This window comes from Nocardia sp. NPDC052001 (assembly GCF_040680615.1).
Lineage (GTDB): Bacteria > Actinomycetota > Actinomycetes > Mycobacteriales > Mycobacteriaceae > Nocardia.
Map to the genome: position 1 here is coordinate 1 of NZ_JBFAXC010000022.1, position 57,281 is coordinate 57,281.

Sequence of the window (57,281 nt, forward strand, 5' to 3'; positions counted from 1 at the left end):
CTACCTGGCCTTTCTCACACTGGCTGCCGCACTGACCGGCTACAAGAAGCTCGCGAAAACACGAGCGAAATCATCCACGTGAGACACGGTCTAAGATGCGACCTTGTGCTTTCCCGTCCCGAGTTCATCACCGACGAGGCGATCGCGCACGCGGTCGCAACGCATTGGTTGCCCGAGATCAGTGGCATCACGTACTTGCCGTGGGGTTTCGGCGCACACCACTGGCGCGTGAGCGGCGGAGACACAACCCTTTTCGTCACTTTGGACCAGCTGGCCCCGCGGCACACCGGGGCCTCACTCGAAGCCGCCTACGCGGGCGCGGCTGCCCTGGCCGGCACCGGTCTGGCCACGGTGTGTGCTCCGCTACCTGCTCGATCCGGGAAATTCACCGTCACTTTCGGGACCGGTGCATTGAGTGTGACGCCGTGGTTGCAGGGCCGGAGCCCTACCGAGGAGCAAGCTCGCGAACCTCGGCATGTCCGCGAAGTCGTTCTCGCACTGGACGAGTTGCATCAGGCCACCCCACCCGAGGGCATCCGATTATGGATCCCACAGGTCGCCTCGAATTTCGCCGACGAGTTGCGGGCTCGCACAGCCGACCCCTGGGCCAGCGGCCCACTGGCGGAACAGGCCCGGCTCGCTCTGGTGGCGCACATCGACGCGACCCGACACTGGACCGGCCGCTACCTCGAACTGGCGCAAACAGCGCTCTCCCAACAGGATTCATGGGTGCCAACCCACGGCGAGCCACACAACGACAATCAGGTCGTCACCGCCCAGGGTCTCCGGCTGGTCGATTGGGAATCCCTTGCGCTCGCCCCGCCCGAACGAGACTACGCAGACCTACTCTCGGTGGCCCCCGACCTTCTGCACCCCGACCCTCTGATGGTCGAACTATTCGCACTCGACTGGCGCCTCTCCGAAATCGCCGAGTACACCCGGTGGTTCACCGCTCCACACACCGGCAGCGAAGACGACCACACCGCGCTGGCAGGCTTATTCGAAGAACTGGCCGGTTTCGACTGAGTCGCCGTCACCCATCGGTCTTCACGGGTGTGACACCGAAGCTGGCAGCGATGTACTGCCAGAACAGGGTCACTGCTTCATCAACCGGGGCGGTGACGCGTTTGGCGTTCCCCAAGTCGGACAGGCCGTCGATGACAACGGTGCCGTCGGCCACGGGCACAAGCGAGCCGGGCGCACGAACGACGACTTCTTCGATAGGCGGTGTCGATATCGGTCGAGAAGTCACAACCAGATCATGCATCGAGGTCTGTCCTGCCAATTGCAGATCGCACCCGGACCGCAGCACGCTGTCCACGATGTCGGTCATGTGCCGGAACTCGGGATAGCGATCGGACATCACGCGATACACCTCAGCCACCTCGGCCCAGGACACATCATGAAAGTCCCCGGTCCATGCGCGCAGATTCATTTCCATAGCGCCAGTATCGTTGTGCGGCGCCGCGCGCCGATCGGTATTTCGCGCCGCATCCGTCTGTACGTTTGAGTCGACGCACGGGAGGCTGACGCATGCGGAAACTGACCTTCGGCATGAATGTGACGGTGGACGGGTACATCGCCGCGCCGGGCGACGACCTCGGCTGGAGTGGAGGTGAGGGGCCGGACTCGTCGCCGAGTGACGAGCTGTTCCAGTTCTGGTCCGACCGGGTGGCAGCGACGGACCTGTCGCTGTACGGGCGCAAGTTGTGGGAGGCGATGAGTCCGCACTGGCCGACCGCCGACCAGCACCCCGGGGCCACACCGGCGGAGATAGCGTATGCCCGGCGTTGGCGAGATATGCCGAAAGTGGTGTTCTCCTCGACGATCAGCAGGGTCGACTGGAACAGCCGCCTGGTCACCGGCGACGCGGTCGCCGAGATCACCCGACTCAAGGCGGAGGACGGCGGCCCGATGGACATCGGTGGCGCGACGCTCGCCGCGGCAGCCATGCGCGCGGGGCTGATCGACGAGTACGTGATCGTCACCCACCCGGTCCTGGTAGGCGGCGGCACGCCCTTCTTCACCGCACTGGACAGCTGGGTGAACCTGAACTTGGCGGAAACCAAGACATTTCCCGGCGGCGTGATGCTGACCCGATACGAGACCAGGCGCTGACCGCGCGCCAAATCGACTCTACGACAAACGGATTCCCGAAGCCTCAGGGCGTTTCGGTGTGAATGGGAGTTCGGCTATCTCCGTTGCGAACTCGTCGGTCCAACGCAGGCATAGTTCGAGATCCGCTGCCGTACCCAGGCGTGGCGATCCCGGCGCGTATGCGGGCCGGAGCTCGGTGAGTTGATAGGCGCGGATGCTGTTGGCCACTTGAAACTCTCGGCCCCGCAGTGCAGTCCAGCATCGCGCGAACTCCGCAGCCGATTCGGGCGGTCCATGGATGCCCGGAGCGTCCGGGATCAGCGGGGCCAACGCGGCCACCGCCAACTCTACTGCGGCAATGGATAATTCGGTTACCAGGATGCGCCTGTCCGGAGTCCTCATGAGAGCGCCGACCACCTCGGCGGATCGTTGTTGCCGCGCCTTTCTCGCTAATCGAGGAAGTACGCGTCGACCTTCTCGTCGGAATCCAGGATCTCGTTCGAAGCCACGCCGAGTTCCACAGCTAGCTCAATTGATCCGACGAGCGCGACCTGCACGTCGGGCGAGAAGGCTCGTTCGAGCAGTCCGAGATAGTCCGACATGCTGTTGTCCAGCTTGTCGAGTATCGCCTGGTACTCGGTGGCGAGTTGCTCGTCGAGCGTGCGCTGCTCGTCGAGGTAGCGCTTGATCAGCGCGGCCTCTCGTTTCGTCAACGACGATGCGACGGCCTTGTACATCACTGTGCCGACCGTGGTGCCGATGACGGCTCCGAGAATAGGGATGGGGATGGCGGCTTGGCCGACGAAAGAGGACAGCGCGCATACGGCGGCCTCCAAGGCGATGAGCTCGGAGGTTTCGATGAACTCGAGTTCGTCGATCTCGTCCCGGCGCAGCTTGTTGGCTTGCTCGGCGATGCTGAAGGATGTGCTGACGATCGAGCTGGCGACGGCGGCGGAGGTCGCGGTGAAATTCGTGAGCGCGTAGATGCTCAGTCCTCGGACGCCGCCCCTACCGAAACCTGAGCCGGTCTCGCCCGCGATGTCGATCCAGTCACGCCCGCCGAACTCGTTGAGCCGCTTGCCTTCCCGACGTTTGGCGACCACCGCCAGCACGAACGTGGTCGCGCCCGCGGTCGCGGCGGCCGTGAGGGCGACCGTGCCTGCTTCTCGCAGCGTCGGTCGGCTGCTCTGGTAGGCGTCATCGCGCAGGGAGCGGTCCGTGGCGCGAAGCGAGTCCTTTTCCGCCGCCATGGTCGAGGCGTAGACACCGCGCTGCACCTCGTTGTACTCGAGCGTCGAGGGCTCGAGCGATTCGAACCTGATCGATCCGCCTTGGAAGAACCCCTGAACCCGCTGCCAGTCTCTGAGGGAAGGCCCATCGCCGCTGCGTGAGAGCAGCTCGCCTGCCTCCTCGGGCGACAAGGCCTGTAGTCGCTGGATCACCTCGAAGTGATCACGGGGAATCTGATATTTCCCACCGTTGCGCACGTATTCGGGATATTTCTCGAGGTGCTCGGCGATCGCGCCCAGCGAGAAGCGGCCGCCCGCCGCAACGAACTTCTGCTGGATCTCGACACTTCCGCGCATCAGATCGACGGGTCCGTTGTCGTTGACCCACTGATAGACGGCCTCGTGGCCGAGGACCTGCTTCCGTGCGTTGCCGATCCCGACCTCGGCGATCTCGGCGATGAAGCCGTGCATGCCGTGCTGTCCGCCGCGGTTGGCGGCGACCACCTCGAGGTCGATCTTCCGGACGGCTTCATCGACACTGGCGAGCGCATCCCGAAGGTGTTCGTCCCGCTGGCCGAGTGCGCTCAGCAGGGTGTCTACGCGGAGCTGGTTGAGGTAACTCACCCAGGACGCAACGGCCTGTTCCTGGGTGTTCGTGACGAACTTGGCAGCGTCACTCACCATCGGCATCCTGTTCGACGCGCATGGTAAGCATGGCCGCGCACGACTTCGTATTGTTCACCAGCGCAGCGAGTGTCGACCGCTCGGCAGGGGCGAGCGTCTGGAAATCGGCGCGGAAGTGCACCAGCGCTTCGCCGTAACTCTTTACCAGCCCTTCGCGAAGCAAAGTCGTCCGCTGAAGGAGATCGTCGATCTGCGCATCCATGTCTTTGACGAGGGTGGTGTTGCGCTTTATCGCAGTCAGCGCTTCGTATTTCGCCTCTCGATTCTCGAACTTCTTCTTCGCGAACAGAGCGATCGACGCGAGAAGGGTTGCGCCCGCAATGGTCCAGCCGATCGGGCCTGCCAGTGCGAGCAGTGAGGTGCCCGCCGCCGTACCGCCGCCACCGGCGGCCACCGCGCCGCCACCGAGCCAAGCCAGTGCTGCCTGACTGGCTGCCGCCCCGGAGAGGGTCGAGATCGCGGTGCCGGTCGAGGCCGTCCCGAAGGTTGTGGCTACCCACATCGCCGCCGACGGCGCCAGACTCGCCACCGCGGTGCCCGCCGCGAATCCGGCGCCGGCACCGGCAGCCGACACGCGCGCCGCTTCCAGCTCCTTCTGCGCGAAATCCTCCGTGTGCAGGAACCGTTTCCGATGTACCTCGATCTCGTCGAAGTCGGTGTCGAATGATTTCGGGGTGTTGGCGATGCTGTTCACCAACTGCTCGACCAGCTCGATCAGGTCCGTCGAACGTTCGCGCTGGCGCAATAGCGAAAGACCTCGGTCGGCCATCGCCGTGAAGACGCCGTTGTACTCCGCCACGGCCACGTCGTAGGGGTCCAGCCCTTTCGCGGTCAGCTTCTCGACCCGGTCTCTGGCAACACCTTTGACGTTGCCGACCTGCCCGGCGAACTGAGAGGAAGCGGTTCGCGCCGCCTTGCCGATACTGTCGACGGTCCTGCCGATGCTCTCCTTGGCGTTGCCCACGTCGAGCTGTTCTACCATTGCGCCCCTCCAAGACCGTTGTGGCTCAACAACATAACGGAGAATATCGACCACACGCGGCAGATTGGACCGGATACACCCTTACCAACGAATCGAGATACGCACATTCGATCTTCGAAAGGTGTGGGGCAGCAGCGGAATCAGCGAATTGCACGCTACGGGGATGGCGTGTAGACCGGCCCGAGCAGGGTCATGCCGAAGGGCGTCACCGGCTTGACTGCGCGCGCGGAGTATCGATGCCGGGGAATGTCATCTTCGTCCAGGAGGCGGTCCGGGTGAACCCGAGTCGCTCGTAAACAGCCTGCGCCGGATTGGTTTCGGTGACGGCCAGACCCAGTGTCGTCAGGCCCGCGCTGCTCGCGCGGGCAATCGCGCAGCGGAGTAGGAGCGTACCCAGTCCGGCGTACGCGGGCCCGGGCTGCCGGAAGGCCTCCGAAATCCATGGACCTCCGAGCGGCGGCTCGCCCTCGTAATCCTGGATCAGGACCGCCGCGACGGCCCGATCGCCGTCCCAGGCCACGATGCTGCACGGCAGCATCGGGCCTATGAGTGTCCCGTCGTAGAGCCCGTTCAGGGCTTGCAAAGCGTCATCGTCGTAGTCGGGATGGCTCGGTGGATATGCCGCCAGCAATGCCTCGTGCAGAGCGGCTGGCTTGGTCTCACCGGCGGGAACGACGCGCAGCCCGGCGGGCGGTTCCGGTTCGGGTTCGGGTGGGGGCAGTGGCAGCGTGTAGGTGTGGAAGACGCGGATGACCTGTGCTCCCGCATTCACGAGCGCGTATCCGAACGCGCCTTCGGCGGTACCGCCCCAGCCCGCGAGAGCCCGCACTACGGCGTCGGCTGCGTCATCGCTGGAATACCCTGGCGCGCACACTATTTCATCGGCCCAGGGCCTGCCGCCATGTTCGTCTCGTTCGAAGAATGCGCAGGGGACTCCCCGGTCATCGAGAACCGGCTCGCTCGAACTCATCGTGACCCCTTCCATTCCGGAACTGCCGCCACCTCGGTACATCCAACAGCACTGATCCGCTGCACAGCCGGATTCAGCACCATGAATACTCGAACATATGTTCTATCCTGGGGTAGTCTGTCACGCGTGAACACACATTCGATCGCGCTGGCGCCGGATGCACCAGCACCGGGATGGCCGGACCTGACCGATGTCGACCTGCTGCGCACTCTCGTCGAAACCGAACGCCGCCGAAAGCGGCTCGATGCCGCCATGCGCGCCGCCGTCGCCGAAGCCCAGCGCCGGGGCCTGGCCGCCGATACCGGCTACCGCGACACCGTGGACCTATTGACCGATCTGCTTCGAATCAGTGCCAACGAAGCCCGCCGCCGAATCGAATGCGCCGCGCCGCAGGCCCGCTCCCGTTCCAGGAAAGTGTGGAAGGTCCTGGCGGCAGCAAGCTGAGCCCGTGCCCGATCTTGCTCGGGGGTGACCGTTGGGGTGGTCATCGTTCGAAGCGTGCTAGCAGAAGTCGAGCCACCACCAACCGCCCCCCAATTCCATTGTGGGGCAGATGGGTTCGCCGAACCCGTCATACGGTCCGGGCTCGGGTGTTCCGACGAAATGCCCGTATCCGAAAGCGTCGTCGGGGATCCCGATGTAGTCGGGCACGAACCGCACCGGATGTCCACCGCTGGTGCCGATCACCGCCACCCTGCAGTTCGCCGACACGAAACACAGGTGCACGGGCAGCTCGACACCGTAGTACTCGATCTTCCGATCCTGCGGCAGCTCCATCGCCGCGATAGCGCTGAATGCGGGTCTCTCGAGCCAAAACCGGGTCCACGCATTGGCTTCCGTATCGAAGAACAGAAAAATCGGCCCGCCGAGCCCGATCAACGTCAGTACCGCGGTTGCCGCCAGCGGCCCCCGTCGCCCACTGCGCGCGGCCAGATACAGCGCCAGCACGAAGAAGGTCAAGACTGTCGCGAATATCGCCAGCAGCAACGGAAAAGCGAAGATCCAGAACTTCGTGACTATCCACCCGCGATGCAGCATCACGCCCAGCGCGACCACGGCTAAAACCAAGGCGCACAATGGAATAGCGGAAGATCGAAGATATTTGACGAACATCACAGCAACCTATATCGGCGATGTGCAGGCTCCGCGCCGGAATTGTGAGGATCCTGTGCGGGCTCGCATCGGCGCTCAGCAGCACCGAGTCCCGCAGCCGTGTCCAGCTAGGGATTCTCACGGATGGTGGCCCGGTGCCAGCAGCGGAATCGGCGAAGCCATCGCTGTGGGACATCATGTCCTCGCGGGCGCCCGGCGTCTCGACCGGCTCCGCGCACTGGCCGAACGCACCGATGGCGACCTGCACCTGATGCGCCTCGATGTCACCGATCCGGCGGACTTCATCACCGAACCCGTTGCGGCACAAGCGATGCGCGCGTACTGGGCGCATGCCATCACCACAGACGCGATAGCCGTGGCCGTCGCGTATGTCATCGATCAACCCGCCGACGCTGACGTGAGCGAGATCCTCCTGCGGCCGACCCGGCAGCGGTGACGAGCCAATGAAAATCCGCGCGGGGGTGACAGCCGTACAGAGTGAGTGTACAGTCACTCACGCAGTGATCGAGCAGTCACTCACTCGACTGGCTCGCAAGAGGAAACACCGATCAGAAGGTTGAAAACGATGATCTACCACGGCAATCGTTTCACCGTTAAGCCCGGAGTCCCCGCCGACAAACTCGAAGAAGCCCTGGAAAGCCTGCGCAATCAAGGCCGTCAGATCCCATCGGTCCGGCACTTCATCGTCGGCCCCGATCACGGGGGCGAATACGACTACGGCGCGGTGTACATCATCGACGACCTCGACGGCTACTGGGAGTACCTCATCCACCCGTCCCACCTGCACACCGACCGCATCGGCCTCCCCCTCGTCGACAAATTCGTATCCTTCGACATCGCCGACGATCCCGACCCTGAACTCGCCGCGAAAATCGCCGCCCTGCACCAGCGCCGCTATGACAACTACCCCGAAGTCACCCAGCTGGTTTCGGATCTCGGCGAATACCACGGCAGCGCAGCCCCGGGTCGGCACGGGAACAACTAGGCTCACATTGCGGCCGCGCCGACCACAGAAATGGGGGCAGGCATTTGAAATTGGCACGCTTCTGATGTGCGTAGGGTGGCACCCACATCAAGACCCGCGAGGAGCACCCATGAAAGCCACTGCCAGCCAACGCATTCTCGTAGTGGCCGCCGGATGCCTGCTCGCCGTCGCAACGGCCGGTGCCGCAGCCGCCGCCCCGCTGACCCTGCAACCCGCCGCCGACGAACCCGCGGCACCGGCCATTGCCTCCGGCGATGGATCCTTCGACGCCCTCGCCCACGGCGACGTGGGGTTCTCGGTGAGCCAGGGCTCCAGCCAAGTGTTCTTCAAGCTACTCCCACTGGTGGCCTGCGACCTCCTCGGCTCGAGCAGCCCATTCATCTGCGGCTACCACTAGCGGTTCCCGCAGGCTGAACCAAGCGGTGTTCGACATCGGAAGCTCGGTGGTCATGATGATGGAGTGGAAGCTCGATTCGCGGCCGCCGTTGAACTGATTCATACCCGGCAAGCTGAAGGTGAGATACCGCCTTCGCGTCTTGTTATGGATGTCGCTGGGGCACTATAACTCTCAGGTCCCGAACACGGAATTCTGGGCGACACGACCTTGTGTGGTCTGCCCAGGGAACAAGTGTGCGTTATGCGCCACCTGTGGCATCCCGACGGCATCCATGCCTGCGAGCGGTGCAGAGCCGCGGTCGACTGAGTCGCGTCGGTCGAGAATTGCGGTTGGTACCGGTGGTGTCACGACTTGTGGGCGGGAACCAATTCCGGCGCTAGCGTGGAGAGTTCGCGGTGTGCATGCGCCGGGATCCGGTCCAAGGGGGTTCGTTATGTCCGACAACACTTCTCGTACGGCGCGATTACGACAACTGCTGCGGCGTCGGTCCGATGGCGGCTTGGGGGCGCCCATTGGCGAGTCCGGACAGGCGTCGCCGCTCGAAACAGTTGAGGAGAAGCGGCCGCCCAAGCGGGTCTGCCCGCGCTTGCCCGACTGGGTGTTCACGCTGTCGGGATCCGAGTTGCAGAAGATGCTCGACTACAGCGGCAATGACCTCGGCAGCGGCGCGAATCGTGGTGCCCGCCGACCTATTCCGGTCGCGGACACCATTCCTCCCGCACTCACGGTCACCGACTATCTCGCGCACCGCCAGCGGTCGGTCGCGATCAGGCTGATCATGGACTGCGCCGAGAACAAGCCGGGCAGTGTGCTGGAGTTCGTGCAACGCTGCGATGCCGATGAGTTGCGCCGGGTGTGGGCCGGAACCGTGGGTGGCGAAGCGCTGATCGCCACTGCCACGGCAGGTCCGATTCCCGTGCTGGCATTGCTGGCGGCCGAGCTGCTGGATCGCGCACACCGGTGGCAGGATCTCGGCGAACTCGGCCGCGCCGCGGAAAGCGTTGGCTACCGGGCGAATCAGCTGTTCCGCGACTATGTTCATGCCGACGAAATGGACGCCAGGAAAGCGGCCTGGGGCCGGGAAGCTCATCACCGGTGCTGATAATCCGTTGTGCCGGGCAATCGGTGCGGGGTACCGTGCCCGGCATGCAGCGCGCTCACGTCATCACGACGCCGGAGTACATCCCGGCGCGCTGATGCTGTTCTGATCGAAGCCCCGGGCGGATGCCCGGGGCTTTCGCATGTGGTCATCCGCCTTCTACCGGAAGGAAGATCCACGTGTACGACCATCGCAAACTCGGCCGGGAACTCGGCCTGTTCGACACCGACCCACTGATCGGGGCCGGGCTCCCGTACTGGCTGCCGGATGGCGCGATCGTGCGGCACAGTCTCGAGGAGTACATCCGCACCGTCGAACGGCGAGCGGGATATCAGCACGTGTACTCACCGGTGCTCGGCAAGCGGGAACTGTACGAGATCTCCGGCCACTGGGCACATTACGACGAGGACATGTATCCGCCGATGACCATCGGCGGTGAGCAGATAGTGTTGCGGCCCAGCCTGTGTCCGCATCATGCCGTGATGTATCGCTCCCGATCCCACAGCTATCGTGAACTGCCGCTGCGCATGGCCGAGCTCGGCGCGATGTATCGCTCCGAATTATCCGGTGTGCTGGGCGGTTTGACCCGAGTGCGCTGCATCCAGCTCAATGACGCGCACATCTTCTGCACCCTGGACCAGGTCGCGGACGAGGCATCCGCCGCACTGGCGCTCATCGGCTCCGCCTACCGGGCCCTGGGGATCACCGGTGCCCGCTACCGCCTCTCACTCCCAGGAGCGGGCGGGAAATACGTTGCGGCCCCGCAGATGTGGCAGCGCGCGAGTAAAATCCTCAGCGAGGTGCTCGATCGATCCGGTGTGCCCTACGAAGCCGCCGAGGGCGAAGCGGCGTTCTACGGCCCGAAGGTCGACATCCAGGTCAGCGATCATGCCGGGCGTGAATCAACCCTGTCCACCGTGCAGGTCGACTTCCACCAACCCGAGCAATTCGACCTGCACTACATCGGCGCCGACGGAGCCAAGCATCGCCCGGCCATGGTGCACCGCAGCATTATCGGCAGCGTCGAGCGCGCGGTCGCGCACCTGATCGAGCAGCATGGCGGAGCCTTCCCGGCCTGGCTCGCACCCGTGCAAGTCGTGGTGCTGCCGGTGTCCGAAGCTCAGGAACCCGCGGCCGCCCGACTCCGCGATGAGTGCCTGAACGCGGATCTACGCGTACAGGTGGTGAACGCCGACGCGGGCAGCCTGTCCGCGCGGGTACGCCAAACCCGCCTGGCCCCATACCAATTCATTCTCGGCCCGGCCGAAGCCGATAACGGGCAGGTGGCGATCCGCCTGCGCGACGGACGCCGTCTGCCCGCTCAACCGGTCGCCGACGTCATCGCCCGAATCCGGGCACTGATCCAGACCCATGACGCCGGTCTGTGGACCGACTGATACCTACTGCCGTCCGGTCAGCAACTCTTCAGGACACCCTCGATGGCATCGTGCTCGGCCTGCGTCACCCACAGTCCATACAGCGTCTTCACCTGCACCTGATGCTCGACATAGGTGCAGCGGAAGGACGTTTGAGGCGGTAGCCAGGTGGCCGCGTCCCGGTCGCCCTTGGCCTCATTGGTCGGCCCGTCGACGGCCATCAGATTGCGAGGATCATTGGCCAGATCGCGCCGCTTGTCCGCGCTGAGCTTTTGTGCCCCGGACTGCCACGCATCGGCGAGCGCGACCATGTGATCGATCTGCACCGCGGTGCTTTTCGGTCCGCGATCGAAGTTGATGCTCTTGCCGGTGTACGGATCCTTCAGCGTCCCGGTCTCCACCTGGCATCCGGTGGCGGGTTTCACCTTGGTGAGATCCCGCCGCAGGATGTCATCACGGGTATTGCAGTTGTTGTGCCCGCCGGGCGCGTCATTGTCATCGGTCCACGCCTGCCCGAACTCATCACGCGAATACCCGGTCATTGCCGCGCTGTCCTTGATCGGCAGCTTCGCCAACGCCTTGATCGCGTCAGCCGCCGATAGCGTCCCGTCTTGTCCCCCAGCGGTATTGGGCCCCATCGGAGGCGTAGTGGACTTGCACGCGCACAGCAGGAACAGGGCCGCGAGCACACTCGCGGCTACCCTGGTGATTCTCATCTGGAATTCCTCGAAGCAGTGAAAACCACTGCCGGATAAAGCGTTCAAAACAGGACTGCCAGCCGATGACCCGGCTGGCAGCTGCCAATTATGCAGTACCTCAAAGGAGTTCGCTGTGCGGAAGTCCGAACCTGCGGTGCCGGCGCGGGCTCAGTTCGGTGAGGGTCTGGGCGTGCCGCAGTTGACGCAGAACTTCGCGGTTGCGCGCAGTTCCGCGGCGCAGTTTCGGCAGTGCTGGACGGGGGTGGTGAGTTCGGTGCCGCAGTCGCCGCAGAAGCGGGCGCCCAGATGGCGGGAGCTGTGACAGGTGGGGCAGGTACGGGATTCGGTGATGGCGGGGGCCGGGGTCCAGGGGGTGGGGGACTGTTGGAGGGTGTTCAGACCCAGTGCGGCGCCGAGGAATCCGATATCGCTATTGCCGCCGCGGGCCATGCCCTGACCCGCGCCGATGGCCATTTCGCCTGCGGCGTAGCGGTTGAAGTCGCCGGTCAGGTGGATGTAGGTGCGGTCCTTGGCCAGTCGTTTGAGGCGGTCGGCGTCCTCGGCGGCCATGGTGATGTCAAAGTTGCCCATCCGGGGGACGCGCAGGCCGTATTCGTAGAGCAGGGTGTTGGTTTCGCGTAGGACCGTGGATTCGATCTGCGCGAGTTGGCCGGACAGGCCGAGCACCGGCCATTCACCCTTCGAGACACCCTGCGCGACAGCAATTTTCATGCACTTGAGCAGGAGGTTGGCGCACCAGCGCGACACCGCGTCCGGATCGGTCGGATCGGCGGTGCCGGTGAGCCCGGTGATCAGTTCGGCCGGATCGCGCACCGACAGCGCGAATTCGCCGAAGGAGCGCAGGGTGACGACCTGTTCGCTGATCGGATCGACGATATCGGTGAGGCGGCCGCCGAACTTGTTGCCGGGTAGTTCGCGGCCGGAAACGAAATACAGTTCGGCGCGGTAGAGGTTGCCGCCGGTCAGGGTGTCGACGAGCGCGCCCAACACCGGGAGCTCGTCCGCGTCGATCCGGTGCCTGCCGGGGCCCAGGGCCGCGATGACCTTGCCGGACCGCACGAACAACGCCGTCTCATCGGCGTTGACTATGGCGCGGCTGTAGCGCCGGATGTTCAGATCCGGCCACTTGTAGACGAGCTGGTTCTTGCGGGCCTCGGGGACCGCTATGAATTCGCGCTCGAACCATGCCATACGGACCTCCCAGGCCATGCGACTTGCTGAATGTATCGATATATAACGGCACATAGCACCTGTCAACCAGTGCGACTTCCCAGGATTGGGCTGTTTACGTGCGTGTTTCCATGTGATGTCAACTACTTCTACGTATTGAATGTGCCGTTGCTTAACGGTACATTCGACATCGATATGACCCGGATCACCTGAAAGGTCCCACATGACTACCGTTCACCCGCCCGATGCGCCCACGGACGCCTTGGCCGACGAGGACGCGGGCTATCACAAGTCGCTCCGTCCGCGTCAATTGCAGATGATCGCGATCGGCGGAGCCATCGGCACCGGTCTGTTCCTGGGCGCGGGTGGCCGCCTCTCCAGCGCCGGCCCCGGGTTGTTCCTGCTCTACGGCATCTGCGGCATCTTCGTATTCTTCGTATTGCGCGCACTGGGCGAGCTGGTGCTGCACCGCCCGTCCTCGGGCTCGTTCGTCTCCTACGCCCGCGAGTTCTACGGGGAGAAGCTGGCTTTCGCGGTCGGCTGGATGTACTTCTTCCACTGGTGTATGACCGGCATCGTCGACATCACCGCGGTGGCGACCTACATCCACTACTGGGGCGCGATGCAGGTGATCCCGCAGTGGACCATCGCGCTCATCGCACTGGCGATCGTGGTGAGCATCAACCTCATCTCGGTGAAATGGTTCGGTGAACTCGAGTTCTGGGCCGCGCTGATCAAGGTCATCGCACTGGTCGGGTTCCTGATCATCGGCACGATCTTCCTGGGCGGCCGCTTCAAGGTCGACGGCCAGACCACGGGTTTCAGCGTTATCGCCGATCACGGCGGCCTGTTCCCGGTCGGCCTCGCGCCGCTGGTGCTGGTCACCACCGGTGTCGTATTCGCCTACGCCGCAGTCGAATTGGTCGGCACGGCGGCGGGTGAGGCGGAGAACCCGGAGAAGATCATGCCCCGGGCCATCAACTCGGTGATCGCCCGCATCGCCCTGTTCTACGTCGGGTCGCTGATCCTGCTGGGCCTGCTGCTGCCGTACACCGCGTATCACGCCGGGGTGAGCCCGTTCGTCACCTTCTTCGCCAAACTCGGTGTGCCGGCGGCGGGTTCGATCATGAACCTGGTGGTGCTGACCGCGGCGTTCTCCAGCCTGAACGCCGGTCTGTACTCGACCGGGCGCATCCTGCGCTCGATGTCGATGAACGGCAGCGCCCCCGCGGTCGCGGCCCGCATGTCCCGCACGGGTGTGCCGTACGTCGGCATCCTGGCCACCGGCGCCATCGCTCTGATCGGAGTCGTACTCAACGCGCTGGTGCCGGACAAGGCCTTCGAGATCGTGCTGAACATGTCGGCGCTGGGCACCATCGCCTCGTGGACCGCGATCATCCTGTGCCAGCTGGCGCTGTACAAGCAGTGGCGGGCCGGACAGGCCGAACGCCCCTCGTTCCGATTGATGGGTGCGCCCTACACCAGCTACGCGACGCTGGTCTTCCTGGCCGCGGTCGTGCTGCTGATGGCCTTCGGTGACGACGAGGTGCAGCGCGGAGCGGTGCTCGGCACCGTCCTGGTGATGGCTCCGATCCTGGTCGGCGGCTGGTTCCTGGTGCGCAAGCGGGTCCAGTCGGTGGCCGCCGCTCGCCAGGGCTTCACCGGCCAGTATCCGGTCATCGCGGAGCGCCGCCCGCGCCCGCAGGACGCGCCCGCCGAACTGGTGGCAGCTGAAAGGAAGGATGAACAGTAGCGAAAACCGGTGCCCCGTACCCCATCGTGGAGAACTCCCTTCCCACGGTGGGGAATACGGCGTGCGCGCGGTATGCGTCGTGCCCCCAGAATGGGACCTCGATTCCACGGTGGGCGAGAGGTATCCATGCCGGACCAACCCAGCACATCCGACCGCCGCCGCCCCAATCCCTGGGCCGACCGGCGTATTCGCGGCACGGAGATGCCCGCGCGGATGGCTCACCCCTGGGCGACCCGGCGGCCCGGTAAGGCCGATATCGCGCATGCGCCTGAGCGACCGATTACGCCGCCCAGTATGAAAAGAGAAGTCTCCCAGCGGTTTACGGACGCGACGGCAGCGACCGTCGATCTGTCCGAGAGTGAATTCGACGCCGCCCTGTCCTCGGGCCGCAGCGCCAGATCCCGCCCCAGTGTGCGCCGTCTCGGCGGTGGCCTGGTGGAGCTGCCCAGGGTCGAACCGATCGACCCGAAACAGGTGGTGCTGGAGAACCCGGAAGTGCCCGAACCCAAACGGTTCTGCTGGAAATGCGATCGCCCGGTCGGTCGCCGCAGCCGCGACCACCCCGCCCAGGTGAGCGGAGCGTGCGCGAATTGCCACTCGCCCTTCAATTTTCGTCCCCCGCTCGCACCCGGTGATCTGATCGCCGACCAATACGAGGTGCAGGGCTGTCTCGCGCACGGCGGTTTGGGCTGGATCTATCTGGCGGTGGACCGCAATGTGAGCGATCGGCCGGTGGTGCTCAAGGGATTACAGAATCCGCTCGATTTCGAAGCCCACGTGGTGGCCCTTGCCGAACGCCAATTCCTCTCCGAGGTAGCGCATCCCGGCATCGTCAAGATCTACAACTTCGTCAAGCACAGCACCGGCGGCGATATGCCCGACGGCTATATCGTGATGGAGTACGTCAGCGGCCGCTCGCTCAAATCACTGCTCGAACACCGCGGCGAGCGCCTGCCCGCCGCCGAGGCCATCGCGTACGTGATGGAAGTGCTTCCCGCACTGGACTATCTGCACTCGTTCGGCCTGGCCTACAACGACCTCAAGCCCGACAACATCATGGTCACCGAGGATGAGGTCAAGCTCATCGACCTCGGCGCGGTGGCCGCCATGGACTCCTTCGGCAGTCTGTACGGCACCCCCGGATATCAAGCGCCCGAGATCACCGAGACCGGCCCCACCATCGCCTCGGACATCTATTCGGTCGGGCGCACCCTGGCCGCGCTGGTGCTGGACCTGGGCCGCGATGAGAAGGGCAACCATCTGCCCGGCATCCCCGATCCGATGGATCGTGAAGTGCTGCGCCGCTATCCGGCGCTGTATCGCCTGCTCTGCCGCGCCGTCGCCAAGGACCCGAATCGCCGCTTCACCTCCGCCTATGCCATGTACTGCCAGCTCGCGGGGGTGCTGCGCATGGTGCTGGCGGCAGACACCGGCACCGAGCATCCGCAGCGTTCGATCGAATTCGGTTCCATGCGAGCGGATTTCGGCGTCCAGACGCTCATCGCCCGCACCGACGGCATGGTGAACGGCGATATCGAGACCTCCCGGGTCGATCCGGGCGATATCGCCGCGGCGCTACCGGTGCCGCTCATCGACAGCGAGGACCCGTCGGCGAACCTGCTGTCCGGACTGCTGCACAGCGAACCCCGGCACGCCCTGGATGCCCTGCACCGCATGCACAGTCGCATTCTGTCGGGTGTTATCGCCGCACCCGATTCCTACGAGCTCGAGGGCGCCCTGACCGCCGTACGGGCCCATCTCGACCTCGGCCACACCCTGCCCGCCTGTGAGCTGCTCGCCGAACTGCTGCCCCGGTACGCCCAGGACTGGCGCATCGAATGGTTCGTCGGGGTGGCGGCGCTGCTGGACCGGCACCCCGATCGCGCGTACCGGCATTTCGAGACCGTCGCGGCGTTGCTGCCGGGCGAGATCGCACCGCTGCTGGCGCTGGCCGCCAGCGCGGAACTGGCCGTGGAAACCGAGTCCGCCGTTGCCGATCCACAGCGATGGCGTACGGCGGCGCTGGAGTACTACCGCACGGTGTGGCAGGTCAATCACGGCGTGATCAGCGCGGCGGTCGGACTGGCCCGGCGACTCGTGGCGGACGGAGCGACACTGGGTGCGGTCGAAATACTGGACCAGGTGCCGGAGTCCTCGCGGCATTTCACCGTGACCAGGCTGACCGGCTGCCTGCTGCTGGTCTCGCGTCCGGTCGCCGAGATCACCGATACCGATCTGGACACCGCCGCCGCCCGGCTCGAGGAGTTGGCCGACGAGCCCCGCACCGCACAGCTGCGGGTGATCGTGATCGGCGCGGCGCTGGAATGCCTACGCGGCGGCGGCCGTCCGGAACGCCCGGCGGTCATGATTCTCGGATTCCCGATGACCGAGGAAGGCTTGCGAATGGGTCTGGAGTCGAGCCTGCGTGATCTGGCGCGCACGGTCGCCGATCGCTTCCATCGCTATCGATTGGTGGATCTGGCCAACCATATTCGGCCGCACACCCGCTGGTAGCGGTGTCATCGCCGGCGCTTGGCGAGCAGCAGCAGCGCCGGGATCACGCCGAACAGCAATAGCCACAGCACATTTCCCAGTACCAGCCAGCACACGGTCGCCGCGATCGCGACCGCACCGGCCCGCACCACCATCCCGGGGATCGGGCCGACCTCCGATCCGGGCACCAGTGCGGGGGCCGCGGGCAGATCGGCGAAGGTCTGGGCCAGCTCCCGCCGGGTGTCCGCGGCCCATACCGCGGTGCTGCGTTCCTCGAACTCGGGTGCGGTCAGGCGGCCGCCGCTGAAGTGCCGGGACAGTTCCCCCAGGGCGCGCTCGCGTTCGTCCTCGCTCACCCGGGTGTGCGACGATTCGTTCATCGAGTCAGGATAGAGCCGGTTCGCCCCCGCATCGCCGGACCAATTGCCAACGGCGGGAAGAGATTCCATCGTCCATCAGGGTCGACGCTGGAACCGCCCCGCCGACGCGGGCAGCGGGGGTAACCCGCCGCCGAACGGCGCATCGATCGGCGCGACACCAGGCATAGGACCCGCACCGCCTCGATGTGGTTTCCTTTAGATATGACAGGAGGGCCCGAATACACGATCGACGAGCTCGCGCGTGCTGCCGACAGCACCGTGCGCAGCGTCCGCGTGTATCACGAGAGGGGGGTTCTCCCGCCGCCGGAGGTGCGCGGGAGAACGGGCTATTACGGGGCGGAACATCTCAATCGAGTCCGCACCATCAGCCGATTGCTTGATCGTGGCATCAAACTCAATGGAATCAAGGAATTGCTGGCGGCCTTCGACCGCGGCGATGATCTGGGTGATCTGCTCGGCGTGCCCGAGTCCGATCAGCTGCCCCGCGAGGTCGGGGACGATCAGGCCGTGGTCACCGCCACCGATCTGCAACAGCGCTTCGCCGAGGTGCCGAACGGATTCGCCCGGGTGGTGACCGCCGGGGTGTTCGAACCGGTGGATGCCACCACCTACCGGATCGCCGACGCCGATCTCGCGAGTCTGCTGGACCGGCTCGAACTCGCCGGGGTGCCGATCGCGGCCGGGCTCGGCGAAGTCGAGCGGCTCAAGGCCGATTGCGATCGAATCGCGCGCCGCGTGGTGGATCTGGTGCGCGAACACGCCTGGGGGGCATTCTCGAATTCGGACAGAACCGCGGCGGACATCGCCGATTTCAGTGCCCGCGTCGATACATTGCGGGTGGTCCCCGGCCATACCGCGCCGGGTCTGCTGAACCGTCTCATCGATCGTCAACTCGCCCAGGATGTCGAGATCAGCGCGGTGCTGAACCCCGATTCCTGACGGTCGTCTGCTTCCCACGTCTGGCTACACGCGGCCCTAATGTGCCGTTAGTCATCGGTACATTAGCGATGTCAGCGACAGAGCCGCAGCACGGGTACATCTCGGCGCGGAGCGGCAGACGGTAATGGAGACATCGATGTTCACGAGCACTACGCGCCCTCGGACCACTGTTCACAATCCCCGGATCGGACGGCGCGCCCGCGTGCTGTCCGCCGCCCTGGCCGCCTTCGGCGCGCTCACCTTCGGAATGGCCACCACCCCCGCGCAGGCACAGGCTTCGCGAGTGCCCTGCCTTTGGGACGGCGCGGGCTACATGCAGGGCGGCACGCTCTATGCCGGCGGCTCGGCATTCACCTGCGGCGCAGACGCTTTCGGTGCGGCGCGGTGGTTCCGCGGTCCGACCGGCGGGCATCGCGGCGATACGGTCTTCAGCCCGGGGACCGGTAATCCAGTGGGGCAGTTCAGCCCCGGGGCTCGCCAGCCCGGTAGTGCCTACAACGACTACTGCGTCGGCAACCAGCTCATCCCGGGCACCGACGACGTCTATGAACTGTTCGTGGTCGGCGGCACCATCATGTGGAAGGCGGTCGGCCCGATCTCGGACTGGGTCTTCGACTCCCCGGTCGTCCGCCCCGCGGCAACGTGGCGTTCCTCGAGCATGTGTTACGACGGCGTACTCAGCTGAACACACGAAAAGGCCCTTACCGGAATCGATTCCGGTAAGGGCCTTTTCGTGTGTTCACTTGCCGCGGACAACAGGCACGCGGGTGTTGGACTGCGCGTCGTCGCTGTGGCCGTTGTCCCAGGGCGCGTCGCCGGCGCCGGGGGCCTGGTCACGGTCGCTGCCGCGGCGGTTGTCCGTGGTGTCGCCGCCGTTGTCCTGCTCGTCGATGCGGCGACCCTGAGTGTTGCCGGTGCCGAGGTTCCGGCCGTCGAGGCTGCGATTGTCGGCACCCGCGCTGGCCTGGGGGCCGCGGCCGTAGCGGCCGCCGGTCTCCTTGCCGCCGCTGTTCTTGCCGCCGCCGGAGTGGTCGCTGTCATGGCTGCCGCCCGCGTGGACCAGCAGGTTCGCCGGTGCGGCGGTCGCGGAGGCCGCGGTCATGACCGGGACCACGGCCACCGAGGCGGCGAGCAGGGAGGAGGCGACGATCTTGCGGATGGTGGGGACGCTCATCACTGGTTCCTTCTAATGTGCCGTTAGATAGCGTTACATCAACTAGTGTTCCACTAAGTGACTTGGCCAGTGTTCCCCTGAATGAGAAGCGCGAAATCGAGTCCGGAAACGCCGAACGCCGGGTCTGCCGCTGGTGCGGCAGACCCGGCGTTCGCGGGCGGATCAGCTGAGCGTTACGCGGGCCGACGGGCCCGCCACGCTGGTCGGGTTGTGGTTCAGCAGCTTCCGAACGAGCCGCTGCATACGCGCGGCGGCAGGAACGGGCGACCGTGGCGGTAGTCGCGCGGGCCGTCCCAGGAGGGCGGGAACATGCCCGGGAACGGCGCGCCGGGCAGGCGGCCGGTCCAATCGGACATATCGCGCTCCCAGTTGTTATTGCGCGGGTAGCCGTCGTTGCGCGGCCAGCCGTCGTTGCGGTGATGCGGGCGCTCCACCGCGATCGAGGTGCCCGGATCGATGGGCTCGGCGGAGGCCGCGACATCCAGTGCGGCGATCGGCAGCACGGCCAGCGCGGTAATTACGCACGCCCGTGCGGCGGTGCGGCGCAGAGCCGGTATTTTCGTGTCTGACATGGGGTTTCCCTTCTTATCGGACCGGTGCCGCGTAGGCGGCCCGGCTACTTATCGAGGTGGTTCGTCGCCCAAGACCGCGCCCTCGCGACGAGGGTCGGCGCCGCCGATCCAGCCGCGCCCGTCGCGAGCCAGCGCGGACGCACCGCTCGATTGCGGCGCGACCGAGACCTGATGGCCGAGCTCGCGCAATCGCCGCACGAGCGCGTCATGGTCGCCGTTCGAGGTGGCATCGACAGCGGGATGCTCCCCGCCGACATTGGTGGTACCGGTATTGGCCGCGCCGAAATCGATCATCGAAACCGCCTGCTGCGGATCCAAACCCCAATCAAGCATGGCCACAAGGGTTTTCACCACGAACTGGATGATGACCGCACCGCCCGGCGAACCCGCCACATGGCTGAGTGGACCGCGCGAACCGTCTGCCGCGCGATCGAAGACCAATGTCGGAGCCATAGAGCTGCGTGGCCGCTTACCCGCCTCGAGCCGATTGGCCACGGGTACACCGGCGGCGTCCAACGGTTCGGCGGCGAAGTCGGTGAGTTGGTTGTTCAGCACGAAGCCGTCGACGAGATGGAATGCGCCGAAGGCGGATTCGACCGTCGTGGTCATACTCGCGGCATTGCCGTAGCTGTCGACGATGCTGATATGGCTGGTGCCGTGCTCGATCTGCGGGGTGCCATTGCCGACCGGGACCGGGCCGAAGTCCCCGGGCTGGGCGGTGCCCATACTGTGTGCGGGATCGATCAGCGCCGCGCGCCGCGTCAGATAGGCCGGGTCGATCAGCGTTCGGGGTGAATTGCCGGGCGGGGCAACAAAATCCGGATCGGCGAGGTACTTGTCGCGGTCGGCGTAGGCGAGTCGCTCGGCCTCGGAGATCACATGGACGGCGGTGGCGGTGGGCTTACCGCCATCGCGGTCGGCCTCGGTGTCTCCGCCGGTGTGTTCGGGTTTCACCGCGGCCATATCGGTGGTCGCGAGCATGCCCAGTACCTGCGCCACGGCGGTGCCACCCGAGGACGGCGCGGGCATTCCGCAGACTTCATGGGTGCGATACGGCGCGCACAGCGCGGTGCGCTTCTTGGCCTGGTACGCGGCCAGATCCGCCGTCGTGGTCAGCCCGGGGGTGCGCCCGCCCGAGGCATCGGCGATCGCGGCCGCGATATCGGCGGCGATCGCCCCGGTGTAGAAGGCGTTCACACCCTCCGAGGCGATTGCCGAAAGAGTCTTGGCCATAGCGGGATTGGTAAGAGTCGTGCCCGCGCGCTTGGGGCTGCCATCCGGCTCGAGGAAGTAGGCACGGGATCCGGGATCCTTGGCGAGATCGGCGGCCGATTCGGTGATCTGGGCAGCCATCCGGGGGCTGATCTTGAACCCCCGGTCGGCGAGATCGACAGCGGGAGTCATCAATTCACGCCACGGCTGCCGACCATGCTCGCGCTGGGCGAGTTCGAGCAGCCGCAGCACCCCCGGCGTGCCGATCGATCGGCCGCTGGCCCGCGTATTCGGCTGCGGCGCAGCGTGATCGGTGTCGCTGACCCAGCGCAGATAGTCCGGCGTCGCGGCGGCGGGAGCGGTCTCGCGGCCGTCATAGGCGTCAACACTCTTGGTGGCGGCGTCGTAGTAGAGCAGGAATGCGCCGCCGCCGATACCGGTGGCCTGCGGCTCCACCAGCCCGAGCACGGTTTGCGCGACGACGAGCGCGTCCGCCGCGGTGCCGCCGTCGCGCAGCACCGCGCATGCCGCCTCGGTGGCGACGGGATTCGCGGTGGCGACCGCGAAGGTGCCGGTGCGTATCGGTGTCATCCCCGTGCGGTAGCCGGTGGCGACCTCGGGGTGCAGGGATAGATCGGTAGTGGCGGAACCGGCCGCGGTGGCGGCCGTATGCGGAGTCCCGTTGGGGGCGGTGGTGCAGGATGCCGGACGCTGGTCGTTATCGGACGAGCAGGCGGTGAGCAATCCGGTCAGCAGCAGTGGGGCGACACAGGTGGCGCCCCAGGCTCGCGTTCGTGTGCGCCTCATGTCTTCGGACCCTATCGGTGTGGCCACCACTGGGAAGAGGACGTGACATGCACTTCAAGCGATGAAATGCTTTCTCACACATGGGGATCCGCTGAGTGGGTACTTGCCACCGGAGGGAAGTCCACCCGGTCATGTCGATGCGATACTCCTGGTATGACTCGAACTCGCCGTGTTCGTGGGCGGGCCGGCACCGCACCGCGACCGACGCGTGGTGCGGTGTCGGTGCCACGGCTAGTTTCGAGCACACTTGCGATAGGCATCCGGCGTCTGTCCGGTCCAGCGTCGGAAGGCTCGGCCCATGGCGCGATGATCGCTGTAGCCGAGCTGCCCGGCGATCGAGCCCACCGGCAACTCGGTATCGAGCAGCAGTCGCACGGCGCGCTCATGCCGAACCGCCTCGATTTCCGCGCGCCCGCTGGTGCCCTGTTCGGCGAGCCGGCGTTGCAGCGTGCGGGAGCTCATCGAAAGTCGCTGTGCCACTTCATCGAGAATGGTGCCGGTGGCCGGTCCGGTGCTGAGCACCGTGAGCAGCACCTCACGGAAGTTCTCCAGCCAGCTGCGCGCGGGTCGCGCGGTGTCCATGATCGAGCGGGCGTACACCCGCATGATGCGGCTCAGTTCGGGATCACCCGACTGTGTCGACCCGGACCGGTCGGGGTCGAGAAAAGTCAGGGTGTCCGCGTCCTGATCGAAATGGATATTGCCGGTGCCGAATTCGTCGACGAGATAGCCGTGCCGCTTGGGCGGGCGATGCGCGAATCCGACCCGCACCGGTATAGCGGCGGCGCCGCGCGCCTCACGCGCGCGGCGCAACAGCAGCGCCAGCGCGAACTCACTGATCTCCCAGTCCACGGCCTCGGAGTACCTGGCACCGTAGTATCCGACGGTCAGGCGCGGTCCGTCCGGCATGACACTGAGCACCAGCGCCGGGTCGGCGACCGTCGAAAGATATTGCGCGGCATCTACGAATCCCTCGGCCAAGGTCGGCGCGCTGGTGAGCAGGTAGTCCCATACGTGCAGACGGCCGACATCGGCCAAACGGGCGGCCTGCAGACCGACGCCGGGTCCGCCGCTGGCATGGAGGATCTCCCACAGCCGATGCTGTGCGCTCGTCGGAACGCGATCGAGGTTGTCCTGCCCCGCGGCGAGGTCGCTGATGAAAGCGGTCTCGTGCGGTGACACACCGACGCGGGCGGCCACATCGAGTACCAGCGTGGTCAGGCGCGCGGACACCGTATCGGCAAGTGCGGTGGGCGGCTGGGGAATTGGCTCGGACCAGCACTGCGGTGTCACCCGGGGCATCGGTGTCGCGTTGTCCATGGCTTCCTTCCGGAGTGCTCGGCGCACGAGGTCGCTCGGATTCAGTTGGCTCGCCGGAACGCGTCCGGGGTTTGCCCGGTCCAGCGGTGGAACGCCCGGCGCAGCGCGCGCTGGTTGCGGTAGCCCACCCGGCCGGCGATCGACTGCATCGGCAATCGGGTGTCCCGCAACAGATGCGTGGCCTGCTGACATCGCACCGTTTCCAGTTCGCGCCGCCACGAGGTGCCGTGATCGGCGAGCCGTCGTTGCAGGGTACGCGGGCTCAGCGCGAGCCGCTGGGCGACGACTTCTATTTCCGCGCTTTGTCTTTCGGCCAGCGTGGCGGTGATCTCCGCGCGCAGCGTGTCCTCCCAGGTCGGTGCGGGCCGGGCGGTGTCGATGATGAGCTGGGCGTAGCGCAGCAGGATATGGCGCAATTCGGGATCGTAGGGACGGCCGTCCCGCGCGCGCTCGGCATCGGGCAGCGTCACCGCGGTGCGAGGTTGATCGAAATGAATATTGCCGGTGCCGAACGTTTCGATGAGATAGCTCGGATCGGGCGGTGCGGGATGCGCGAAATCGACCCGAATCGGCGCGGCGGCGCTACCGGCGAAGGCGCGCGCCCGATGCACCAGCACGGCCATCGAGAATTCATTCACCACTGGAGCAATGACGTCGCTGTATGGCCTGCCCCGGAATTCGGCGATGAACTGCCCATCGAGCATGGTGACCACGAGCGCGGTGTCGGGATCCGCCATGACCGAGGCGAATCGCGCCGCATCGGAGAAGCCCTCGGCCAGACTCGACGCTCCGCTGATGAGATAGTCCCAAATGTGCAGCCGTCCCGGTCGGGCCACCTCCGCGACTCGCACCCCCGCCCCGATTCCATCTGCGGCACTTATCAATTCCCACAATCGCAGCAACGCCGTCGAGGGGATGCGGAGGAAGTCATCGCCGAGTAGTTCCGCTCCGAGCCCGGCTATCGCGGCGATATCCCCATCGGATACTCCGACCTGCACGGCTGCCTCCAGCACCCATCGCGTGAGGTGCGACGAAACGGTGCCTTCGATCTCGGACAAGGAGTGCTCCCGTGGTTGCGCGCGAAAGGTGGTTCCGATCAGCCTGCTTTCCGTCGCGCTCGGGAACAACATCGAATCTCTACACGAACGATCACTATTGCTAATCAACGAATCCTGCGAACGCACGATTGCGTGTCTCAGAGCTGATCCAGCGTGCCCAATTCACGGACGACATCGGCGAATGCCCGGATCGGTTCGGTCTCGAAGTCGCTGCGCCACACCGGCGCCCACCGTACTCGATGCGAATCGGCAATGGGCACATAGGCGACGCCGGGCCGATTGTAGTAACGGGCGATATGGCTCATGCCGCTGGTGAAGGTGCCCGAGGTGCTGGCGGTGGTGAGAATGTCCTCGAGCGTCGAGATCGGCGTGACGCGGTCGATGGGCCGCCCGCGCGGGGTATAGAACGGGCTCACCGCGTCCTCCCAATAGTCCGGCATCGGATCACTGGGCGCGAAAACCCCGCGATCCCCGAACACCTCCATCGACACGTATTTCTCACCGGCCAGTTCGTGATCGACCGGCATGATGGCCACCATCGGCTCGGCGGACATGATCGGGCCGACCGTCAAGCCGGGCTCGTCCACGGGCACCCAGGCGACGACGATATCGGCCTCCCCACGGTGCAGCGGACCGAATTGATCGCTGAACTCGCTACTGCGCACCCGCAATTCCCACATCGGATGGCGTCTGCGAAAGGTCTCCCAGAACGGCCGGTAGTCATAGGCGTTGTAACCGATCATCGAGACCCGCAGCGTCCCGGAGATCCCCGCCGCGGCCTGCCGGGCATGTTCGACAGCCGAAATCACGTCCCGATACGCGGGTTTCAACTCGGCGACCAGCTGATGCCCCAGCGGAGTGAGCTGCACACTGCGAGGGTTCGACCGATCGACCAGCAACCCGCCGATCCGGCGCTCCTGACTCTTGATGGACTGGCTCACCCGCGCCGTCGAAAGATACAGTCGCTGAGCGGCTTTGCCGAAATGCAGCTCCTCGGCCAGGGTCAGGAAGATCTCGATATCCCGCAACTCCACGCTGATCCTCCTGACGGCAGATACGACATCGCCTTCCGATTCTCAAGAGTGAATCCGGCCGGTCTATTTCCGAGCTTCCCGAAGCTGGGAAGGCGCCGCGCCCCCGACTGGCTAGGCTGCGGGAGGGTAAGTGGCCGAGGAAGGTGAATGATGGTTGCCTCGTTGGACCTACCAGCCGCCGGTGCCGACGTGAAGCTCAACCGCGTCTCGCAGGCACCGATGCTGAACGATTTCATCAGCACCACCGAGCAGGTCATGCAACTGCTGCTGGACACCCTCGGCAAAGGTACCGCCCAGCAACTTACCGCCAAGGCATTGAACGAGGCGACCGGGCAGTCCGCGGGCAACGGTGCCGCCGCGACGCAGTACCACGCGACCGATACCCAACTATCGCAATACAAATCCGATCTCAACACGCTCGACACCCACATCGCCGACATCGCGCAGAAGTCCGCCGGTATCACCGACAAGACGCGCGCCGAGGTGAAGGCGTTGCGCGATACGATCAACGGCATCATCGGCGGCGTGCCCGCAAAGCCCAGCGTACAAGCGCAATTGGGTGCCATCGATCAGATCGACAACGCCGTGGGTAAGGCCGAGGACGCCGTGGTGCAGGCCTGGGATCTGAACAACGCCCACGGTGCCACCGTGCCGCAGAGCTATCAGGGCGGCGACGGGAGTTCGTCCGGTGGCGGATCAGGCGGTTCGAGCTTCCCGGGCTTCATTCCGAGCAGCTCCGGTGGCAGCGGATCGGGCGGCGGGAGAAACAGTTACGTACCCACCAATGGCAGCGGCGGCTATAACAGCCAATACACTTCGCCGGTGAATTCCACCGGTGGTTCCACTCCGCACCGCCGCCTCAGCTCAACCGAGATTGATGCCTACATCGGCAAGGCTCTGGACGCTCTCGGCATCACCGATCCGGTCGCCCGCGCGAACTGGACCCGGGGCTACCGCGTACTGATCGAGCGTGAGTCCGGCGGCGATATCGGCTCGATCAACCTGAGTGATTCGAACGCCCGCGCCGGTACTCCGTCACAGGGCCTGACCCAGACCATTCCCGGCACATTCTCCGCCTACCACGTCGCCGGCACATCCTCGAATATCACCGACCCGCAGGCCAATATCGCCGCCAGTATGAACTACGTCATGGCCCGGTATCACGTATCGCGAGATGGTTCGAACCTGGCTGCGAACGTGCAACAGGCCGATCCCGGTCGTTCGCCGAAGGGTTATTGAACCGGCACCCGTGATCGGCTGAGGCCTCGATGGCCGCAGAGTTCTCCTCGAATCTGTCCAATGCGGCAATTGGCCTGGTACGCAAGCTCATTCAGGAAACCGAACTGGCAGTCGAGTCCCCGACCAGTGTGAGTCGACAGGTCACCTCACGCATGCGCGCCGTATGCACCGATGCTGATCGTGTCGAGCGCACCGCCGTGCGCGCGATAGCCGATTCCCAATCCCCGCGGCTGTCCGCGATTACCCACGCGAGCAATGAGGCGGGCGAGCGGTACGGCGAGACGGTGCTCGGCCCCATCCGAGATCGAGTGCCTCGCAGCGACCTTCAGGAGGCATACACCTACACCTCGGATCCGGTACTCAATCGCGTACTGCGATTCGACGATCCCGCCGCGGGGTTGAATTGGATGCGCGCCGAGAGCGAACGCTACCGACGGCTTCGCTCCCTCACCGATTCCCACCTGACCGAGCCGGACGATCTCACCCGGCTCCTGCGAAATCCGGAGCTGCTCTCATCGGATAGAGCCCTGATGGAATCGATTCTCTCCCATCCCGCTCCGACCGCCCGAGTCGAGGAGATGTTCACCAATTTCGCACACTACGACCATCTCTGGGAGGTGTTGCAGTCCAGGCCATCGCTCGCACTCATCGAGACACGCGTCGCGCGCATGGACCGGGCGGTGGCCCAGCCCCTGCCCGATTCCGTTCGCGCGGTGCGAGGTCTGGAAACGATCGACCATCTGGTCGATCAGAACGGTATTCCTATCGGTACTCGCGATCCCGCATTGCTGCGGGGAGTCGTCCAGAAGGAACGTGGCTACAGCTCGACAAGCCTGGGCGCGGCCCCGCCGGATTACTACGCCCGCGGCTACCGCCTCGAGCTGGACCTGCCCGCGGGATCACACGGACTGTGGATGGGCCAGCAGAGCCGCAACATGTACCAGCGCGAGTTGATCCTGCCCCGCGACCTGGAATACCGAATCGACGAGGTGATACCGAATCCTCCCGGTGAGCATTACGCAGGTGTCGACTACCTGTTCAGGGCAACGGTTATCCCGCCGGCCGGTGTGTGAGGCCGGATGCGCGGCGGGCCTCACCCGCGTTCGAAATCCTTTTCGCTCAAGCCTGTTTCGCGCAGCAGGCGGGCCAGGGCGTCGGCATTCACGGGCTGCTCGGGGGGCTCATCATCGTCATCTGCCTGCTGTCGAGCAATCGAAAGCGCCTCCTCGTATCCCGGGTCGCCGGGGTGGAATTCCTCGTAGCCGTCGAAGAGAACGCCGTCGGCACCGGTGCCGCCGACGCGCCGCAGGACGGTTACGCCATCCGATGCGAGAAAGGTCGGGATCGCCGCGTTATTTGAAAGATCGCTCAAAGTACTTCTCCAGTTCCCGTGCGATGCGCTGGTCACCGCAGGCGAATTTGCGTAGCTGTTTGGGACCTGCCACCCACGCCGAGAAGGCCTCGGCGAACCCCTCAACGGGGGTGTTGGCATAGTCCCACCACTTGGGATGGTTCCCGATCGATTGGAGTATGTCGGCGTGTAAGCTCAGCCACTCCTTCTGCTTGCTGAGTCGGTTTCCACCGATTGAATACGAGGCGTCAGCGGCATGGCCGAACTCATGCCAGAGCACCCCGCCCTTGAACGCGTCCGACAGGTATTTCGTGTCGATGTACAGGCGTCGTGAACCGGGCGTGAACAGTCCGGCGACGTTGTTCCACGTGACATGATCGTTGGGGCCGTCAGGCTGGGCCTTGACCAGAGCCTCCAAACCAGGCATGTCCTTCACTCGCATTTGCCCGATCACGATGCCGCCGTCGGGCATCGCGTTGAGGTAATCGCTCACATGTTGGAACACGTGATCGGGAATCTGCGCCAGTAGTTTCAGCGCCGTAAGACTCTCGGGCAGTGAGTCGAGCATGTTCACGAACGGCCCGCCCTCGGGCGGAGGGAAACTGACAGTGAAATCGTATGTGCCGCCGAGTGATACCGCATCACCCGTCTGCAGGGTGACTTGCACGCCGGGCTTGATCTTCGAGCCGTTGACGGTGGTGCCGTTGGTTGATCCCTCATCTCGGATCCAGACTCGCCCGGACGGATGCACGCCGACACTTGCATGTCGGCCCGAGATCTGATTCCTGTTCGGCAGATCAGCCGGTATGCGCGAATCGTTGCGGCCCAACAGCGTCGGTTCGCCGCCGCGAGGAATCTCCAGTGATAGCCCACCGTGAGGGTTGTTGAGCAGCACCGGAGTTGGCCCGGGGCCGACCGCACCGAATTCGTCGCCGGCATACTGTGCAGAGCCGATCCATTCGCCCAGCCGAATACGGTCTCCGGGTCTGATCTGAACCGGTCCGCCATCGGGGTCGACCCTTCGGTTCTCCACCCAGGTCCCGTGGGTGGAGTGCTCATCACGAATCCACAGGTTGCCCTGCAGGTCTCGCAGCACGGTGGCGTGCTTGCGGGACACGCTGGTATCGGTGAGGTGTTCCGCCAGAGGCGATTCGGAACCACGGCCGATGGGAATCTGCTCGCCCGGCAACAACCTGAGTGGGGGAATATCAGGGTTGTCGAACAACCGCAGCTCCACGGGCGTCTCCGGACCGGACCGGAATTTGGCGGGTACACCGCCGAAGTCGATCGTGTCGTTCGGATTCAGATAGATCTTCTCGTTGGAAACTATGGTCTCGCCATTGATCTTCGTCCCGACCCAACCGTCTGGTTTCGGGTCGCGAATCCATACCCGCCCATCGTGATCACGTCCCACGAAGACCTCATAGACGTTGATGGGAACACCGTCACTGCGCACGACTACGGCATCGCCCCGGAGATTGCTGACGTTGATCGACTTTTCCTGCCCGGGTGCCAGGTGGATCGGGTCACGGCGCCCATGTCCGAGGAAGTTCAGGGCGGCAGGCTGATGGTTCCCGGGCACGATGGGATCGACCCGTGCGGTGCCGAAGAATTCGGAACCTATTCGAATGCCGTCACTGGCGGCCAGCGTCACCTTCTGTCCCGGGGCGATTCGGTCGCCGTTGATCCATACACCCGGGGACCCGTCATGGTCGCGTATCCATACCCGTCCATCTCGATCAAGCCCGAGCGTGGCATGACGGGGATCGACTCCCGAGGCTCGTCCCAACTGCGCTGCGAACGGGGACGATGGATCGGTGCCGATCGGGACCGTCTGCCCCGGCTCGATCCGGACAGGCACCGCCTCTGGTCCGGACCCGAGCACGAACCGGACCGGGGGAGCTTCCACCGCCCCGTCCGCCGGGATGAACTGTGCCTCGCTTCGGAAGCCTCCCAGTTGCACGGCGTCGCCGGGCCGCAAGGTGTGTTGCTCGCCCGGAGTGAGCAATTCGCCGTTGATCCGAGTTCCGTTGGAGGAGTTGCTGTCCTGAATCCACACTCGGCCGTCCTGATCCATGCCCAGCTTCAGATGTTCGCGGGAAACGGTGGCGCGACCGGCCGCATCGGGCGGCAGCGCCTCACGGCCGACATCGACGGTCCCCCCGCGATGCACCCGCACAGGCGGGATATCGGCACCCAGGCGCACCTCGGCCAGCTGTCGCTGAAAGTTCAATCCCAGGTCGAACTCGTGCCCCAGCTTCAAGCCTTGGCCGTCGAAAACGCGCACCCATCGATTGGCGACGATCTGCTTGCCATCGATGAAAGTGCCGTTCAGAGAACCGTTGTCGCGCAGGAATACATGGCCTCGGTCATCGACGCGGATCGTTCCGTGTGAGCGTGAGACGCCATCGGTCGCCATATGCTCGAGCAGTGCACCGGTGCCTCGACCAAGCACGTACTCCTGGCCGGGAATGAGCCGCAACGGCAGCCGAGCGCCGTCCGGCCCGGTCAATGTCACATCGACGTGGCCTTCCGGGTGGCGGTAGAACACGGTGTTTCCGGGCGCGGCCGGACTCGGGAGCGGATCGTGTTCTGATCCGTGCGTATTGGACTCCGGTGCGATACGTGGTTGTGGCCGGGTCGGTGGATCGGCCGTGTAGTCGTGCGTCGGGTCGTGCGGGACTGATTCGGGATGCGGTGGGCGCTCGCCGGGTAAGCCTTCCGCGTCGAGGTGCCTGGGGGGCCGTCCGGAGTCGACTGCGTCGACTCGCGGGTGAACCCCCGCCCGCAGCGAGTTCGTCGCCCCGCCGAGGAACCCACCGGCGAAGCCGGTCACCGCGGCCGTGCGCGCGATCTTGAACAGATCGCCCAGACTGTGAATCTCGTTGTGGCGGATGATTACCGACGGAATCGCGCCGGCCAGCCCGCCGGCCACACCACCGGCACCGCCAATCACGATGGTGCCGCCCATATGCGCGACGACCCGGCCGAGATCGGAAGTGGCTCGACCGCCGATTCCACGGAGCACGGACGGTGCGAGTCGGCGTCCGACCTCTGCGCCCGCGATGCCACCCACCAGACCGCCCAGCGCCAGTTCCCCGAAAGAGACGAAGTCGAAACCGTCGCGCACGTTGTCGGCGATGTCCCACACCTGTGCGGCCACACTCGTAACCGCACCGGTTCCGGCACCGATCTTCGCCGCGTGCAGCGCACCGTGCAAAGCGGCTCGGCGTGCGGTGCCCGCTGCCGCTTGTTCGGCGACTTCCGAGGCGAATGCCCTGGCCGCGGCGCGCATTTCGGCCTCCGCCGCAACGCGGTCGGATAGAGCTTTCATTCCTCCGCCCTGGAAGAACAGCAGCATGTCGTAGCTGAGCTGGGCGCCCAGTACGATCCCGGTGACGATGAGCAGATGCTGCAGTTGCACAGTGGAATTGGCGGTTGCGTGGCACTGCTGCCCCAGGGCCTCGCAGACCGCGGCCTTATCGCGCAGCGCCTGCTCGGTGGCGCGATAGCGCTCGGCCAGCCCGGCAGTGGTCGCGCCCTGGACGGTGCTCAGGACTCTGATCGCTTGCGCCGCATGGTGATCAGCGCTTCTGATCAGCTCCAGGTGTGCTTCGATGAGCGCATCGCCGATGCGGCGCAATGGTTCCGGCTTTGTTTCGGGCCAGTGTCCGAGGACCATGGTGCGCAGGGCCGATGGCACTTCGGCCAATAGACCAATCGCATCCATCGCAGTCCTCCCGGCCACTTACCATGCCTGGGCGTCATCTAATTACGGCCGGACGAACATCTATTCCCAATTCCGGGAATAGATGTCGCGCGGCCGCCCGGGACGCGTGCGAGGATGCTGTCCAACTGAGTCTGCGGCGGTCTCCACCGCACCAAACCCCCCATGGGTGCAGGGAGAATGGCGTGAGCGAGAAGTTCTCTGCCGACCTGGACGAGATGCGGGCGCGCGCGCCCGAGGTCGATCGCACAGCCGAGGACGTCGCCGCCACGGTGCAGGCGCTGCGCACCTCGCTGGCCGCTGAGGGTGAGCCCTGGGGAGCCGATGAGGCCGGACGAGCCTTCGCCAGTTCGTATCTGCCCGATTATCAACGGACCATGGCCGACCTCGACGCACTGGTTCGCATGCTGCGTCAGGGCGGCGGGGATCTGCATCGGCTCGCGAATGGCTTCGAAGCGGCCGACGCGCGGGCCGCACGGCGAATCACCAATGCCGCGAACATGACCGAGCCCGGCTTCCAGCCGATACCGGCGGCAAACAACGATCCGGCCGGAACCACCGATGCGGTCACCCCCACCGTGCGCACGGCAACTCGGACTCCCCCGGCCGGGAACATACCTGAATCGGCCGGTCCGGTACCGGGTTCGGCGGCACCGGTACCGGGCGCCTTCTCGAGCCGTGAAGCGGGTCCGGATGTTGTCACGTCGGCAACTCAGCGTCCGGCGACAGCGGACCCTTCCGGGACGACTCCGGACGCCAATGCCACCCCGGACACCAATTCCGCCGCGCCCACAGATCCGTCCCGGACCGGAGATTCGGGCGTGCCGGGCGCGAATGGGCAACCCGAGGGGCCGGCACCTTCCGAACCCGTTGGGCCCGTGCTGAATCCGGGCGCCGGAACCGTCACGCCACCGAGCCCGGCAGCGCAGCCCGCGAGCACACCGTGGTCCCGCACTGGAGTGTCTGCGAATCGGCTATCGACCGGAACATCGTCGGCCGCTCGGCCGGCGCCGTCGAACGCCGCGGCGCCACCTCGCGTGAGCGCCCCAGCCTCCCGCACCGGCGCGCCTGGTTCACCGCCGCGCCAGCCAGTCAGGCCGAGTGCGTCCGGGAAGGATAAGAAGCGGGACCGCAAGACCACCGTGCCGGGAACCGATGAATCACTTGCGGTGCGGCTGACACGCGAGCTCGCCAAGAAGTATGGTGTCCGAGCCTTCGGCTTCGACACTCCCGGCATCCCGGATGAGGTGCTGCTCGAACTCGTCGCCGCCGTTGATGAGGTGCTGCCGCACAATCCGGGCATGGCGCTGGGCGAGATCGGCATCCGGGCGCTTTCCGCCGGTGCGCTCACCCGTCTCGAATGGGACGCGATATCGGGAACAGCTCGAATATCGTTGGCGGTGCGCGCTGCCAGCGATCGCACATACCTCGAGAGCGTCGTCGCCGCGGACGAACGCCTGCAGGCACTCGGGCAGACCAGACGCCCTGTCTTCGCCTGCGTCATGCGAGAACTCGGCAGGGTCCGCGAGGGGGTCGATAGCGGGGGAGTTTCCCATCGCTGACCACCGTTGGGAATAGCGGTCCACCGATTTCGTTCTGCCTCGGTCAGACTGACCGAGGCAGTCGATAGGCATCGTGACAGCTCGAGGAGAACGTGCCAGGCAAACTCGTCGAGCTGATGGGCGGGTCCGTTCGACGATCCAGGTCGAAGTAACGCTGGGCTATGAACAGGCGGCCGCCCGTACTCGCAAACTATCCAATGCGATCCGGCGGGCCGTACGCCGAACGGAAGAGGCCGACCATGCCGGGAGTCGGATGCTCGGTGTCGGCGGCGCCGGAACGAGGGTAAACGGGCCGGTTGACCAGGTCATCGAGATACACCGCCCGCCGTTCACTCGGAGATACTCCAACACACAAGAAATCGAGTACCGACCGAGCCAACTGCCGGTCTTCGCCGGTCCGGTTGTTCGCGAACAGATACGCCAGGGAGAAATCGGCGATTGCAGCGTGATCGCGCTTATTGGCGCTGTAGCCAAACGACGCCCGGAAGCCATTCAGCGGGCGATTCGGGATCGCGGCGATGGAACCTGCGACATCACGCTCCACAATGTCGATCCCGCCGGCTACCAGCTTTCTGCGCGGCCTACCGGGGAAACCACGACGTTCCGAGTCAGCAACGACCTGCCGCATGCTCGAGACAGTCCGCCTGGTCCGCCGATCGGAGCTCGATCTGATTCTTGTTCCTGGCCTTCACTGTTGGAGAAGGCCTTTGCGGGCGAGGACCGCGTCTGGGATTCAGCGACGCGGTCGGCGTGGAAACTCAACTGGCGGGGTCTTAAGCCAGGGGTTGACACGGGGCGCCGGCTTCAGGGACTGAGGCTGTCGTCCCCGCGCACGCCGCCGGAAGGTTATAACCGTCTCGGTGTGGGGACGTATTCCGACGATCAGGCGAACGTGCTCGCGAGACTCACCGGTGAGGAGGCTGTCGTAAAGCAACTGCCACCGAGCCACCGAGAGTTGCTCGCACAGCTCAAGAGCCAGCTCGACAACAACAAGCCGATTGTGGTGTCCAGTCGAGACACTATCGAGGGTGCGACATACCCAGATGGTATATATGCCAATCACGCATATGAAGTCGACCGAGTCATCGGCGACGAGATTGAACTGCGGAACCCTTGGGGGTACGACCATCCCGAACCCATGAGTGCCAGAGAGCTTTTGAAGTTCTACAAACCCCAATACGTCACGCTGAAGTAGGTGCCGAGTAGATGAGATTCGAAAGCAGTTCTATTACAGTCCATCTCGCCATCCCCTCGGACTGGGGCTTCGGGAACATCATCGGCGGAAAGCATCTCGCCGACGCGGACGGAGCGCGCGCGGCACGGCTGTTCCTGAAGGATCGCGACGGCGAGCGCCACCTCACCGTGCACGAGGGCGACCGGTTCGAGTTCGCCGGACAGTCGTGGTGCGTCACGACGGTGTACGAGTCGGCCGCCGGTGCCGGCAGGGGTCCGGTGGCAACGCTCACCGAGATCCCGCCGGTGGCGAGTCCGTGAGGTCTCGCCGGACCTCTCCGGACATCGGACCGTTTACACGAACACCGACTGCGCGAACTCGTGGTGTTCCACCGCATTCACGAATGCCATGAACTCCCGGTGGTCGAAGTACAGCCGGGTGTCTCCGGCGGATGCGGTGCACTCCGCGTCCGCGCTGAATTCGTAGAGCCCGTCGAATCTTCGGTTGATCACCAGGAAGCGGCTCACCGGTTCCCCGGCTCGGATCGCTTCCTGGATCACTTCGAATTGCTCGTGGTCGAAGCTCAGGCACTGTCCCGGCGGGACGTGCGGGGTGTCGACGGTGGCGGCGAGTTTGTCGTCCCAGATCAGGGTGCGCTGGTCGTCGCGGTAGACCATGACGCAGGCTTGTTGCGGGGAGCTGGAGCTGGCCTTGCGGAATTGTCCGACGGTCGGTGTCGACAGCATGGTGGATCCTTTCGAACGTGCGCCGGCGACATCGGCGGCCGCACAGCGCACCTATTTATTCGCGCTAGGGGAGGGTTCCGATAGCAGCGAAGTTGCATGGACGGGCGTAATCGGTGATGTCCACCGGTTCTTCGGGATGCCAGTCCGTGGCGTAGGTGATGCCCGGATCCGCCAATTTCCAACCGGTGAAGAAGGTTTCGAATTGGTGCCGGGAGCGCAGGGTGACGGGGGTGCTGGCGTCGCCGAAGACCGCCGCGCCCGCTGCTACCTGCTGCTTTATCTCGGTGCCCGCGTCCTCGAGGGAGACGTGGGTCATGGCGAGTTGACTGCCGGGTACCACGGCTTCCCGGAACTGCGCCAGCAGTGATGCCGGGTCGGCCGCGTCGGGAATCCAGGGCAGCACCGAGATCAGCAGCAGCCCAACCGGTTCGGAGAAGTCGATCAGGCGCTTGGTGTCGGGATGTTCGAGGATGCGCGAAGGTTCGCGCAGATCGGCGTCGACCATCGCCGTGGTCTCCAGCACGTCCTGCTGACGCAGCAGGTCGCGGGCGCGGTTGATGGCTTCCTCGTCATTGTCGACGTACACCACGCGGGTGCCGGAGGCCAGGCTCCGTGCCACCTCGTGGGTGTTGCCGCCGGTCGGCAAACCGGAACCGATATCGAGGAATTGGCGGATTCCGGAGTCGACCATATGCCGCACCGCGCGGCCCAGGAAGCTCCGATTGTGTTGCGCCCACAGGGGATAGAACGGAATCTCCTCGTACAGCCGGTGAATGAACGGCAGATCGGATTCGAAGATCACCTCGCCGGTGATCATGTGATGGTAGATGCGTGCCGGACTCGGCTTGTGCGTGTCGATGGGGCGGGGCTCGAAGTCACTGCTGGACATCGTGTTTCCTATGCAATTGGGGGTGTCATCGGACGGTGGGGCGGCTGCGCAGTCCGCGCACGAGGTGTTCCATGAACTGTCGGGAGTCGGCGGGGGACAGGGCGGTCATGGCCAATCGATTGAAGATGCGGTCGCGGATTCCGACCGCGGGTTTGTCGTCGATATAACGGATTTCGCCCTGCGCCTCCACGACCACCATCTCCAGATCGCCCGCCGCACCGGGGGAGGGCACGCGGACCAGGATGTAGCGGTCCTCCATCCCCGCGCCGGGGGCCTGGTGTGTGAAGGGCATGATCTGGATCTGGATATTGGGCCGCTGGGTGAGTTCGATGAGGTGCCCGAGCTGATCGAGCATCACGCTGTCCCCGCCGTAGGTGCGGCGCAGACAGGATTCGGACAGGATGGCGTGGAACTCGGGGGCGCCTTTTTTGAACAGGATCTGCTGCCGGGCGGACCGCGCTCGCACGTAATCCTCGACCGTCACCGCATCCGGATCGTCCGGATCCGGTTGCAGCGGTTCATGTAACGCGCGGATGTAGCTGGGATGCTGGAGCAGGCCGGGCACGATCTCGGCGCCGGTCTCGCGCAACCGGTCGGCCACATTCTCCAGATCGACCAGCAGCCGCAGTTCCTCGATATAGGCCCGCCGGTATCCGGAGTTCCAGAACCCGCGGCGATGACTGTCTTCGCGCAGGTCCAACAGGATTCGCAGATATCCCTCATCGGTGACGCCGAGTCTGCGAGCGAGCTCGCCGAGGTCTTCGGCTGTCAGATTGCCGTTGCCCGCGATGGCCGCCGCAATCCGGGATTGGCTGACTCCGATGAGTTTGCCCGCCTCGGCCTGGGTTGTCCGCGCGCGCCGCAGCATCGCGTCGATTTCCCGTCCCAATAGTACTTTTCGCGCGGTTCTTGGCATGGCTCCCCACCGTATCGGGCTGTGTCGCCTTGGGCCGCTTCAAGTTTCGCAATCCTGATTATCAGGATAGATTATCGGACACGATAATTCCGCGAACAAGCCCGAACGGGAAACCGAACCGTGACCGGCCTGCCGCGGGTAGTGATCCGGTGAAGGACGGGGCCACTCATGGACGCCACGGACCCCAGGGACCCGCACGCGGGAGCAACGACCACCTGGGGACGACGCCTACGTACCTTTCGACGCGCCCAATTGGGGCTCAGCCGTGGGGATTTCGCCGAACTGGTCAACGAGCACGCGCGCCGGTTGGGTATCAACGCCGCCTGTTCCGAACGCCATATCGCGCGCTGGGAGCTCGGCGAGGTTCGCAGACCGAACAAAACATATCGAGACCTGCTGGCCGCCGTCGGTGCACCCGAACCCGACTTCGCCCCCACCGCAACGGATTCGAATGTCAGGTCCGAGCCCGTGATGTCATGTTCGGAGGATTCCGGCAGCGGCCGCACGGAGAATTCGACCTTTCTGGAAGCCCTCGCGACCGCCGTCGTCGGCTCACCGGACATTCTGCTGCCGTGGCTGCCATCCCTGGGCGGGCCCGAGGCGGTGTTCGGCGGTACCGAACCGGACCTGGACTTCGTGCGCGTCACCACCGCGAGACTGCGCGAAATCGACCAGCGCCATGGCGGTTCCGCCATTGTGTCCGCGGCCGCGAGCCTGCTCAAATGGTCGACAACTCTGCTATCACGCTGCCGCGGCCAGGCCCGCGAGCACGCCATGCTGATCGCATCGGCCGATCTTGCCCGTCTGGCGGGCTGGGCCAGCCACGATATCGGCGACCAGCATCGCGCTCGCCAATTCGCGACCATGGCAATGGTTTTCGCGCGGCGTGCGGGCGCGGACAGCCTGGTCGCGTCAATCCTGTACGTACTGGGCCGAATCAGCCTGATCGAACGCGATCCGCGCACCGCGCTGCGCATGTTCCAGCTCGGCCAGCTCCCCGCTCAGGACGCCGCCAACGGCGGGGAATCAGCCCGCCTGTACGCCAATGAGGCATGGGCACACGCGATGATGAACGACGCCGGGCGCATGCGCCTGGCGCTGGCCCGCGCCGAGGAGGAGATCGCCCGCGTGGGCGATCTCATCGACCCGTGGACCCGGGTCTTCTTCAGCCCGGGTGAGTTCACAGGCATGCAGTCGGTGATCTACAACGAGTACGCGCTGACGGCCGACGGCAACGAGGCCGAGCAGTACACGCTCAAAGCCGTTGACAGCGCGCGTGCCTCGCTCGCCGCATACGCACCGGGTCGGCCCGCGCGCAGCCTGCTGTTCGACAACATCACCCTCGCCACCGGTGCTTTCCGGCTGCGCCAGATCGATGAGGCGGTGGAATTCGCGGGCGCCTCACTGAGTTTGACCGGTCAGGTCGACAGCGGCCGCGTCGCCGACCGGTTGGGCTGGATGCTGCGCGCGGCCACGCTGTCCTCACCTCGCTCGGACGTCCGTGATATCTGTCAGGAGATCCGGCAAACCATCGAAATGCCCTCGCACCAGCCACATTCACCGGTGGAGCACCGTCTCGCTACCGCGTAGGAGGACATCCTTCAGTAGGTCCGGGATGACATAGTCCCGCGTACATGACATTTCGAAATGTCATGGTTGTGAGGTCGATGTCCTGCGCGCGACAGGTCCGAGTTAGCAACTGACCTACCGAATGTCATTGCCGCAGAATCAATTTCCCGCTTGACTCGATATATGTGGTTCGGATACGCCCGCCTCGAGTTGCTGGCGGATGCCCCTGGTGCGGTGGCGCACGCGATCCGCGAGTATGCCGCCGACGCCGGGTTCAGTGACGGCACAGTGATTTTCGAGCCCATCGCCGCGGAAGTACTACTACGCGAGATGCTCAGCGAGATCGATCGCGGCAACCCCGCGGCACCCCTGCTGCGTCAGCTCGAACACGTCGCGCAATCGTGGAACGTCGATCTCGCACGACTATTCAATCCCTGGCCCCGCGCCGACACGCTATGGCACATCCTCGATGCTCTCGACGATTCGGTGCAGACGCACCTGATCGTGCCCAGCCGGGATCACCTGATGTCGCTTGGCCCGTCCGGCCGGGCGCTGCTGGCGCAGTTCGCCCGCGCGGGCACCGCTATCCACTATCTCGACGCTCCCCACCCGACCGAGCCGCTCGCGCGGACCGATGCCCAGGTGCACGTTCTCGTCGAATCCCGGATCGGCGCCATCCCCGCCGTGGCCCAACTCGACGCGGCCACCGAGCTTTTCCGCCTCGGCCGGATCGCGGCCATCCAATCGGTCGACATGATCTACGCGGCCCTGATCAACGATGCCATCCGCCCGGCCACGCCCGAAGCCGAATCCGCGGTGATCCGCCTGCTCGGCACGCCCAGCGGCCGACTGGTCATCGAACTCGAAGAACCTCATCCACGCGACGACGAGGTCGCCACCCGCCTGACCACCCTGTGCGAGTCCACCCATCGATTCATCGACGGCGGCCGCACCTTCACCCGCTGCACCCTGCCCCTGGAAACCTCCGCCCCGGACGTCATGACATGAGACCGAGAACCAGACCGATTATGCGCGCAGCTCCTTCCCAAGACACCAGATCCGATAGCGAACGTGCCCGCCCCACCGAGGGTTTGCTCGAATCACGCCACCTCCTGCTCGCCGTGGCCGGAACCCTGCAAGGGGGTTCGCCCCTCATTGGGTGGTCCCGCGAACTGGCCGACCTGCATGCCACCCTGCTGACCGCATCGGTGTCACCCACCCGTCGCCCCACCGGTTTCGACGCCACCGTCACCCGAGGCCGGATCAATATCCTCATCGGCCTCATAGACGACTGGTCCGCGTTCCACCTCCCACGCCCCAGTACCGGCCGCCGCCACACCCATTCGCTCGGCGAAGTCATCAGCCACGTCGCCGCCACCTACGCCCAAATGCAATGGACCCTGCGCCACAGCTCCAGCGCCCAGCAACAACACGACGCGGCGCTGCGCTTCGCCCAGATCCAAGAGGGCTATGCCGACCTGGTCGAGGAGATCCGCACCCTGCGCGTCGCACTTCCACTGGGCTGGAGCGGAATTCGACCGACCTGAACTCTCTGGCTAACGGCATGAGCATGTTACTGAGCAATCTCTATCGAAACGCCAGGCGGAATTGAGTCCAAGGTCGTCGAAACGCGTTCCTGGTCATTGACGCTCATCGGAATGAAGATTAAGTTAATCTCCATTCCGCCCGGAGCGGGTGCCGCTGCTCCACGGCTGTACCGATTTGCCCGTACGACCAAGGGAACCATCATGACCGCTTACCCGGAACCGCAGTACGAGGATGTTCCGAAGGGCCGTTTAGCGGTTGTTCCGGAGGTCCCCGTCGCCGCGGGCGGTAAGCCGTTGACCAATGCGCAGACGCGGATTCCGATTCCGTCGATTCATCGCTCAGAGACCAAGCGGCCGCCGCAATTGCAGGACGCGCTGGACTTCTGGCAGTTCTCCGGCGCGGCGGCCAATGTCGCCATGCAGTTGGCGCATCCGGGAGTCGGGCGCGGGGTGCTGGAGAGCAAGGTCGAATCCGGGTCGCTGATGGCGCATCCGTGGAAGCGGTTGCGTACCACCGCTTCCTACCTGGCGGTCGCGATTCTGGGCTCGCCCGAGGAGAAGGCGATATTCCGCGAGGCGGTCAATGTCGCGCATCGGCAGGTCAAGTCCGAGCCCGGTGCGAAGGTCAAGTACAACGCCTTCGATCGGAATCTGCAGCGCTGGGTCGCGGCGAGCATCTATGTCGGATTCGAGGATTCGTATCAACTGCTGCACGGCAAGATGAGTCCGGAGCAGGCCGGGGCGTTCTATTCGACATCCTCGACGCTGGGCACGACATTGCAGGTCACCGAGGATATGTGGCCCAAGACCCGCGCCGATTTCGACGTGTTCTGGAATGAGGCGTGCCAGAGCATCGCGGTCGATCCCGAAGTGCGCGCGTACATCGACGATCTGCTGCACCTGCGGATGATCCACTGGTATCTGCGGCTGATCTTCGGGGGTCTGCTGCGATTCCTCACCGCCGGCTATCTCGCGCCGCACTTTCGCGAGGCGATGGGGGTGGAGTGGACCGCGACCGATCAGCGGCGCTTCGAGCACTTGTTCGTCTTCGTCGGGTTCGTGAATCGGTTCGTGCCCAAGTTCCTGCGATTCGCGGGCACCAAGTCGATGATGCGAGATGTGCAGCGCCGCATGCGTAAACAGGCCGCGCTGATCTAGACGCACCCGCGCGCCTGGCGCACTCGATCGAGTGCGCCAGGGCGGGTGATCATGCCGAGCGCGGATAGATCTCGGCCGGTTCGGTCAGCTGCGCGGCCGCGAGTTCGCGTTCGATCGCCGTTGCCGCGTAATGCATTCCGTTGACATGCAGTTGCTCGATTCGATGCTGGACCGAATCGATTCCATAGGAGCGAACGACATCGGCGATGTCGAGCCTGTGATATGCGCCGGAGCCGAGTCCGGCGGTGGTGTAACTCGTTTCCATGTGAGCCCCCAAAAGGGAATCCCGGCAGATCCCGCACGCATCATACCTCGCTGCACGTGCATCGGCACGTGCACAGGCTTTCGAACTCGTGATGGAATAGGTTGTGGCACACTCGTGTTCGCGACACCGACGCCGACAGGAGTGGCAGTGATCGAGGACTCGAGGCAAACCTGCGCCGATGACGACCCGGGGGAGGACCCCGCACTGCTGCGCAGGGTGCTCGGAGTTCGCCTGCGAAAGCTCCGGGAAACGGCCGGGATCAGCGGCGAGACCGCCGGGCGGGCGATCCGCGCCTCGCATTCCAAGATCAGCCGACTCGAAGCCGGACGGGTGATCTTCCGTGCCAAGGACATCGACGATCTGCTGACCGCCTACGGTGTGCGTGATGCCGCCACACGTTCGGAATTCCGGCGACTGGCAGAGCGCGCCAATGCCACCGGCCGCTGGCAGGCCGGTGCGGATCTGGCCACCGCGCGACCGGACACCTATCTCGCGCTCGAGGATTCCGCGGCGCTGATCCGCTGCTACGCACCGAGTCTGCTGCCGGATCTGGTGTGGACGCCGTCCTACGCACACACCATTTTCGCCATCGCCGATCAACAGCCCGCCGCCGCCATCCAGAACCGCATCGAGCTGCTGACTCGCCGCCAGCGCCTGCTCACCCGCGCGGACGCGCCCAAGGCGTGGTTCGTCATCGAGGAGGCCGCGCTGCGCCGCCCCCTCGGCGGAGCTGCCATCTGGCAGGGCCAGGTGGACCATCTGGCCGAACTGGTTGCCCGCCCGAACATCACCGTGCAGGTGCTGCCCGATCACATCGGCGGCCCCGCGATCAGCGGCACCGCGTTCACCATGCTGCGGTTCGCCGCACCCGAACTGAGCGATCTCGCGCACTTCCCGCATCCGTCCGGCCCGCAGTTCCTGGACCGGCCCGGCGATGTGGACCGATTCAACGCGACCTGGGCCCGACTGTGCGTCTGCGCGCTGCCGCCCGATCGCACCGCCCACCTGCTCGACACTTTCCGCACCACCCGCCCGCGACACTGATCGGAATACAGCTCCCATGCCCGACGACGCTTTCGACACCCAGCTACCCACCGAGATCGACACCACCATCGCCCACGAGGCCCGCGTCTACGACTATTGGCTGGGCGGCAAGGAGAACTACCCGGCGGACCGCGCGCTCGGTGACGCCATCGCCGAGCACGTCCCGACCATCAAGACCATGGCGCGCGCCAATCGCGCCTTCCTGTCCCGCGCGGTCCGGCATCTGGTCTCCGACGCCGGGATCACCCAGTTCCTCGATATCGGCACCGGAATCCCCACGGCCGGAAACACCCACGAGGTCGCCCAGCAGCTCGATTCGAACGCGCGGGTGGTCTACGTCGACAAGGATCCGATCGTGCTGGCGCACGCTCGCGCGCTGATGGACAGCACCCCGCAGGGGCGCACCCGTTTCATCCACGCCGATCTGCATGATCCGCGCTCGATCCTGGAGCATCCGGATCTGACCGGCACGCTGGATCTGTCCGAGCCGGTTGCGATCATGCTCGTTGCCATCATGATGTACTTCGGGGACAAGGACCGTCCGCAGGATATCGTCGCCGAGCTACTGGCCGCGGTGCCGTCCGGCAGCTATCTCGTAATCACCCACCCCACAGCGGATTTCGCGCCCGAGGCGATGGCCGGCGTGGTGGGTGCGGCGGTGGCCTCGGGTATCGAGTTCCATCCGCGCAGCAAGTCCGACACCAGCGATCTGTTCGCGGGCACCACGCTCGTGGATCCGGGCCTGGTCCCGGTCGCGTCGTGGCGGCCCGATCTCACCGACCGGCCGGTGGCCGTCGGCGAGGCCGAAAGTGCTTGGTACTGGGCGGGTATCGGCCGCAAGCCCTAGCGAGACGATGACACCGACCAGGTTCTCCGGAATGTTCATCGAAGATCTGTTGCGGGAGTGGAATATTCGACCCGGTGGCGAAGTGGTGTTGAAGCATCCCTTCGCCTCGGGTGCGATCGCCGACCCGGCGCTCGTGGCCAAGCTCGGCGACATACTTTCGGCCCCGCTGTCCGCACTGGACCAAACGTTGGCGCTCGACACCGAACGTCTCAAAGCTCGTTGCTGGACAGCCGGATTCGAGGGCGAAGAGATTCACGGCATGACCGTCGGGCAGCGCACGCGTGCGGGTGTCGAGCTCCAGGTATTGCTCAGCTCGTATCCGGGTACGACGGCGTGGGGCGATCGGGTGCGGATGCTCAGTGGTGATCTATTGCCCGCGCAGTCGTGGGATCTGCCCGCGGACACCGACCGGACTGTCCTACCGCTGGATTCGAGTGAGCGGGTCGATCCTCACCTGCCATTCGACGCGACGGCGGATATCGTCTTGCACAGCCCGGTCTCGCTGCGCCCGGTCGCGGGGATCGATGATGTGCGGACCATCGTCTCGCACGCGGCGGCCGTCTACGGCGAGCGCGACACCGGCCTGCGAATGATGGCGAAGCCGAATCTGTTGAGCCTGTGGACATGTGAGATCTCTGGCATCCCGGTCGAGGCCGCCAGCCTGATTCGCGTCGATCCCGAACTTCGCGTTGAGACAATGACTCTCGCGTTTCGCCCGTGGCCAGTGGTGCGCCTATTCCGCGATCGGGCTATCGCGCGGACCCGCGATCTCATCGATCCGTCCTACTACGATCCGAACTGAAATCGACTGTCAGGCACGCGAATCCAGTGCCTGACTTAATCGATCCAGGGCATCGGCGAAGTCGTCGACGTTATCCGGGCCGACGGCCTCTTCGAGCAATTCGTTGATCACCGCGAGTGCCTGGTGTAAACCGGTCATCGCCTCACGTCCCGCCGTCGTGGGCCACAGCTCCCACGCGCGTGAATCCGCGGCGCTGGGGCGGCGTTCCACCAATCCGGCGGTCTCGAGCCGGGCCGCCATCGTGGTGATCGCCGATTCGCGCTGACCCAACTCATCGGCGAGCAGCCGCTGCGCGCAGCCGGGATTGCGCACCACGATCGCCAGTGCCGCCGCCTGCGATGTGGTGATCCCCCCGGCCACCCGGAACTGTTCATCGGCGGCCACCTTCAACCGCTGCGCGACCCTTTGCAGGTTGAAATACACGCGCCGATTGCCCGAGTGAAACTGTCTGGGGGAGTCCATGATTGACGACACTACACTAGTGAAGTATGTTTGTCCGGTATGACACGAATCATCGACGCCTGGTCACAGCAACCGAACGAGTTATTCCTGAGCCAGCCCTGGCTCGCCACCCTGCTGCGCTGGACCCGTCAGGACGGCGGTGCCCTCGCCGCCGCATCCATGACCGACGCGACGCTGGCGGCAATGGACGCCGCCGGCGTCGAACGCGCACTACTGTGCGCGTGGTCGAGCCCGCAGGGCATGCTGATCGACAATGACGAAGTCGCCGCCGCCGTGCGCGCGCATCCGGACCGCTTCGCCGGTGTGGCCGCGGTGGACCTGCGCTACCCGGTCGATGCGGTCCGCGAATTGCGCCGCGCGGTAGGCGATCTCGGCCTGGTCGCACTCCGAGTGGTGCCCTGGCTGTGGAACCTGCCCCCGGACGACCGCCGCTACTACCCGCTCTACGTCACCTGCGTAGAACTCGGCATCCCCTTCTGCACCCAGATCGGCCACACCGGCCCACTGTGCCCCTCCGAACCCGGCCGCCCCATCCCGTACCTCGACAATGTCCTGCTCGAATTCCCCGACCTCGTGGTCGTAGGCGGCCACGTCGGCTACCCATGGATCGACGAGGTCATCTCCCTGGCCACCAAATACCCCAACTTCCACGTCGACACCTCGGCCTACGCCGTGCACCGCCTCCCCGCCACCTTGATCGACTACATGCGCGGCCCCGGCCGCACCCGCGTCCTGTTCGGCACCAACTGGCCGATGCTGTCCGCGGACCGCTGCCTGCAACACATCGACAAACTCGGCCTCGACCCCGAGGCGAAAGACCTGTTCCTCGGCGGCAACGCCGCACGAATCTTCAACCTCTGACACGGGATCGGCCGCGTACACACTGACGGGGCGCGGGACCGCAGTTGTCAGATACGTCGAGTGCGGTGTTCTAACCGTTGGTGGTCGGGTCATGGTGGTGCGCGCGGACGGAAGGTTGGGGCCGACGGCGACCTGCGTCGCTATCGATGGCTCGAACAGGGTGGGACCGGAGGGCGCTGTCCAGCTCGGGCTCGTGGTTCCCGGGCTGCGGAAGTCGGATTTCGAGGCTGGCGACGTCATCGTGAGTGTTGTTGAGGGTGTGGCGGATTCGCCGCGCTGATCATGGTGAGGACGTCTGCGGTGGGGCGGACGTCGCCGAAGGATCTGTAGATCGTGTGGAGGGTGGCGTTGTGTTCGGCGTCGCGGCGGGCGGCGTTTGCGTCGGCGATCATGATTACTCGGAAGCCGAGGGTGGAGGCGTCGCGGGCGGAGGATTCGCAGCAGACGTTGGTGACGGTGCCGGTGATGAGGACCGTGTCGATGTGGCGCTGGTCGAGTAGGTGGGGCAGGGGGCTGCGGCCTGGGAAGAAGGCGCTGAAAGCGGACTTTTCGGCGAAAAGGTCCCGAGGTTCGGTGTGTAGGTCCGGCCAGATGCGGGTGTGGGCAGGGCCGGAACCGCCTGTCTTGCTGTAGGTCTCGGCCATTCGGGGGCCGAAGAAGTCGATCATTGCGGGGGTTTGGGCGGTGGTGCCGGGTATTACCCAGGCCACGGTTCCGCCCGCCGCGCGCAGTGATGCGGCCAAGCTGTTGATATTGGGCACTATCCCTCGGCAGTAGGGATTGTCGGCGACGTGGAACGGGACCATGTCGATGACGACCAGGGCGGTGGTGCGAGGTTCGATGTCGGGGTAGGCGAAGCGGCGGCCGCGGTGGGATTCCTGGCGCTCGTACTCGCGTGATGCGATGTGCCAGTTGTGTATCCGTGCCTCGGGGGTGGTGTTGTCCACAGTCGCTGAGTATCCCACCGCGTGGTGGCGATACGGCCTCTGTCACAGGGTGTTCGGAGCGCGGGTGATCTTGCCGAAATGGCCTGCCGGTGTCATGATGGCTGAAATTGGATCTAAGTTACCTGGCAGTAACTTGAGTGTTGTTGCTGTTCAGGGGCTTTCTCGAGACCGGGGGGTCGGTGTGAGTACCGCGACCATCACGTTGGGGATCATCGGAGCGCTCATCACGCTGCACTGCTGGGGCGTGCTTGGCGTCGGGTTGGCGCGGATGGTTCGGGTACTGCGTGCCGGGCAGGCGGATCGGTCGCGGTGGCGGCCGGTGGTGCCGCGGTTGAAGACCGTTTTCATTGAGGTGGCGGCACATACGCGGATGAACAAGTTCCGCACCGTTGGGTGGGCGCATTGGCTGGTGATGGTCGGGTTCCTGCTCGGGATGGTGTTCTATTTCGAGTCGTACGGGCAGACTTTCGATCCCGAGTTCGACTGGCCGATCGTGGGCCATACGTTCGGGTATCACCTGCTCGAGGAAATTTTGAGTATCGGCACCTTGCTCGGCATCGGGGCGTTGATCACTATCCGGCAGTTGAATCATCCGCGTCGCGCCGATCGATTGTCGCGGTTCGGCGGGTCGAACTTCCGGGCCGCGTACATCATCGAAACCATCGTGGTCACACACGGTTTCGGAGATGTGCTTGTCAAGGCGGGGCGGATTGCCACCTATGGCGGTGGGCATATCGCGACTGATCCGCTGACGATGCAGGTCGCGAAACTTCTGCCCGCCAGCCCGGTGCTCATCTCGAGTTTCGCCTTCGTCAAAATGCTTGCGGGAGCGGCGTTTCTGTACCTTGTCGGACGCTATCTGACCTGGGGCGTTGCCTGGCATCGACTGTCGGCGTTCGTGAATATCTACTTCAAGCGTGAACCCGACGGCGGCGTCGCACTGGGTGCGGCCAAGCCGATGATGTCCGGCGGCAAGGTGCTCGATATGGAGACCGCCGATCCGGACGTGGACGCGTTCGGTGCGGGCAAGGTCGAGGACTTCAGCTGGAAAGCGTTGCTGGACTTCACCACCTGCACCGAATGTGGTCGGTGCCAGAGCCAGTGCCCGGCCTGGAACACCGGAAAACCGTTGTCACCCAAGTTGCTCATCACCTCACTGCGCGATCACACCTATGCGAAAGCGCCGTACCTGCTCGGCGGTGATCCGGCCAAGCTCTCGGAATCCGAACGCGCGGAAGCCGAACGACCACTCGTGGGGGAGTATCAGGGCGGCGACTCCGGTGGTGTGATCGATCCCGAGGTGCTGTGGTCCTGCACGACCTGTGGTGCGTGTGTGGAGCAGTGCCCGGTCGATATCGAGCATGTCGATCACATCATCGATATGCGCCGTTACCAGGTGCTGATCGAGTCGGAGTTCCCGTCCGAGCTCGCGGGTCTGTTCAAGAACCTGGAGAACAAGGGCAATCCGTGGGGTCAGAACGCCAAGGATCGCCTGAACTGGATCAGCGAAATCGATTTCGAGGTCCCGGTTTTCGGTAAGGACGCCGATAGCTTCGACGGGTACGAGTACCTGTTCTGGGTCGGTTGTGCCGGTGCGTACGAGGATCGTGCGAAGAAGACCACCAAGGCCGTGGCCGAGTTGCTGGCCACCGCGGGTGTGAAGTTCATGGTGCTGGGTCAGGAGGAGACCTGTACCGGTGACTCGGCGCGGCGTGCGGGTAACGAGTTCCTGTTCCAGCAGTTGGCCATGCAGAACATCGCGGTGCTGGATTCGGTGTTCGAGGGTGTCGAGGCGTCCAAGAAGAAGATCGTGGTCACCTGTGCGCACTGCTTCAACGCGTTGAACAATGAGTACCCGCAGGTCGGCGGCACCTACGAGGTGGTGCACCACACGCAGCTGCTGAACCGCCTGGTGCGCTCGAAGAACCTGATCCCGGTGTCCCCGGTCGCGCAGAACCTCACCTACCACGACCCCTGCTACCTGGGCCGGCACAACAAGATCTACAACGCTCCCCGCGAATTACTCGCCGCCTCGGGTTCGGCCCTGATCGAAATGCCCCGCCACGGTGAACGTTCCATGTGCTGCGGCGCCGGCGGCGCGCGCATGTGGATGGAAGAACAACTCGGCAAACGCATCAATATCGACCGCGCCGACGAAGCCCTCGCCACCCTCTCCGCCACGCCGACCCCGGGCAAGATTGCGACCGGCTGCCCGTTCTGCCGCGTCATGCTCTCGGACGGCGTGACCGCCCGCCAGGACGGGCTCGACACCACGCAGAAAGTCGAGGTGGTCGATGTCGCCCAGCTCATGCTCGACGCCATCACCCGTATCGATCCCGCCACCCTGTCGCAGAACCTGCGGGTGGACCGGGCCTCGGAGATTCCGCGCACCGATCCCACCATGGTCACCGCCGACTCGCCCGCCCAAATCCAGAGTCCCACGGTGGATCTCAACGCCGTTGACAGACCTGCCGCAGGTCCCCTCGCGCCCCCGGCGAAGGGTCTGGCAATGAAGGGCCTCGCCAAGAAACCCGGAGCGAAGGCCCCTGGCGCCGCGACAATCCCTACCGCCAAGTCGGCCCCGGTCGCGGGTCTGGCGATGAAAGGCTCGATCAAGGCACCAGGAAAGCGAGGCTAGCGTCGCCGAGATCGCCGCAATAGCAGGACCGAGCCTCCCGCGACAGCCGAACCGGCGACGATGAGGAACCCATCGGTCGAATGGCGAAGAGACCGTTGCTGTTCGAAATCGCGCGTCACGGCATGCCCCTTCTCGGTTCGGGTGCATACCTCGGTCGATCCCATGGTGTGCCCCGAACATTGAACCGGTACCAGCGCCAGATGAATGATCCCGGCCAGCAGGAGAGCCAAGCCCACACAGATGCCGATCGTGTGGGCGATCGTCAGTGATCGTCGGGTCGGACTGGACACGTTCATTCCCCATGCTGGTCGCTTCGGTCGGCGTATTGGTACCGGAGTTTTGCGAGGCCGTCAACATTTCGATCTGTCTCCGAAATCGCCCAGCGCACTGTCATCGCCAGTCCCGTGGGTCCACGGGACTGGCGATGAGGATGATCGAGGTGCTCAGAGCGCGTTGAGGTCGACCGCTGCGGCCATCGCCTGGTATCCCGCGCCGTTGGGATGTTTGTGGTCACCGGAATCGAAAGCGGGATTGAGCTTTTCGCTGTCGAACGGGTCGGCGACCGCGGCGTTGAAGTCGGCCACGGCGTCGTACTCACCGCTGGTGCGCATCCACTCGTTGAACTCGCGAATCTTCGCCGCAGAAGTCGCCGTGTAGTACTCCGCTCCCTTCATCGGCAGCAGGGTCGCGCCGATGATCCGCACACCGGCGTCATGTGCGGCGGCGATCAGCCTGCGGTGCCCATCGATCAACTGCTGCACGGACACTTGCGGATTAGGCTTGTAGGTGGGCAGATCCACCTCGGAGAAGCCGAGGTCGTTGAGTCCGCCCAGCACGATCACGCTCTTCACATCCGGCTTGGACAGCACATCGCGCTCGAGCCGCGCGACACCGCTCTCCCCGAACCAGGCTGAATCGTGCAGGATCAGATTGCCGCCGATCCCCTCGTTGAGCACGGTGCGAGGAATGCCCGCCGCGGCGAGGCGCTGCGCGAGGTGATCCGGGTATCGGGTGTTGGTGTCGTTGACCGACCCGAATCCGTCAGTGATCGAATCACCGAAAGTTACGACAGTGGAGCGAGTTTCGGCGTCGGGTGCACCGCTGACCTGGACATCGGTGAGGTAGTACCAGGAGTGGGTGACCGCGGTGAAGGGGTCCGCCGCCGCATCGGCGACATGATCACCGTCGGCGCGATAGCTGCTGGCATACGCCTGTGAATGGAAAGTGGCCGGTCCGGTCGGGCCCGACAGATACAGGGTCACCGTGACCGAATCGAACGGTGCGAGCGGCAGATCGGCGGCATCGCTGGTCAAAGTGCCACCGGCTGAGATGTTAATGGTCCTATTGCCGTGGAAGGTCAAGTCCCGCAGTGAATTCGGATCGACAGCGGCTCCCTGCGCGGTACGGGCGACGGTCGCGCGTCCGATACGCAGCGCGTGATCGCCGTATTGGTTGGACAGGGTGATCCGAGCGGCCGATCCACCGTCGGTGATCCGCACGACCTGCCGCACGGTCTGATTGTCGAAACCCTGCTCGGCCCAGTTCGGTTCGAACCCGATGCTCGGCAACTGCGGAGCCGCCGACCAAGCGGCATCCCACGCGAGGGCGGGTGCACCATCGGCGCGAATGGCTGTCAGCCCGATTCCGCCCGCGACAACCACGGCAGCAGCTCCGGCCGCCAAACGTGTCCACCAGGTGTTCTTCATCGATCTGTCCTTCCGGGATTCCTTAACGGTCCTGAAGTTCCGTTAAGTGGAGACGGAAGGGGTAACCGACACTAACGGGACTTCATTCCCGTTTGGGTGATCAGTTCCGAACCCGTGGATTGCCCGGGCCGGGAGCCTTCGCGCCGGGGGAGCAGTAGCGGGCTGGCAAGGATCAGCAGCCCCGCAACCGCAATCGCCGTCCTGGCACTGGTGAGAGCCGCGATCGCTCCACCGAGTGTGCTCAGCAGGGCAATGGCTGCGCCCGTTCCGATGGACCAAGCCGAAAGCGTTCGTGCGACAAGCTCTTCAGGGGTGTGTTCGAGTCGATACGTGGCCAGCACCGGGTTGTACAGACTCATGCTGATAATGATCGCGAGCTCAACGCCGATCACGGTCACCAGACCGACGGGACCGGGCTGAATGAAGACCAGGCCGATCAGCCACACCGCGCGCAGGGTGCCGACCACCCGCAGGATCCGGTCTCGCCCATATCGCGCCACCATGCGACTCGCCAGCCGCGAGCCGATCAGCCCACCCAGACAGGGCGCGGCGAAAGCGAGCCCGTACTGCCAGGGCGCGAATCCGAGCTCGCGCAATAGCAGCACAGCCAACAGCGGTTCGGTAGCCATGATCAATCCGCTGACGATCAGCTGATTGAGGTACAGCGCACGCAGGCCGGGGTGCGTGAACAGGTGCCGCCAACCGTCGAACAGTTGCCCACCCCGCATCCCGGGTGCGCCGACATGTGGCGGCTCTTCGTCCCGATCGCGAATCGCGCTGAGCGCCAACGCGGAAAACAGATAACTCAGCGCATCAGCCACCACCGTGACCACCGGCCCGAACACCCCGATCGCCGCGCCACCCAGTGGCGGGCCGACGGCAATGGAACTCCAGTTCGTCGATTCGAACCGCGCGTTGGCAACGAGCAGATTCTCCTGCCGGACAATGGATTTGAGATAGGCCCCGCTCGCCGCGTTGAACGCGATCTTGGCGGCGGCCACTACGGCCGAAACAACAAGCAGCTGAACGAATCCGAGCCACCCCACCGCGTACGCGATCGGAATCGACACCATGGCCGCGAACCGGATCACATCCATCGCGACCATCACCGGCCGCTTACGCCGAAACTCCACCCAAGGCCCGAGCGGCAGCGCGATCAGCGCCCCAACCGCGGGCCCCATCGCCGCCAGCATCGACACCTCGATCGGACTGGCATCCAATACCAACACCGCGATGAGCGGCAACGCCCCGAACCCCAACCCCGAGCCATACGCGCTGACCGCATAGGACGTCCACAGCCATCGAAACCGGCGGCCTAAAGATCGTCTGGCAGCCAAGATATCCACCTCTCACCGAACAACTCCCTGTTGATCGCTGAGATCAAAGCAAGACCGAAGAGCGCCGATCAAACAACAACTCGATCGGCGAGCCACAACCGTCGGTTGTTCGACTAGGTTGGCGGCGTGGATCTCAACGCCGTGCGCACCTTCGTCACCGCCGCGGAGACGGGCCAATTCTCCGAAGCCGCCGACGCCCTGTCGATCACCCAGCAGGGTGTCTCCAAACGCATTGCGGCACTAGAGAAATACCTGGGCGTGCGACTGTTCGCCCGTACTCCCCGAGGCGCGCAACTGACCATCGACGGCCAAGCCTTCCTCCCGCACGCCCGCGAACTGTTGCGGGTAGCGGACCGCGCCGACGCCTCTGTACGTCCCGGCCGCCGAGCCCTGCGTGTCGATATCGTCGCCCGCCGCATCATCACCTCGACCCTCCTGCATGACTTCCACCGCGCACACCCCGCCGTAGATCTGGACATCATCACCCTCGACGCCGACTTGGACGCCGCGCTCACCGCCGTCGACACCGGCACGATCGACGCGACCTTCCACGCCGTCCCCACGCACCACCGCCTGCCCGAATCGATCCGCACCACTCGAATAATCGACGAACCCCACCAACTCCTCGTCGGCCCCCGCCACCCACTGGCCAACGCCCGGACCCTCACCCCGCACCAATTACCCGGCAATCGAATCTGGATGCCCGGACTCCCCACCCACGGCGAAGTAGCCGACTACTTCACCGAACTCACCACCACCTTCGGTTTCACCATCGACCGGCTCGGCCCGGTCTTCGCGAAAGAGGCTCTCCTGGAGGAGATCTCCGAATCGACCAACCTTGCCACTTTGATCGGCGACGGCACCCGGTTCCTCTGGCCCGACAGCTACGACCTGCGCCGCATTCCCATCCGCAAACCCGCCCTGATCTACCCTCTGTCGATCATCTGGCGCACGGACAACCCCCACCCGGCCCTGCTGACTCTGCGCGACTATCTGCACTCCCGGCGAGAGTCCGCACCCGTCCCCGAGGGTTGGACTCCTCGGTGGGCGTAATCCTTTGGAACGCACAGACCGCGATGGCCCGCAACTCGGTGTTCACAGCGGATTCTCAACGGGCTGCTGCGAGTCTGTGCGCGTGACAAACCCTGTGACGGCGCCTGTTTCGCCCGCGCGTCAGTTGTTGAGCAAAGTGCCCGAGATCAGCGTGCTGTTCTGGCTGATCAAGATCCTGTCCACCGGAATGGGGGAGACGTTCTCCGATTTCCTGGTGAACACCTTTCCGCCGGAGGTGGCGGTCGGTGGCGGAGTGCTCCTGTTGAGCGTGAGTCTGTGGCTGCAATTCCGCGCGTCGAGGTATCAGGTGTGGATCTATTGGACCGCGGTGGTGATGGTGAGCATCGTGGGCACCATGGTCGCCGATATCGTCGATTTCGTGGCGGGTATTCCGCTGCCCGCGTCCACGATCGCGTTCTCGATAGGGGTCGCGAGCATTCTGGCGGCCTGGTACCGGAGTGAGAGAACACTTTCCGTGCACAGCATCACGACGCGGCGCCGGGAGGCGTTCTATTGGGCGACGGTCATGACGACCTTCGCCCTGGGCACCGTGGCCGGGGATCTGACCGCTGCGACCCTGCACCTGGGTTACCTGGCCTCGGCGGTGTTGTTCGGCGTCGCGATCGCCGTGCCCGCGGTCGCTCATCGCTGGTTCGGGATGGGCGCGGTCGCGGCGTTCTGGTCGGCCTACGTGGTGACCCGCCCGCTGGGTGCGTCCATTACCGACTGGCTGGCGTCATCGCATTCGGACGGGCTGGGATTGGGGACGGGCTGGATATCGCTTGCGGTGACGATTCCGATGGTGGCCGGAATCGCAGTGGCCGCTCGCCGAGAACGACTACGGCGCAATGAGATCTGAATGTCGGAATAGCCGGGACGACGTGGTCTGTGCCGCACTACGCGCTCTCGGTCGGTGAGAAATGCGTGGGTCGTCGGTCTTCGCGGGGGATGCCGAGACGTCGCTATGCCATTCGATAACACTCCGGGCAGGCAGGCCGTGTCTCTCAGCGTGTCCACAGCGAGGCTGCGGCAGGGTTGCCGGCATGACACCGTTGATCGCCGAGGACCTGCTGTGGCTATTGCATGATGACCGCACCGGGGAGCCGATGCTCGCCCGTCCGGTCATGGACAGATTGCTGGCCGGAGCGGTGTTGCTCGAACTGACCAGTGTCGCACCGGATCGGCCGGTGCCCGCGGTGCGAATCGTCGAGAATCGCCGGGCGCCGCGCGCGGTCGCGAACCTCGATACGCCGGTGGCGGACTCCGATGGCATCCTGCTCGCGGCGCGGGCCGCGATCGCGGGTAAGCCGCGGACTCCGGCCCAATTGCTCGACGGGCTCGGGCGTGGCTTGCGAGACGATTTGCTGATCCGATTGATCGCGCGGAGCCGCGTGCGATGTGAGCGCACGCGCGTACTGGGTGTGTTCGGAGTCGATAGCTGGCCCACCGTCGACGTGGTGGGAAAACGACAGCTTCGCTCGCAGTTGCAACGGGTACTGCTCGACTGCCATCCCGCGGATTCGCGGATCGCGGCACTGGTCGCGCTGCTGTCGTCGGTGCGCGCGACCGGCGCCCAATGTGCTGGTTGGGCACCGGATGTGGTGGAGCGGCATGCCCGCGCGCAGCAGCGTGAGGGCGTGTGCGCGACGGTGGTGCAGGTGATCGAACGCGCCGTTCACACCACTCAGGCGGGCCTGTTCACCGGCGCAGTCTGATCGGATGATCATGCGGCCCGCTCGGTGCGGAACTGGTTTCCGGCACCGAGCGCCCGCTGAGACCGACTCGCTCTCACACACCCAGGGCGGCGGCGAACACCGGCCACGAGTCGTGCAGATCGTCCTGCCAGTACGGCCAGGCGTACGTGCCGTTGCGGAAGACGGTGGTGGCCGGGATGCCCAGCGCCGCAAGGCGATCGGTCAGGGACCGGGTGCAGTCGTGCACCACGGTTTCCATGGTTCCGCCGATCGCCATCCGGTCGGTCAGACGCGGGACATCACCGCCGATCGAGGGATCGGCGAGGGTGTCGTGGATGCCGGGCATCCCATTGCCCGCCGAAATGTACAGCGCCACACCGCGTAACCGCTCGGCATTGAGTACCGCGTCGTTGGCCGCCCAGGCGGGATCACCAGGGGACCACATATTGTCCGGGTTCGCGCCGAACAGCCGAAGTTGCGCCCGTACCATCGCCCGCGACGCCGGATCGTCGGTGCGCGGACAACCGCTGTACGAGCCGACCGCCGCGAACCGCCCCGGTGCGGCGGCGGCCAAAGCCAAGGCCGATCCTGCCGACATCGAGGTTCCCACAATGGCATTGGCGCCGTTCAGCGCGAATCGATCGGACAGCACGGCGGGCAGTTCATCGAGCAGGAAGCTCGACCATTTATTGCGTCCGAGCACCGGATCATCGGCGGCCCAGTCGGTGTAGAGCGAGGCGCGACCGCCGATCGGCTGGATCACCGTCACCGGTTTATCGGCGAAGAACGCCGCTGCGTCGGTGCGCTGGGTCCAAGGCCCGCCCGCTTCGCCGCCGTCGATCGCGTTGAGCAGGTACAGGGCGGGCGCGGAATGCCCCGGGTGGGAAATCCACACCGGGACAGCCCGATCCATCGCCGCCGAATACACGCTGGCCTCGAACTGATTGCCGCCGAGCGGCCGTACGCCCAAGAGCGCCGGACCGTTGCCCGGATCGGCGTGCGCCGCAGCGGGCAGCAGCGCCGCCAGCAGCAGGCATATCGTCGTGAGACCACGCAGCAGGCGGCGAGTCATTATGTGTCCCTTCTGAATACGAGGGTGTCAGTGACAGTTGGAAGGTGCCGGAATGCCCGCGAAACGGTCCGACAGATAGTTCATCGCCCGCATCGCGCCCGGCAGCATCGCGGTGGCGTGATCGCCGCCGATGATGTCGAACTGCACGGGAGTGCCCGCGGCGCAATAGCGTCCGGCCGTGGCCAGCGCTTGATCGAGCGGCACCTGATCGCTGCCGCCGTGCCACTGATAGATCGGTGCGCGCGGCACCTCCGGGGCGACCTCGAGCGCATTGTCATGCATGGCCGCGATCATGGTCGGATCGTTTTCCATGCCGCGGTTGAACATTTCGCCGATCGAGTGACCCGCGCCCGCGGAGATGATGTCGTCGGTGCAGGCGTTGGCGATGCGATCACGCAGTGCGAATCCGGCCGGGGTCAGCGCCCGATCCAGTGGCAGCGCGGACGGGTACTCGCGTTCGACGCCCATCGCCACCGCGAACCCGAGTCCGAACAACGGATGCGGGGTATCGCCCACGGCGATGGCCATCTTGCCGGGGTTCACCGGCAAACCACCCTGTGCGGCACCGACAATCGGCAACTCGGGCGCGTACTCGGGTGCCAGCGCGGCGGCGAAACCGGTGGACATCGCACCACCGGAGTAACCCGCCATGCCGACCGGGGACCCCGCGAGCCCGGCGAGTGCGAAGCGCTTCACCGCCCGAATGCCGTCGAGGGTGATCTGCCCGCCGAGGCGAGCCGCACCGTAGGCACTGGTCGGCCCAAGGTGATCGGGCACCGCCAGCGCCCACCCGCGCGCCAGCAGCATATTGAGCGCGCCCGCCTCCTTGAGGCCGCCGTCGAACAGCGCGTGCGAGGGAGCGCATTGCAAGCCCAGGGAATTGACGAACGGCTGATACGACAGCAGTGGACGATTCGCACCGCCACCGGCCGGAATGATCAGGGTCGTAACAGCCGGGATGGGTGCGCCCTGGGAATTGGTGGAGCGAAAAGACAGCTGCCACACCGTGGCCCCGGGCCACGGATGCACGGCCACCGGCCGGGAACCCAGAATGTCTCCGGGTGCGAAGTCACCGAGATTGGCGGGACCGTAGTAGAACCCGTCGGGCTCGG

The 57,281-nt window shown here is 65.1% G+C and carries 56 protein-coding genes (1 of these 56 running past the window's edge); 29 read left to right on the top strand and 27 right to left on the bottom strand.

The features are described from left to right. On the top strand, nt 1-1,026 hold a 1,026-nt coding region (locus AB0L82_RS42340), incomplete at its 5' end, for a phosphotransferase (protein ID WP_364650827.1). A 7-nt stretch (nt 1,027-1,033) separates the two neighbouring features. Here AB0L82_RS42340 and AB0L82_RS42345 read toward each other — a convergent pair. Then, nucleotides 1,034-1,441: a hypothetical protein gene (locus AB0L82_RS42345; protein ID WP_364650830.1), complete on the bottom strand. Its 408-nt coding sequence runs from the start codon at nt 1,439-1,441 to the stop codon at nt 1,034-1,036. 92 nt (nt 1,442-1,533) lie between these two features. Between AB0L82_RS42345 and AB0L82_RS42350 the strand changes: the two genes are divergently transcribed. Then, nucleotides 1,534-2,118, top strand: coding sequence for a dihydrofolate reductase family protein (locus AB0L82_RS42350; protein WP_364650833.1), 585 nt, complete (start codon nt 1,534-1,536; stop codon nt 2,116-2,118). Between the two features lie 428 nt (nt 2,119-2,546). On the opposite strand, the gene AB0L82_RS42355 is transcribed toward AB0L82_RS42350, so the two are convergent. The 3 genes from AB0L82_RS42355 to AB0L82_RS42365 form a co-directional block, all read right to left on the bottom strand. Continuing rightward, complete coding sequence (locus AB0L82_RS42355) at nt 2,547-4,007, bottom strand: hypothetical protein (RefSeq protein WP_364650836.1); 1,461 nt, start codon at nt 4,005-4,007, stop codon at nt 2,547-2,549. Next, nucleotides 4,000-4,992: a hypothetical protein gene (locus AB0L82_RS42360; protein ID WP_364650839.1), complete on the bottom strand. Its 993-nt coding sequence runs from the start codon at nt 4,990-4,992 to the stop codon at nt 4,000-4,002. The genes AB0L82_RS42355 and AB0L82_RS42360 overlap by 8 nt, the downstream gene beginning before the upstream one ends. Before the next feature lie 205 nt (nt 4,993-5,197). Beyond that, nucleotides 5,198-5,962 carry a GNAT family N-acetyltransferase gene (locus tag AB0L82_RS42365; protein WP_364650842.1) on the bottom strand — a complete coding sequence of 255 codons (765 nt, stop codon included), beginning with the start codon at nt 5,960-5,962 and terminating at the stop codon, nt 5,198-5,200. 126 nt (nt 5,963-6,088) lie between these two features. Between AB0L82_RS42365 and AB0L82_RS42370 the strand changes: the two genes are divergently transcribed. Then, nucleotides 6,089-6,406, top strand: a complete 318-nt coding sequence (locus tag AB0L82_RS42370; RefSeq protein ID WP_364650845.1) for a DUF222 domain-containing protein — start codon at nt 6,089-6,091, stop codon at nt 6,404-6,406. 57 nt (nt 6,407-6,463) lie between these two features. Here the strand turns inward: AB0L82_RS42370 and AB0L82_RS42375 are convergent, their stop codons facing one another. Then, complete coding sequence (locus AB0L82_RS42375; RefSeq protein WP_364650848.1) at nt 6,464-7,075, bottom strand: hypothetical protein; 612 nt, start codon at nt 7,073-7,075, stop codon at nt 6,464-6,466. A gap of 166 nt (nt 7,076-7,241) precedes the next feature. Here AB0L82_RS42375 and AB0L82_RS42380 point away from each other — a divergent pair, with 166 nt between their 5' ends. The 5 genes from AB0L82_RS42380 to thrS all read left to right on the top strand — a co-directional run bounded on the left by AB0L82_RS42380 (nt 7,242) and on the right by thrS (nt 10,953). Next, complete coding sequence (locus tag AB0L82_RS42380) at nt 7,242-7,511, top strand: hypothetical protein (RefSeq protein WP_364650851.1); 270 nt, start codon at nt 7,242-7,244, stop codon at nt 7,509-7,511. A gap of 129 nt (nt 7,512-7,640) precedes the next feature. Beyond that, nucleotides 7,641-8,060: a Dabb family protein gene (locus AB0L82_RS42385; RefSeq protein WP_364650854.1), complete on the top strand. Its 420-nt coding sequence runs from the start codon at nt 7,641-7,643 to the stop codon at nt 8,058-8,060. A gap of 109 nt (nt 8,061-8,169) precedes the next feature. Next, entirely contained in the window at nt 8,170-8,457 is a 288-nt protein-coding gene (locus tag AB0L82_RS42390) for a hypothetical protein (protein ID WP_364650857.1), read from the top strand. Nucleotides 8,458-8,890: 433 nt separating this feature from the next. After that, entirely contained in the window at nt 8,891-9,559 is a 669-nt protein-coding gene (locus AB0L82_RS42395; protein WP_364650860.1) for a hypothetical protein, read from the top strand. 176 nt (nt 9,560-9,735) lie between these two features. After that, nucleotides 9,736-10,953, top strand: a complete 1,218-nt coding sequence (gene thrS / locus AB0L82_RS42400) for a threonine--tRNA ligase (protein WP_364650863.1) — start codon at nt 9,736-9,738, stop codon at nt 10,951-10,953. Between the two features lie 17 nt (nt 10,954-10,970). Here the strand turns inward: thrS and AB0L82_RS42405 are convergent, their stop codons facing one another. Next, complete coding sequence (locus AB0L82_RS42405) at nt 10,971-11,648, bottom strand: HNH endonuclease family protein (protein WP_364650866.1); 678 nt, start codon at nt 11,646-11,648, stop codon at nt 10,971-10,973. 150 nt (nt 11,649-11,798) lie between these two features. Further along, entirely contained in the window at nt 11,799-12,842 is a 1,044-nt protein-coding gene (locus tag AB0L82_RS42410) for an SPFH domain-containing protein (protein ID WP_364650869.1), read from the bottom strand. 202 nt (nt 12,843-13,044) lie between these two features. On the opposite strand from AB0L82_RS42410, the gene AB0L82_RS42415 reads away from it, so the two are divergent. Together AB0L82_RS42415 and AB0L82_RS42420 are read left to right on the top strand one after the other, a co-directional pair. Continuing rightward, on the top strand, nt 13,045-14,574 hold the full coding sequence (locus AB0L82_RS42415; RefSeq protein WP_364650872.1) for an amino acid permease: 1,530 nt from the start codon (nt 13,045-13,047) through the stop codon (nt 14,572-14,574). A gap of 126 nt (nt 14,575-14,700) precedes the next feature. Beyond that, the gene (locus tag AB0L82_RS42420) at nt 14,701-17,088 is read left to right on the top strand and encodes a tetratricopeptide repeat protein (RefSeq protein ID WP_364650875.1); all 2,388 of its coding nucleotides are present in this window, start codon (nt 14,701-14,703) and stop codon (nt 17,086-17,088) included. Between the two features lie 5 nt (nt 17,089-17,093). On the opposite strand, the gene AB0L82_RS42425 is transcribed toward AB0L82_RS42420, so the two are convergent. Next, nucleotides 17,094-17,447 (bottom strand): DUF1707 domain-containing protein, encoded by a 354-nt coding sequence (locus tag AB0L82_RS42425; RefSeq protein WP_364650878.1) that lies wholly within the window; start codon nt 17,445-17,447, stop codon nt 17,094-17,096. Nucleotides 17,448-17,648: 201 nt separating this feature from the next. On the opposite strand from AB0L82_RS42425, the gene AB0L82_RS42430 reads away from it, so the two are divergent. Beyond that, nucleotides 17,649-18,386, top strand: a complete 738-nt coding sequence (locus AB0L82_RS42430; protein ID WP_364650881.1) for a MerR family transcriptional regulator — start codon at nt 17,649-17,651, stop codon at nt 18,384-18,386. A 136-nt stretch (nt 18,387-18,522) separates the two neighbouring features. Beyond that, on the top strand, nt 18,523-19,071 hold the full coding sequence (locus AB0L82_RS42435; RefSeq protein WP_364650884.1) for a hypothetical protein: 549 nt from the start codon (nt 18,523-18,525) through the stop codon (nt 19,069-19,071). A gap of 54 nt (nt 19,072-19,125) precedes the next feature. Here AB0L82_RS42435 and AB0L82_RS42440 read toward each other — a convergent pair whose 3' ends face one another. From AB0L82_RS42440 to AB0L82_RS42465, 6 genes are all read right to left on the bottom strand, one after another. Then, complete coding sequence (locus AB0L82_RS42440) at nt 19,126-19,560, bottom strand: hypothetical protein (protein ID WP_364650887.1); 435 nt, start codon at nt 19,558-19,560, stop codon at nt 19,126-19,128. Nucleotides 19,561-19,775: 215 nt separating this feature from the next. Further along, nucleotides 19,776-20,132, bottom strand: coding sequence for a hypothetical protein (locus tag AB0L82_RS42445; RefSeq protein WP_364650890.1), 357 nt, complete (start codon nt 20,130-20,132; stop codon nt 19,776-19,778). Between the two features lie 48 nt (nt 20,133-20,180). Beyond that, the gene (locus AB0L82_RS42450) at nt 20,181-22,151 is read right to left on the bottom strand and encodes a gamma-glutamyltransferase family protein (protein WP_364650893.1); all 1,971 of its coding nucleotides are present in this window, start codon (nt 22,149-22,151) and stop codon (nt 20,181-20,183) included. 231 nt (nt 22,152-22,382) lie between these two features. Next, nucleotides 22,383-23,471 (bottom strand): helix-turn-helix domain-containing protein, encoded by a 1,089-nt coding sequence (locus tag AB0L82_RS42455; protein WP_364650896.1) that lies wholly within the window; start codon nt 23,469-23,471, stop codon nt 22,383-22,385. Between the two features lie 41 nt (nt 23,472-23,512). Then, nucleotides 23,513-24,529: an AraC family transcriptional regulator ligand-binding domain-containing protein gene (locus AB0L82_RS42460; protein WP_364650899.1), complete on the bottom strand. Its 1,017-nt coding sequence runs from the start codon at nt 24,527-24,529 to the stop codon at nt 23,513-23,515. Between the two features lie 137 nt (nt 24,530-24,666). Beyond that, a complete protein-coding gene (locus AB0L82_RS42465; protein ID WP_364650902.1) occupies nt 24,667-25,563 on the bottom strand; it encodes a LysR family transcriptional regulator in 897 nt (298 codons plus the stop codon). A gap of 147 nt (nt 25,564-25,710) precedes the next feature. On the opposite strand from AB0L82_RS42465, the gene AB0L82_RS42470 reads away from it, so the two are divergent. Both AB0L82_RS42470 and AB0L82_RS42475 read left to right on the top strand, forming a co-directional pair. Then, nucleotides 25,711-26,802: a hypothetical protein gene (locus AB0L82_RS42470; RefSeq protein ID WP_364650905.1), complete on the top strand. Its 1,092-nt coding sequence runs from the start codon at nt 25,711-25,713 to the stop codon at nt 26,800-26,802. A 29-nt stretch (nt 26,803-26,831) separates the two neighbouring features. Then, nucleotides 26,832-27,875, top strand: a complete 1,044-nt coding sequence (locus AB0L82_RS42475) for an ADP-ribosyltransferase (RefSeq protein WP_364650908.1) — start codon at nt 26,832-26,834, stop codon at nt 27,873-27,875. A gap of 20 nt (nt 27,876-27,895) precedes the next feature. Here the strand turns inward: AB0L82_RS42475 and AB0L82_RS42480 are convergent, their stop codons facing one another. Continuing rightward, nucleotides 27,896-28,210 carry a hypothetical protein gene (locus AB0L82_RS42480; protein ID WP_364650910.1) on the bottom strand — a complete coding sequence of 105 codons (315 nt, stop codon included), beginning with the start codon at nt 28,208-28,210 and terminating at the stop codon, nt 27,896-27,898. Continuing rightward, nucleotides 28,155-31,796 carry an FHA domain-containing protein gene (locus AB0L82_RS42485; RefSeq protein WP_364650913.1) on the bottom strand — a complete coding sequence of 1,214 codons (3,642 nt, stop codon included), beginning with the start codon at nt 31,794-31,796 and terminating at the stop codon, nt 28,155-28,157. Before AB0L82_RS42485 ends, AB0L82_RS42480 begins: the two co-directional genes overlap by 56 nt. Nucleotides 31,797-32,065: 269 nt before the next feature. On the opposite strand from AB0L82_RS42485, the gene AB0L82_RS42490 reads away from it, so the two are divergent. Further along, nucleotides 32,066-33,442 (top strand): hypothetical protein, encoded by a 1,377-nt coding sequence (locus AB0L82_RS42490; protein WP_364650916.1) that lies wholly within the window; start codon nt 32,066-32,068, stop codon nt 33,440-33,442. Between the two features lie 190 nt (nt 33,443-33,632). On the opposite strand, the gene AB0L82_RS42495 is transcribed toward AB0L82_RS42490, so the two are convergent. Then, on the bottom strand, nt 33,633-34,070 hold the full coding sequence (locus tag AB0L82_RS42495; RefSeq protein ID WP_364650919.1) for a hypothetical protein: 438 nt from the start codon (nt 34,068-34,070) through the stop codon (nt 33,633-33,635). Between the two features lie 66 nt (nt 34,071-34,136). Between AB0L82_RS42495 and AB0L82_RS42500 the strand changes: the two genes are divergently transcribed. Further along, nucleotides 34,137-34,637: a hypothetical protein gene (locus AB0L82_RS42500; protein ID WP_364650922.1), complete on the top strand. Its 501-nt coding sequence runs from the start codon at nt 34,137-34,139 to the stop codon at nt 34,635-34,637. Between the two features lie 11 nt (nt 34,638-34,648). After that, entirely contained in the window at nt 34,649-34,936 is a 288-nt protein-coding gene (locus tag AB0L82_RS42505) for a hypothetical protein (protein ID WP_364650925.1), read from the top strand. Nucleotides 34,937-34,969: 33 nt separating this feature from the next. Here AB0L82_RS42505 and AB0L82_RS42510 read toward each other — a convergent pair whose 3' ends face one another. From AB0L82_RS42510 to AB0L82_RS42520, 3 genes are all read right to left on the bottom strand, one after another. Then, nucleotides 34,970-35,362 (bottom strand): hypothetical protein, encoded by a 393-nt coding sequence (locus tag AB0L82_RS42510; protein ID WP_364650928.1) that lies wholly within the window; start codon nt 35,360-35,362, stop codon nt 34,970-34,972. A gap of 64 nt (nt 35,363-35,426) precedes the next feature. Continuing rightward, nucleotides 35,427-36,251, bottom strand: a complete 825-nt coding sequence (locus tag AB0L82_RS42515; RefSeq protein WP_364650931.1) for an SAM-dependent methyltransferase — start codon at nt 36,249-36,251, stop codon at nt 35,427-35,429. 25 nt (nt 36,252-36,276) lie between these two features. Further along, the gene (locus tag AB0L82_RS42520; protein ID WP_364650934.1) at nt 36,277-37,167 is read right to left on the bottom strand and encodes a Scr1 family TA system antitoxin-like transcriptional regulator; all 891 of its coding nucleotides are present in this window, start codon (nt 37,165-37,167) and stop codon (nt 36,277-36,279) included. A gap of 168 nt (nt 37,168-37,335) precedes the next feature. On the opposite strand from AB0L82_RS42520, the gene AB0L82_RS42525 reads away from it, so the two are divergent. From AB0L82_RS42525 to AB0L82_RS42540, 4 genes are all read left to right on the top strand, one after another. After that, nucleotides 37,336-38,757: a hypothetical protein gene (locus tag AB0L82_RS42525; RefSeq protein WP_364650937.1), complete on the top strand. Its 1,422-nt coding sequence runs from the start codon at nt 37,336-37,338 to the stop codon at nt 38,755-38,757. A gap of 150 nt (nt 38,758-38,907) precedes the next feature. After that, the gene (locus tag AB0L82_RS42530) at nt 38,908-39,744 is read left to right on the top strand and encodes a hypothetical protein (protein WP_364650941.1); all 837 of its coding nucleotides are present in this window, start codon (nt 38,908-38,910) and stop codon (nt 39,742-39,744) included. Nucleotides 39,745-39,764: 20 nt separating this feature from the next. Beyond that, nucleotides 39,765-40,283, top strand: coding sequence for a hypothetical protein (locus tag AB0L82_RS42535; RefSeq protein WP_364650944.1), 519 nt, complete (start codon nt 39,765-39,767; stop codon nt 40,281-40,283). A gap of 201 nt (nt 40,284-40,484) precedes the next feature. Beyond that, the gene (locus AB0L82_RS42540; protein WP_364650947.1) at nt 40,485-41,441 is read left to right on the top strand and encodes an oxygenase MpaB family protein; all 957 of its coding nucleotides are present in this window, start codon (nt 40,485-40,487) and stop codon (nt 41,439-41,441) included. Between the two features lie 49 nt (nt 41,442-41,490). Here the strand turns inward: AB0L82_RS42540 and AB0L82_RS42545 are convergent, their stop codons facing one another. Beyond that, on the bottom strand, nt 41,491-41,706 hold the full coding sequence (locus tag AB0L82_RS42545; RefSeq protein WP_364650950.1) for a hypothetical protein: 216 nt from the start codon (nt 41,704-41,706) through the stop codon (nt 41,491-41,493). A gap of 147 nt (nt 41,707-41,853) precedes the next feature. Between AB0L82_RS42545 and AB0L82_RS42550 the strand changes: the two genes are divergently transcribed. The 3 genes from AB0L82_RS42550 to AB0L82_RS42560 are packed head-to-tail and all read left to right on the top strand — an operon-like array spanning nt 41,854 to nt 44,399. Further along, complete coding sequence (locus tag AB0L82_RS42550; protein WP_364650953.1) at nt 41,854-42,750, top strand: helix-turn-helix transcriptional regulator; 897 nt, start codon at nt 41,854-41,856, stop codon at nt 42,748-42,750. A gap of 16 nt (nt 42,751-42,766) precedes the next feature. After that, the gene (locus tag AB0L82_RS42555; RefSeq protein WP_364650956.1) at nt 42,767-43,597 is read left to right on the top strand and encodes an SAM-dependent methyltransferase; all 831 of its coding nucleotides are present in this window, start codon (nt 42,767-42,769) and stop codon (nt 43,595-43,597) included. Nucleotides 43,598-43,628: 31 nt separating this feature from the next. Beyond that, complete coding sequence (locus tag AB0L82_RS42560; protein WP_364650959.1) at nt 43,629-44,399, top strand: hypothetical protein; 771 nt, start codon at nt 43,629-43,631, stop codon at nt 44,397-44,399. Nucleotides 44,400-44,408: 9 nt separating this feature from the next. On the opposite strand, the gene AB0L82_RS42565 is transcribed toward AB0L82_RS42560, so the two are convergent. Beyond that, nucleotides 44,409-44,861 carry a MarR family winged helix-turn-helix transcriptional regulator gene (locus AB0L82_RS42565; protein ID WP_364650962.1) on the bottom strand — a complete coding sequence of 151 codons (453 nt, stop codon included), beginning with the start codon at nt 44,859-44,861 and terminating at the stop codon, nt 44,409-44,411. A gap of 39 nt (nt 44,862-44,900) precedes the next feature. On the opposite strand from AB0L82_RS42565, the gene AB0L82_RS42570 reads away from it, so the two are divergent. After that, the gene (locus tag AB0L82_RS42570) at nt 44,901-45,722 is read left to right on the top strand and encodes an amidohydrolase family protein (protein ID WP_364650965.1); all 822 of its coding nucleotides are present in this window, start codon (nt 44,901-44,903) and stop codon (nt 45,720-45,722) included. A 236-nt stretch (nt 45,723-45,958) separates the two neighbouring features. On the opposite strand, the gene AB0L82_RS42575 is transcribed toward AB0L82_RS42570, so the two are convergent. Beyond that, nucleotides 45,959-46,669 (bottom strand): isochorismatase family cysteine hydrolase, encoded by a 711-nt coding sequence (locus AB0L82_RS42575; RefSeq protein WP_364650968.1) that lies wholly within the window; start codon nt 46,667-46,669, stop codon nt 45,959-45,961. Nucleotides 46,670-46,850: 181 nt separating this feature from the next. Between AB0L82_RS42575 and AB0L82_RS42580 the strand changes: the two genes are divergently transcribed. Next, nucleotides 46,851-49,307, top strand: a complete 2,457-nt coding sequence (locus AB0L82_RS42580) for a (Fe-S)-binding protein (RefSeq protein WP_364650971.1) — start codon at nt 46,851-46,853, stop codon at nt 49,305-49,307. 443 nt (nt 49,308-49,750) lie between these two features. On the opposite strand, the gene AB0L82_RS42585 is transcribed toward AB0L82_RS42580, so the two are convergent. Further along, the gene (locus tag AB0L82_RS42585; RefSeq protein ID WP_364650974.1) at nt 49,751-51,013 is read right to left on the bottom strand and encodes an SGNH/GDSL hydrolase family protein; all 1,263 of its coding nucleotides are present in this window, start codon (nt 51,011-51,013) and stop codon (nt 49,751-49,753) included. A gap of 71 nt (nt 51,014-51,084) precedes the next feature. After that, on the bottom strand, nt 51,085-52,359 hold the full coding sequence (locus AB0L82_RS42590; protein ID WP_364650977.1) for an MFS transporter: 1,275 nt from the start codon (nt 52,357-52,359) through the stop codon (nt 51,085-51,087). A 117-nt stretch (nt 52,360-52,476) separates the two neighbouring features. Between AB0L82_RS42590 and AB0L82_RS42595 the strand changes: the two genes are divergently transcribed. The 3 genes from AB0L82_RS42595 (at nt 52,477) to AB0L82_RS42605 (ending at nt 55,118) form a co-directional block, all read left to right on the top strand. Next, nucleotides 52,477-53,403, top strand: a complete 927-nt coding sequence (locus AB0L82_RS42595) for a LysR family transcriptional regulator (RefSeq protein ID WP_364650981.1) — start codon at nt 52,477-52,479, stop codon at nt 53,401-53,403. 136 nt (nt 53,404-53,539) lie between these two features. Beyond that, nucleotides 53,540-54,262: a hypothetical protein gene (locus AB0L82_RS42600; RefSeq protein ID WP_364651005.1), complete on the top strand. Its 723-nt coding sequence runs from the start codon at nt 53,540-53,542 to the stop codon at nt 54,260-54,262. Nucleotides 54,263-54,446: 184 nt separating this feature from the next. Further along, nucleotides 54,447-55,118 (top strand): GPP34 family phosphoprotein, encoded by a 672-nt coding sequence (locus AB0L82_RS42605; protein WP_364650984.1) that lies wholly within the window; start codon nt 54,447-54,449, stop codon nt 55,116-55,118. Nucleotides 55,119-55,191: 73 nt separating this feature from the next. Here the strand turns inward: AB0L82_RS42605 and AB0L82_RS42610 are convergent, their stop codons facing one another. After that, on the bottom strand, nt 55,192-56,169 hold the full coding sequence (locus tag AB0L82_RS42610; RefSeq protein WP_364650987.1) for an alpha/beta hydrolase-fold protein: 978 nt from the start codon (nt 56,167-56,169) through the stop codon (nt 55,192-55,194). Between the two features lie 27 nt (nt 56,170-56,196). Next, nucleotides 56,197-57,281, bottom strand: the 3' portion of a protein-coding gene (locus AB0L82_RS42615) for a lipase family protein (RefSeq protein WP_364650990.1). The gene runs 118 nt beyond the window's last position; only the last 1,085 of its 1,203 coding nucleotides appear in the window; its start codon lies beyond the right edge, outside the window; the stop codon is at nt 56,197-56,199.

Bases quoted from the DNA above. Each gene is read 5' to 3' on its own strand.
- AB0L82_RS42560 (WP_364650959.1), top strand. From the start codon at position 43,629: ATGTTCATCGAAGATCTGTTGCGGGAGTGGAATATTCGACCCGGTGGC.
- AB0L82_RS42525 (WP_364650937.1), top strand. From the start codon at position 37,336: ATGGACGCCACGGACCCCAGGGACCCGCACGCGGGAGCAACGACCACC.
- AB0L82_RS42410 (WP_364650869.1), bottom strand. From the start codon at position 12,842: ATGGCATGGTTCGAGCGCGAATTCATAGCGGTCCCCGAGGCCCGCAAG.
- AB0L82_RS42375 (WP_364650848.1), bottom strand. From the start codon at position 7,075: ATGTTCGTCAAATATCTTCGATCTTCCGCTATTCCATTGTGCGCCTTG.
- AB0L82_RS42350 (WP_364650833.1), top strand. From the start codon at position 1,534: ATGCGGAAACTGACCTTCGGCATGAATGTGACGGTGGACGGGTACATC.
- AB0L82_RS42425 (WP_364650878.1), bottom strand. From the start codon at position 17,447: ATGAACGAATCGTCGCACACCCGGGTGAGCGAGGACGAACGCGAGCGC.
- AB0L82_RS42445 (WP_364650890.1), bottom strand. From the start codon at position 20,132: ATGTCAGACACGAAAATACCGGCTCTGCGCCGCACCGCCGCACGGGCG.
- AB0L82_RS42545 (WP_364650950.1), bottom strand. From the start codon at position 41,706: ATGGAAACGAGTTACACCACCGCCGGACTCGGCTCCGGCGCATATCAC.
- AB0L82_RS42365 (WP_364650842.1), bottom strand. From the start codon at position 5,962: ATGAGTTCGAGCGAGCCGGTTCTCGATGACCGGGGAGTCCCCTGCGCA.
- AB0L82_RS42450 (WP_364650893.1), bottom strand. From the start codon at position 22,151: ATGAGGCGCACACGAACGCGAGCCTGGGGCGCCACCTGTGTCGCCCCA.
- AB0L82_RS42395 (WP_364650860.1), top strand. From the start codon at position 8,891: ATGTCCGACAACACTTCTCGTACGGCGCGATTACGACAACTGCTGCGG.
- AB0L82_RS42415 (WP_364650872.1), top strand. From the start codon at position 13,045: ATGACTACCGTTCACCCGCCCGATGCGCCCACGGACGCCTTGGCCGAC.
- AB0L82_RS42385 (WP_364650854.1), top strand. From the start codon at position 7,641: ATGATCTACCACGGCAATCGTTTCACCGTTAAGCCCGGAGTCCCCGCC.
- AB0L82_RS42505 (WP_364650925.1), top strand. From the start codon at position 34,649: ATGAGATTCGAAAGCAGTTCTATTACAGTCCATCTCGCCATCCCCTCG.
- AB0L82_RS42475 (WP_364650908.1), top strand. From the start codon at position 26,832: ATGGCCGCAGAGTTCTCCTCGAATCTGTCCAATGCGGCAATTGGCCTG.
- AB0L82_RS42455 (WP_364650896.1), bottom strand. From the start codon at position 23,471: ATGGACAACGCGACACCGATGCCCCGGGTGACACCGCAGTGCTGGTCC.
- AB0L82_RS42610 (WP_364650987.1), bottom strand. From the start codon at position 56,169: ATGACTCGCCGCCTGCTGCGTGGTCTCACGACGATATGCCTGCTGCTG.
- AB0L82_RS42495 (WP_364650919.1), bottom strand. From the start codon at position 34,070: ATGCGGCAGGTCGTTGCTGACTCGGAACGTCGTGGTTTCCCCGGTAGG.
- AB0L82_RS42585 (WP_364650974.1), bottom strand. From the start codon at position 51,013: ATGAAGAACACCTGGTGGACACGTTTGGCGGCCGGAGCTGCTGCCGTG.
- AB0L82_RS42520 (WP_364650934.1), bottom strand. From the start codon at position 37,167: ATGCCAAGAACCGCGCGAAAAGTACTATTGGGACGGGAAATCGACGCG.
- AB0L82_RS42570 (WP_364650965.1), top strand. From the start codon at position 44,901: ATGACACGAATCATCGACGCCTGGTCACAGCAACCGAACGAGTTATTC.
- AB0L82_RS42420 (WP_364650875.1), top strand. From the start codon at position 14,701: ATGCCGGACCAACCCAGCACATCCGACCGCCGCCGCCCCAATCCCTGG.
- AB0L82_RS42405 (WP_364650866.1), bottom strand. From the start codon at position 11,648: ATGAGAATCACCAGGGTAGCCGCGAGTGTGCTCGCGGCCCTGTTCCTG.
- AB0L82_RS42360 (WP_364650839.1), bottom strand. From the start codon at position 4,992: ATGGTAGAACAGCTCGACGTGGGCAACGCCAAGGAGAGCATCGGCAGG.
- AB0L82_RS42605 (WP_364650984.1), top strand. From the start codon at position 54,447: ATGACACCGTTGATCGCCGAGGACCTGCTGTGGCTATTGCATGATGAC.
- AB0L82_RS42390 (WP_364650857.1), top strand. From the start codon at position 8,170: ATGAAAGCCACTGCCAGCCAACGCATTCTCGTAGTGGCCGCCGGATGC.
- AB0L82_RS42555 (WP_364650956.1), top strand. From the start codon at position 42,767: ATGCCCGACGACGCTTTCGACACCCAGCTACCCACCGAGATCGACACC.
- AB0L82_RS42515 (WP_364650931.1), bottom strand. From the start codon at position 36,251: ATGTCCAGCAGTGACTTCGAGCCCCGCCCCATCGACACGCACAAGCCG.
- AB0L82_RS42565 (WP_364650962.1), bottom strand. From the start codon at position 44,861: ATGGACTCCCCCAGACAGTTTCACTCGGGCAATCGGCGCGTGTATTTC.
- AB0L82_RS42540 (WP_364650947.1), top strand. From the start codon at position 40,485: ATGACCGCTTACCCGGAACCGCAGTACGAGGATGTTCCGAAGGGCCGT.
- AB0L82_RS42535 (WP_364650944.1), top strand. From the start codon at position 39,765: ATGCGCGCAGCTCCTTCCCAAGACACCAGATCCGATAGCGAACGTGCC.
- AB0L82_RS42435 (WP_364650884.1), top strand. From the start codon at position 18,523: ATGTTCACGAGCACTACGCGCCCTCGGACCACTGTTCACAATCCCCGG.
- AB0L82_RS42510 (WP_364650928.1), bottom strand. From the start codon at position 35,362: ATGCTGTCGACACCGACCGTCGGACAATTCCGCAAGGCCAGCTCCAGC.
- AB0L82_RS42345 (WP_364650830.1), bottom strand. From the start codon at position 1,441: ATGGAAATGAATCTGCGCGCATGGACCGGGGACTTTCATGATGTGTCC.
- AB0L82_RS42430 (WP_364650881.1), top strand. From the start codon at position 17,649: ATGACAGGAGGGCCCGAATACACGATCGACGAGCTCGCGCGTGCTGCC.
- AB0L82_RS42470 (WP_364650905.1), top strand. From the start codon at position 25,711: ATGATGGTTGCCTCGTTGGACCTACCAGCCGCCGGTGCCGACGTGAAG.
- AB0L82_RS42440 (WP_364650887.1), bottom strand. From the start codon at position 19,560: ATGAGCGTCCCCACCATCCGCAAGATCGTCGCCTCCTCCCTGCTCGCC.